47 protein-coding genes and 3 pseudogenes are annotated in these 54,880 nt (G+C 42.0%); 23 read left to right on the top strand and 27 right to left on the bottom strand.

The features are described from left to right. Positions 1-1,335: 1,335 nt before the first annotated feature. Positions 1,336-2,568: a tyrosine--tRNA ligase gene (tyrS, locus tag HYI04_RS11785; protein WP_178896191.1), complete on the bottom strand. Its 1,233-nt coding sequence runs from the start codon at positions 2,566-2,568 to the stop codon at positions 1,336-1,338. A 63-nt stretch (positions 2,569-2,631) separates the two neighbouring features. Between tyrS and HYI04_RS11780 the strand changes: the two genes are divergently transcribed. Then, complete coding sequence (locus tag HYI04_RS11780; protein ID WP_178896190.1) at positions 2,632-3,759, top strand: anhydro-N-acetylmuramic acid kinase; 1,128 nt, start codon at positions 2,632-2,634, stop codon at positions 3,757-3,759. A 112-nt stretch (positions 3,760-3,871) separates the two neighbouring features. Here the strand turns inward: HYI04_RS11780 and HYI04_RS11775 are convergent, their stop codons facing one another. The 4 genes from HYI04_RS11775 to HYI04_RS11760 form a co-directional block, all read right to left on the bottom strand. Continuing rightward, positions 3,872-5,155, bottom strand: a complete 1,284-nt coding sequence (locus tag HYI04_RS11775; RefSeq protein ID WP_218645687.1) for a lytic murein transglycosylase — start codon at positions 5,153-5,155, stop codon at positions 3,872-3,874. A 791-nt stretch (positions 5,156-5,946) separates the two neighbouring features. Continuing rightward, the gene (locus HYI04_RS11770) at positions 5,947-7,068 is read right to left on the bottom strand and encodes a 5-(carboxyamino)imidazole ribonucleotide synthase (RefSeq protein ID WP_005401789.1); all 1,122 of its coding nucleotides are present in this window, start codon (positions 7,066-7,068) and stop codon (positions 5,947-5,949) included. A 15-nt stretch (positions 7,069-7,083) separates the two neighbouring features. Continuing rightward, positions 7,084-7,596: a 5-(carboxyamino)imidazole ribonucleotide mutase gene (gene purE, locus HYI04_RS11765; RefSeq protein WP_004697498.1), complete on the bottom strand. Its 513-nt coding sequence runs from the start codon at positions 7,594-7,596 to the stop codon at positions 7,084-7,086. Positions 7,597-7,788: 192 nt separating this feature from the next. Next, complete coding sequence (locus HYI04_RS11760) at positions 7,789-8,127, bottom strand: DMT family protein (RefSeq protein ID WP_104221713.1); 339 nt, start codon at positions 8,125-8,127, stop codon at positions 7,789-7,791. Between the two features lie 255 nt (positions 8,128-8,382). Between HYI04_RS11760 and mpl the strand changes: the two genes are divergently transcribed. Then, positions 8,383-9,750 (top strand): UDP-N-acetylmuramate:L-alanyl-gamma-D-glutamyl-meso-diaminopimelate ligase, encoded by a 1,368-nt coding sequence (gene mpl, locus HYI04_RS11755; RefSeq protein WP_178896189.1) that lies wholly within the window; start codon positions 8,383-8,385, stop codon positions 9,748-9,750. A 58-nt stretch (positions 9,751-9,808) separates the two neighbouring features. On the opposite strand, the gene HYI04_RS11750 is transcribed toward mpl, so the two are convergent. The 3 genes from HYI04_RS11750 to HYI04_RS11740 form a co-directional block, all read right to left on the bottom strand. Then, positions 9,809-10,183: a hypothetical protein gene (locus HYI04_RS11750; RefSeq protein ID WP_005401787.1), complete on the bottom strand. Its 375-nt coding sequence runs from the start codon at positions 10,181-10,183 to the stop codon at positions 9,809-9,811. Between the two features lie 92 nt (positions 10,184-10,275). Continuing rightward, complete coding sequence (locus HYI04_RS11745) at positions 10,276-10,560, bottom strand: GNAT family N-acetyltransferase (RefSeq protein ID WP_058870643.1); 285 nt, start codon at positions 10,558-10,560, stop codon at positions 10,276-10,278. A 39-nt stretch (positions 10,561-10,599) separates the two neighbouring features. Then, positions 10,600-10,884, bottom strand: coding sequence for a GNAT family N-acetyltransferase (locus tag HYI04_RS11740; protein ID WP_058870644.1), 285 nt, complete (start codon positions 10,882-10,884; stop codon positions 10,600-10,602). 398 nt (positions 10,885-11,282) lie between these two features. Here HYI04_RS11740 and HYI04_RS11735 point away from each other — a divergent pair, with 398 nt between their 5' ends. The 3 genes and pseudogenes from HYI04_RS11735 to HYI04_RS11725 all read left to right on the top strand — a co-directional run bounded on the left by HYI04_RS11735 (position 11,283) and on the right by HYI04_RS11725 (position 13,959). Then, positions 11,283-12,248, top strand: coding sequence for a TerC family protein (locus HYI04_RS11735; RefSeq protein ID WP_178896188.1), 966 nt, complete (start codon positions 11,283-11,285; stop codon positions 12,246-12,248). A gap of 184 nt (positions 12,249-12,432) precedes the next feature. Continuing rightward, positions 12,433-12,795 carry a hypothetical protein gene (locus HYI04_RS11730; protein ID WP_058952476.1) on the top strand — a complete coding sequence of 121 codons (363 nt, stop codon included), beginning with the start codon at positions 12,433-12,435 and terminating at the stop codon, positions 12,793-12,795. A gap of 3 nt (positions 12,796-12,798) precedes the next feature. Further along, positions 12,799-13,959, top strand: a pseudogene (locus HYI04_RS11725) (glutathionylspermidine synthase family protein). Between the two features lie 381 nt (positions 13,960-14,340). On the opposite strand, the gene HYI04_RS11720 reads toward HYI04_RS11725, so the two are convergent. Then, complete coding sequence (locus HYI04_RS11720) at positions 14,341-14,814, bottom strand: hypothetical protein (RefSeq protein ID WP_058870669.1); 474 nt, start codon at positions 14,812-14,814, stop codon at positions 14,341-14,343. A gap of 328 nt (positions 14,815-15,142) precedes the next feature. Here HYI04_RS11720 and guaD point away from each other — a divergent pair, with 328 nt between their 5' ends. From guaD to HYI04_RS11705, 3 genes are all read left to right on the top strand, one after another. Further along, positions 15,143-16,459 carry a guanine deaminase gene (gene guaD / locus HYI04_RS11715; protein ID WP_178896187.1) on the top strand — a complete coding sequence of 439 codons (1,317 nt, stop codon included), beginning with the start codon at positions 15,143-15,145 and terminating at the stop codon, positions 16,457-16,459. 226 nt (positions 16,460-16,685) lie between these two features. After that, positions 16,686-17,213 (top strand): hypoxanthine phosphoribosyltransferase, encoded by a 528-nt coding sequence (hpt, locus tag HYI04_RS11710; RefSeq protein WP_176536848.1) that lies wholly within the window; start codon positions 16,686-16,688, stop codon positions 17,211-17,213. 173 nt (positions 17,214-17,386) lie between these two features. Continuing rightward, positions 17,387-17,638 (top strand): GlsB/YeaQ/YmgE family stress response membrane protein, encoded by a 252-nt coding sequence (locus HYI04_RS11705; RefSeq protein WP_004977734.1) that lies wholly within the window; start codon positions 17,387-17,389, stop codon positions 17,636-17,638. A gap of 57 nt (positions 17,639-17,695) precedes the next feature. On the opposite strand, the gene HYI04_RS11700 is transcribed toward HYI04_RS11705, so the two are convergent. Together HYI04_RS11700 and dmeF are read right to left on the bottom strand one after the other, a co-directional pair. After that, on the bottom strand, positions 17,696-18,397 hold the full coding sequence (locus tag HYI04_RS11700; RefSeq protein ID WP_159153792.1) for a DsbC family protein: 702 nt from the start codon (positions 18,395-18,397) through the stop codon (positions 17,696-17,698). 106 nt (positions 18,398-18,503) lie between these two features. After that, entirely contained in the window at positions 18,504-19,511 is a 1,008-nt protein-coding gene (dmeF, locus tag HYI04_RS11695; protein ID WP_178896186.1) for a CDF family Co(II)/Ni(II) efflux transporter DmeF, read from the bottom strand. Between the two features lie 56 nt (positions 19,512-19,567). Here dmeF and HYI04_RS11690 point away from each other — a divergent pair, with 56 nt between their 5' ends. Next, the gene (locus HYI04_RS11690; protein ID WP_004697473.1) at positions 19,568-19,834 is read left to right on the top strand and encodes a metal/formaldehyde-sensitive transcriptional repressor; all 267 of its coding nucleotides are present in this window, start codon (positions 19,568-19,570) and stop codon (positions 19,832-19,834) included. Between the two features lie 166 nt (positions 19,835-20,000). Continuing rightward, complete coding sequence (locus HYI04_RS11685) at positions 20,001-21,152, top strand: MFS transporter (protein ID WP_178896194.1); 1,152 nt, start codon at positions 20,001-20,003, stop codon at positions 21,150-21,152. A 74-nt stretch (positions 21,153-21,226) separates the two neighbouring features. Here the strand turns inward: HYI04_RS11685 and HYI04_RS11680 are convergent, their stop codons facing one another. Then, positions 21,227-22,150, bottom strand: coding sequence for a LysR substrate-binding domain-containing protein (locus HYI04_RS11680; RefSeq protein WP_159126916.1), 924 nt, complete (start codon positions 22,148-22,150; stop codon positions 21,227-21,229). A 247-nt stretch (positions 22,151-22,397) separates the two neighbouring features. Here HYI04_RS11680 and HYI04_RS11675 point away from each other — a divergent pair, with 247 nt between their 5' ends. From HYI04_RS11675 to HYI04_RS11660, 4 genes are all read left to right on the top strand, one after another. Continuing rightward, positions 22,398-23,699, top strand: coding sequence for an MFS transporter (locus HYI04_RS11675; RefSeq protein ID WP_178896185.1), 1,302 nt, complete (start codon positions 22,398-22,400; stop codon positions 23,697-23,699). Between the two features lie 59 nt (positions 23,700-23,758). Next, the gene (gene ttdA / locus HYI04_RS11670) at positions 23,759-24,658 is read left to right on the top strand and encodes a L(+)-tartrate dehydratase subunit alpha (protein ID WP_062031161.1); all 900 of its coding nucleotides are present in this window, start codon (positions 23,759-23,761) and stop codon (positions 24,656-24,658) included. Continuing rightward, positions 24,655-25,263: a L(+)-tartrate dehydratase subunit beta gene (ttdB, locus tag HYI04_RS11665; RefSeq protein ID WP_062031160.1), complete on the top strand. Its 609-nt coding sequence runs from the start codon at positions 24,655-24,657 to the stop codon at positions 25,261-25,263. Before ttdA ends, ttdB begins: the two co-directional genes overlap by 4 nt. A 209-nt stretch (positions 25,264-25,472) precedes the next feature. Next, positions 25,473-27,170, top strand: a complete 1,698-nt coding sequence (locus HYI04_RS11660) for an NAD-dependent malic enzyme (RefSeq protein WP_372239171.1) — start codon at positions 25,473-25,475, stop codon at positions 27,168-27,170. Between the two features lie 162 nt (positions 27,171-27,332). Here the strand turns inward: HYI04_RS11660 and mnmE are convergent, their stop codons facing one another. The 5 genes from mnmE to rpmH all read right to left on the bottom strand — a co-directional run bounded on the left by mnmE (position 27,333) and on the right by rpmH (position 31,444). After that, positions 27,333-28,688 (bottom strand): tRNA uridine-5-carboxymethylaminomethyl(34) synthesis GTPase MnmE, encoded by a 1,356-nt coding sequence (mnmE, locus tag HYI04_RS11655; RefSeq protein WP_178896184.1) that lies wholly within the window; start codon positions 28,686-28,688, stop codon positions 27,333-27,335. 99 nt (positions 28,689-28,787) lie between these two features. Next, positions 28,788-30,551 (bottom strand): membrane protein insertase YidC, encoded by a 1,764-nt coding sequence (gene yidC, locus HYI04_RS11650; RefSeq protein ID WP_178896183.1) that lies wholly within the window; start codon positions 30,549-30,551, stop codon positions 28,788-28,790. 5 nt (positions 30,552-30,556) lie between these two features. Continuing rightward, the gene (yidD, locus tag HYI04_RS11645; protein WP_004977726.1) at positions 30,557-30,877 is read right to left on the bottom strand and encodes a membrane protein insertion efficiency factor YidD; all 321 of its coding nucleotides are present in this window, start codon (positions 30,875-30,877) and stop codon (positions 30,557-30,559) included. Positions 30,878-30,886: 9 nt separating this feature from the next. After that, positions 30,887-31,276, bottom strand: a complete 390-nt coding sequence (rnpA, locus tag HYI04_RS11640; RefSeq protein ID WP_039890852.1) for a ribonuclease P protein component — start codon at positions 31,274-31,276, stop codon at positions 30,887-30,889. Between the two features lie 33 nt (positions 31,277-31,309). Next, positions 31,310-31,444 carry a 50S ribosomal protein L34 gene (rpmH, locus tag HYI04_RS11635; protein WP_000831329.1) on the bottom strand — a complete coding sequence of 45 codons (135 nt, stop codon included), beginning with the start codon at positions 31,442-31,444 and terminating at the stop codon, positions 31,310-31,312. 672 nt (positions 31,445-32,116) lie between these two features. Here rpmH and dnaA point away from each other — a divergent pair. The 5 genes from dnaA to HYI04_RS11610 all read left to right on the top strand — a co-directional run bounded on the left by dnaA (position 32,117) and on the right by HYI04_RS11610 (position 38,915). Continuing rightward, complete coding sequence (gene dnaA, locus HYI04_RS11630) at positions 32,117-33,496, top strand: chromosomal replication initiator protein DnaA (protein WP_004697428.1); 1,380 nt, start codon at positions 32,117-32,119, stop codon at positions 33,494-33,496. A 110-nt stretch (positions 33,497-33,606) separates the two neighbouring features. Then, positions 33,607-34,755 carry a DNA polymerase III subunit beta gene (gene dnaN / locus HYI04_RS11625; RefSeq protein ID WP_004977721.1) on the top strand — a complete coding sequence of 383 codons (1,149 nt, stop codon included), beginning with the start codon at positions 33,607-33,609 and terminating at the stop codon, positions 34,753-34,755. A 15-nt stretch (positions 34,756-34,770) separates the two neighbouring features. Then, the gene (gene recF / locus HYI04_RS11620; RefSeq protein ID WP_178896182.1) at positions 34,771-35,853 is read left to right on the top strand and encodes a DNA replication/repair protein RecF; all 1,083 of its coding nucleotides are present in this window, start codon (positions 34,771-34,773) and stop codon (positions 35,851-35,853) included. 52 nt (positions 35,854-35,905) lie between these two features. Then, positions 35,906-38,377, top strand: coding sequence for a DNA topoisomerase (ATP-hydrolyzing) subunit B (gene gyrB / locus HYI04_RS11615; RefSeq protein WP_004697421.1), 2,472 nt, complete (start codon positions 35,906-35,908; stop codon positions 38,375-38,377). Positions 38,378-38,546: 169 nt separating this feature from the next. Next, complete coding sequence (locus tag HYI04_RS11610) at positions 38,547-38,915, top strand: hypothetical protein (RefSeq protein ID WP_004977712.1); 369 nt, start codon at positions 38,547-38,549, stop codon at positions 38,913-38,915. A gap of 638 nt (positions 38,916-39,553) precedes the next feature. On the opposite strand, the gene HYI04_RS11605 is transcribed toward HYI04_RS11610, so the two are convergent. Beyond that, a complete protein-coding gene (locus tag HYI04_RS11605) occupies positions 39,554-41,494 on the bottom strand; it encodes an ATP-binding cassette domain-containing protein (RefSeq protein WP_178896181.1) in 1,941 nt (646 codons plus the stop codon). Between the two features lie 231 nt (positions 41,495-41,725). Between HYI04_RS11605 and HYI04_RS11600 the strand changes: the two genes are divergently transcribed. The 4 genes from HYI04_RS11600 to erpA all read left to right on the top strand — a co-directional run bounded on the left by HYI04_RS11600 (position 41,726) and on the right by erpA (position 45,689). Further along, positions 41,726-42,736 (top strand): putative solute-binding protein, encoded by a 1,011-nt coding sequence (locus HYI04_RS11600; RefSeq protein ID WP_372239170.1) that lies wholly within the window; start codon positions 41,726-41,728, stop codon positions 42,734-42,736. A gap of 254 nt (positions 42,737-42,990) precedes the next feature. Beyond that, on the top strand, positions 42,991-44,001 hold the full coding sequence (locus HYI04_RS11595) for a putative solute-binding protein (protein ID WP_126034721.1): 1,011 nt from the start codon (positions 42,991-42,993) through the stop codon (positions 43,999-44,001). A gap of 232 nt (positions 44,002-44,233) precedes the next feature. Then, positions 44,234-45,235 carry a putative solute-binding protein gene (locus tag HYI04_RS11590; protein WP_372239172.1) on the top strand — a complete coding sequence of 334 codons (1,002 nt, stop codon included), beginning with the start codon at positions 44,234-44,236 and terminating at the stop codon, positions 45,233-45,235. A 118-nt stretch (positions 45,236-45,353) separates the two neighbouring features. After that, positions 45,354-45,689 carry an iron-sulfur cluster insertion protein ErpA gene (gene erpA, locus HYI04_RS11585; RefSeq protein ID WP_004697409.1) on the top strand — a complete coding sequence of 112 codons (336 nt, stop codon included), beginning with the start codon at positions 45,354-45,356 and terminating at the stop codon, positions 45,687-45,689. Between the two features lie 46 nt (positions 45,690-45,735). Here the strand turns inward: erpA and HYI04_RS11580 are convergent, their stop codons facing one another. From HYI04_RS11580 to grpE, 9 genes and pseudogenes are all read right to left on the bottom strand, one after another. Next, a complete protein-coding gene (locus HYI04_RS11580) occupies positions 45,736-47,040 on the bottom strand; it encodes an IS4 family transposase (protein ID WP_062032364.1) in 1,305 nt (434 codons plus the stop codon). A 110-nt stretch (positions 47,041-47,150) separates the two neighbouring features. Then, complete coding sequence (locus HYI04_RS11575) at positions 47,151-47,525, bottom strand: hypothetical protein (protein ID WP_005401765.1); 375 nt, start codon at positions 47,523-47,525, stop codon at positions 47,151-47,153. A gap of 114 nt (positions 47,526-47,639) precedes the next feature. Beyond that, positions 47,640-48,551, bottom strand: a complete 912-nt coding sequence (locus HYI04_RS11570) for a matrixin family metalloprotease (RefSeq protein WP_178896179.1) — start codon at positions 48,549-48,551, stop codon at positions 47,640-47,642. Positions 48,552-48,634: 83 nt separating this feature from the next. Further along, positions 48,635-49,303: pseudogene (gene blaOXA, locus HYI04_RS11565) on the bottom strand (class D beta-lactamase); the annotation flags it as partial. Between the two features lie 141 nt (positions 49,304-49,444). Next, positions 49,445-50,599 (bottom strand): RNA-guided endonuclease TnpB family protein, encoded by a 1,155-nt coding sequence (locus HYI04_RS11555; RefSeq protein ID WP_178896177.1) that lies wholly within the window; start codon positions 50,597-50,599, stop codon positions 49,445-49,447. After that, entirely contained in the window at positions 50,596-51,210 is a 615-nt protein-coding gene (locus HYI04_RS11550; protein ID WP_005402019.1) for an IS607 family transposase, read from the bottom strand. The genes HYI04_RS11555 and HYI04_RS11550 overlap by 4 nt, the downstream gene beginning before the upstream one ends. A gap of 48 nt (positions 51,211-51,258) precedes the next feature. Continuing rightward, a pseudogene (locus HYI04_RS11545) lies at positions 51,259-51,417 on the bottom strand (class D beta-lactamase); the annotation flags it as partial. A 116-nt stretch (positions 51,418-51,533) separates the two neighbouring features. Then, positions 51,534-53,474, bottom strand: a complete 1,941-nt coding sequence (gene dnaK / locus HYI04_RS11540; RefSeq protein ID WP_005401744.1) for a molecular chaperone DnaK — start codon at positions 53,472-53,474, stop codon at positions 51,534-51,536. A 119-nt stretch (positions 53,475-53,593) separates the two neighbouring features. Further along, positions 53,594-54,142, bottom strand: coding sequence for a nucleotide exchange factor GrpE (grpE, locus tag HYI04_RS11535; RefSeq protein WP_058951459.1), 549 nt, complete (start codon positions 54,140-54,142; stop codon positions 53,594-53,596). Positions 54,143-54,880: the final 738 nt, after the last annotated feature.

Genomic DNA, 54,880 nt, shown 5'->3' with positions numbered 1-54,880 from the left:
GCCTGCCGCCAGCGTTCAATCTGAGCCATGATCAAACTCTTCAGTTAAAATCATTAGTAGCTTATGGCTACAAATCTTGGCTCATCAATTTTCTGACAAATATTTCTCAAATAAACTTCGAGTAATTCTTACCATTCAATCAATGAAATATTTTCGATCGATCAATCAGTAAAAATCCACACAAGTTGTTCTTCATAATCTCTTAATGATCTTTCTAACACCTCGTCAGTGCTAGAAGCTGGACTCAATATACTTAACAACTCAGCACTTCGTGCTTCGTTCGTTTCCGTCTATCTCGTCGGTATGGGGTGCATTCTAGAGGATTTCTAAAGCTTTGCAACCCCCAAATTCACTTATTTGAAACTGGTGTTGGTTTTTTCTACAAAACTTAAGAAAAATCGTATTTTTCATCTATTTTTTGATCATATTTATCATTTTTTCTCTTATTTCTTTCAACATGAGCATTTCATTTCCAATCTTTAAAAGTCTTTTAAGCTTGAAATTTACGCCTTAGCATTTATTTTTTCTTTCAGCAGAGTCTTACCAATCTTCTAGCAACGTTGTTTTCAGGCTTAAAATCACTCTGTATTCCGTTCATCTCTGTATTTTTGATAAATCATCTTTCTAAAGACGTAGTTCTTTTATATTTGATACATACCTAAGCTAAAAAACTGCCACATCGCTATAAAGGCACCTAATTATTTAACAAGAATGGAGTGCTTAGTCTGTTTTTATTTCATTCGCATAAATAGCAAAACCCTCTTCTATCCACATCTCAATCAAAATAATTCAAGACAGAGCTGAAATAACAGCCACGATAAAGCTGGATGATAAGAAGCATCTGAATATAAATAGAAAACGCAGTGTTATATACCTTTGAAGGTGATGACCAGCTTTATTTAAGAGTCTGTTGTACCCAACTTTTATGAAAGCTCGTTATTTGTCCGTGAGAGGCTGATTTTAAAAAACTAAATTTTTGCCAATAAAAAAGGAAGAGATCTCTCCCAAAACCTCTTCCTCGGAGTTAGATCGTTATCTGATCCATAGATGTCATTATTATAGTTATCTTAAAAAAAGTCCCTTGGGGAAGAGACTTGAAAACTGTGGAGAGTTATTCTTATTGACCCTGCTAGCGATGTTAAAAACATCGACTAGACGTTGAAATCTTATACACACTCATTTTAAATTGCAATATTTTTGGAAAAAATTAAGCATTGTTTTTATAAGGTTTTTTTTGAATTTACTTATTTGATTTTTTTATAAAGATTAAAAAAATAAAAAGCAGGCCGAAGCCTGCTTTTATATCAATAACTTAAAGCATATATATGCACTGACTTAGTCTGTAAAAGTGACTTTGGCAATGGCTTTTTTACCCGACTGGACAATTAAAGTGACATTTTCTTTAACAGAGAAACCCATATCGACCACGTTCCAATCAACTTTGACCGCACCACGACCCACGGCATCTTTTGCTGCTGCTGCATTTGGGTTTAAGCCCGCTACGCGAAGAATCGTTGCAATAAACAACTCGCCACCAAATTCAGCGCGTGAGATCGTCACTTCAGGTGTTCCTTCTGGTAACTCACCCTCAGTAATCAGGTTGCCTGCACCTTTATGTGCATTTTCTGCTGCTTCTGCACCATGGAAACGCTCGACCAACTCAAGGGCTAGAATTTTCTTCACTTCTTGTGGATTACGCCCTTCAGCAATTTCGTTTAGCAGGACTTTAATATCATCAACGGATTTAAAGCTGAGTAAATCGAAATAGCGTTCAATTAATGCATCTGGCATCGAAAGGACTTTCTGATACATCGCCCCTGGTGCATCAAATACCCCAATATAATTACCCAAAGACTTAGACATTTTGTTCACACCGTCTAAACCTTCAAGGATTGGCACTGTAATGCAGACTTGCGCTTCTTGATCATAACGACCTTGAAGTGTACGCCCCATCAATAAGTTAAAGGTTTGGTCCGTACCGCCTAACTCAACATCTGCCTCAAGGGCAATCGAGTCATAGCCTTGAACCAATGGATATAAAAACTCATGAATTGCGATTGGTTGATGGTTGTTATAACGCTTGGTGAAGTCATCACGCTCAAGCATACGAGCAACCGTTTGCTGTGAAGCCAATTGAATCAGGTCAGCAGCCGTTTTATCGGCAAACCATTCAGAGTTGAAGCGCACTTTGGTTTTATTCGGATCAAGAATTTTAAACACTTGTTCTTGATACGTTTTTGCATTTTCAAGCACTTGCTCACGCGACAATGGTGGACGTGTTGCACTTTTTCCAGTCGGGTCACCGATCATCGCGGTATAATCCCCAATCAAGAAGGTCACGTCATGACCCAAGTCTTGGAAAGTTTTCAATTTATTAATTAAAACCGTATGCCCCAAGTGCAAGTCAGGCGCAGTCGGGTCAAAGCCCGCTTTAATTTTTAAAGGACGATTTTCTTTTAATTTCTTCAGAAGATCTTCTTCAGAAATAATTTCATGCGTGCCTCGTTGAATGAGAGCAAGTTGTTCTTCAGCCGGCAGGAAATTTGACATCACAAAACCCAAACACATCAGTTATTCAATTTGTGCGATATACTAACACTTTTTCAGCACATTGCAGGCTTTAGAATAATCATGACAGCGATCTATATTGGGGTAATGACCGGCACCAGCATGGATGGTGTTGATATTGTTGCTGCTTCTTTTGATCCATTGCAGCTTCACGCCACCCTCACTCTTTCTTTCGACCCAGATTTACGCGATGAACTGATGGCACTCACTTTGCCCGGTGACAACGAAATCGACCGTATGGGCAAGGCAGATGTGGCTTTAGCAAAGATGATTGGCGAAGGCATCAATCAGCTGATTGAGCAAAGTCATTTAGATCGTAGTCAAATCAAAGCGATTGGCTCACATGGACAAACCATTCGCCATCGCCCAGAGCACGGCTTTACCCTGCAAATTGGTGACCCAAACATCATCACTGAAATCACCCAAATTCCGGTGATTTCAGACTTTCGACGTCGTGATATGGCCGCAGGTGGCCAAGGTGCCCCGCTGGTTCCTGCATTTCACCAAGATATGTTCCAACATGAAAGCATTCATCGCATCATCTTAAACCTAGGCGGCATCGCCAATGTCAGCATGTTACCCGCAGGCCAACCTGATCAGGTATACGGTTTTGATACAGGCCCAGCCAACATTTTAATGGACGCTTGGTGTGAACGCTTTACTGGACAGCCCTATGATGAAAATGGCAATTGGGCAGCTTATGGCCATCCAATTCGTAGCTTGCTTGATCGGCTCCAATCTCATGAGTATTTTTCTAAAGAACCACCGAAAAGCACTGGCCGTGAAGACTTTAACCTCGAATGGTTAGATGAACAAATTGCCGACTGGCGCAATGACCTTGAATATGACGAGCTTGAAGATAGTCCAGAAAATGTTCAAGCCACCTTAATGAAGCTCACCACGCGCGCCATTAAAAAAGCCATCTATCGCTCCGATATGGATACGGGTGAAGTCTACGTCTGTGGCGGTGGTGCCTATAATTCACACCTTTTAGAACAATTACGTTGGCGCTTACGTAAGCACAATTGGTCTGTACAAACCACCTCCGCAATTGGCTTAGCCCCAACGTGGGTGGAAGCAACCGCCTTTGCTTGGTTGGCTATGCGTTTTATCCAGCAACTCAGTGGCAACTTACCGACAGTGACAGGTGCACAGGGCGATCGTATTCTCGGGACAATTACCGCAGTTTAAACATCACAGTGCTTCTGACCTTTTAGTCGCAACCAGTGCAAATCAAAAAAGCCAGTCTGGTGAATAACCGACTGGCTTTTTATCTATATCAGCAATTTTTTTGCTGTTAATGTTAACGCATCATCAACTTGGCATTTTCCTGCCGGAAGGCTTTTAATATTTGCTGTCCCGCTCGTCCCGTCGGGCTTAAACCTAAACGGATTTGCTCCTGTCGTATGGCTTGACGAGTTTTATCACCAATCAAACCATCTACTGCGCCAATATCATAGCCACGATTCAGTAAAAACTGCTGAATTTCACGACGTTCGGAACGCGAAGTGCCTGCATCATCGGTTGGCCAAGTTGTACTAAACCCACCTTGCCCTTGTAAACGGTCTGACAAATGCGCAATCGCTAATGCATAACTTTCTGCTGCGTTATAACTATAGATTGCATCAAAGTTTTTAAACACTAAAAACAGTGGACCATTTTCACCAGCAGGTGCCATCAACCCCGCTTGCGAGCTAGAAGATAAATTGCCTTGAATTAACGCTGAGCCATCTGCACGTACCAAGCCATTTTGTATCCAGTAAGATAAGGACTTCTTATTGCGACGACTTTCACCACTCAGAGAGATCGCTTGCGGATTTTTCACTTCAAAGCCCCAAGGTTGCCCAGTTTGCCAACCGCGTTTTTTGAGGAAATTGGCTGTTGATGCCAAAGCATCTGTAGTACTCGACACCAAATCACGGCGTCCATCACCATCAAAATCAACGGCCAGCTCCTCATACGTCGATGGCATAAACTGGGTATGGCCAAACGCACCTGCCCACGAGCCTTTCAGTTGTGATTCAGTTAAATCGCCTCGCTGTAAAATACGCATAGCGGCAAAAAACTCTCCACGGAAATAGCTTTGGCGGCGCCCTTCACAGCTCAATGTACCTAAAGCTTGTAATAATGGATATTTACCTGAAATATCGCCAAAATTACTTTCCACGCCCCACACGGCAACCACGGTCTCCGCAGGCACACCATATGCTGCCGCAACACGATTCAACACTTCACGATGCTGCGCCAATTTTTGCTGACCTACTGCAACACGCTCATCATCCACCAATCCTGACAAATAATCCCAAATCGGCGTGGAAAATTCAGGTTGGTAATTTAATTTTTCAATCACAGAATAATCAGGCGCTAAATTTTGCGTGTAGCGATCATAAGTGGACGCAGACACACCATTCGCCATCGCTTGGCTTTTTAAATTGGCAATACAGCTTTGAAATGAATTCTGAGGACTATAATCGGAAGTTGCGACATTTGAACTGCCTGTAACTTTTTGACCATTAATAATGAGCTCAGCATTCGCCTGAGTCGCCGCTAAAAAAAATGAACCTAAAAGAAAAGCAAAACGGTGCATAAAATTCCTAATGATTCTTTATCTCTAAATTATGCTTTTTACCTTAACACTTTCGATTTCACTTTTCTGAATCAAAACGTAAATGAATATTCATTCTGGTTTAAATTCAAAACGATCTTTTAAATTTAAAACCACTTACCCACAACACTACAGATCTCAACTTTTGAATTCAAAAACAACCTTTAGTTCAGCAAGCACTTTAAATTCAATCATCTTGTTTTAAATTTATTTTATCCACATTTTTATTTAACCTTCATAATCAACAATATACAAAGAATTAAACTTCGAAACCCAAGCTCAATATTTTTAAATTCAAAACTTTAAATTCATCTCACAGACTTTAAATTTATTGTTTTGAATTTAAATTCAAACAGCATCAAAACTTTTAAATTCATTTTAAATTTAAACACTCGATTTAAATTTAAAACCTACTTTTAAATTCAAAATTTTACTTCTATTTTTTAAATTCAAAACATACTTGAAAAGATATCCACATACCCAAGTTGATAGAGCTCTCTACTGTTTCACTTTCTTTTAGGTGAAAACCAGTGTCACATTCAATCGTAGACGCTGTTTTAAACGTGCTTCTCAGCACAAAACTCGCTTTATTTTGCTTTCAGTTTATTTTTCTATGCGCTAATTTTATCAAAACGGATAAAAAACACTCAATTTATTTTAATTTTGATCCGATTAACGGTCACTTTTTTCAAAGAGGCGCAATCATGCCTGAATGAGTCCAAATAAAAAAGCGACCACTATCGTGATCGCTTTTTTTAACAACAACTGAAGCTTTAGATGGTCATATCTTCGCTCAGTGCCAATGGATTTGGTAAGATTTTAGCCAACTGGCGACATAGCATCGTGAGTTGAGCGGTATCATTCGGCATTAAAGTTAGGTGACCAATCTTACGACCTTCACGTTCTTCCTTATTATAAAGATGTAGATGTACACCTTCTAAGGCCAAGACTTGTTCAGACTGTGGATACTGACCAATAATATTGATCATGACCGTAGGGCGAACGACTTCAGTTGAACCCAAGGGTAAGCCTGCAACTGCACGAATATGGTTTTCAAACTGAGAGCATACTGCGCCTTCAATCGACCAGTGTCCTGAATTATGCACACGTGGCGCCATTTCATTGGCATACAAACCTTTGTCTGTGACAAACAGTTCTAAGGTCAACACGCCAACATAATTCAAATGATTCAATAGGCGAGTGATATAGTCTTGTGCAACGGGTTGTAAGTCCGCACTATTCGGTGCAGGGACAATCGAATGCGACAAAATACCATGATGATGATGGTTTTCAGCCAATGGCCAGGTTTTCACATCGCCATTTTGACCACGTACCGCAATGATCGAAACTTCACGCGAGAAGGTCACAAAGCTTTCTGCAATTAAACTTCCAGCAGGGCCTAATTCAGCCCATGCTTGTTCAATTTGTTGTTCAGAACGCAATACAAACTGACCTTTGCCATCATAGCCACCTGTGGCTGTCTTCAGTACAATCGGTAAGCCTAGCTCAGCAACCGCAGCGCTTAAACTTTCTAGTGAATCTACCGCTTTATAAGGTGCAACAGGAATCTCAAGCTCATCAAATAACGCTTTTTCAGACAAGCGATGCTGCGCAATGGCTAAAGCCTGACGCGGCGGATGCATATCTTTTTGCTTGGTCAAAACATCAACATCAGACAAAGGCGTATTTTCAAACTCAAGGCTGAAGACATCTGCACTGGCAATAAAATCTTGTAAACCGTTTTCAGTTTTACTTGAAATCACCGTTCCTAAAGCCGCTGAAGGGCAGTCTGTACTCACATCAAAGAACGTACATTGAATATTCAGTGGCAAAGCCGCTTGCGCCATCATGCGACCCAGCTGCCCACCACCAAAAATACCGATGGTTTTATTCATGAGGAATGCCCCGTATTAAGCTTGGCCTGGAATATTGTTGCTTGCGACTTTGTCAGTTTGTGCAGCACGGAAATCGGCTACATTTTTTGCAATTTCAGGACGTGTCAGACCTAAAATTTGTGCAGCCATAATCGCGGCATTGGTTGCACCTGCTGGACCAATTGCCAAAGTACCCACTGCAATACCTGCAGGCATTTGCACAATCGATAACAGTGAATCGACACCGTTTAAAATCGAAGACTTCACTGGCACACCAAGTACAGGCAAATCAGTTTTCGCCGCACACATTCCTGGTAAATGCGCCGCACCGCCTGCACCCGCAATAATCACTTGGATACCACGGTCACGTGCTTGCTCAGCATATTCAAAAAGACGATCTGGCGTACGGTGCGCAGACACAACTTCCGCTTCAAATGGGACACCAAGTTGCTTAAGCATATTGGCAGTGTGTTCGAGAGTGGCCCAATCTGATTGAGAACCCATGATAATTCCAACGAGAGGAGTGTCTTGTGAAGCGGCCGCATTCATTGCAATGTTTCCAGAGATAGTTAAGAGAGATAAATCTCGACTAGCGCCAAGCTTTAATAAGAGCCCCGTATTATAGACTGATTTTTCAGCTCTCCAAAATTTAACCGTACAACTAAATGCAGATTTTTCTTGTTTTTTTATGGCGTAGCATAAAACTTAAATAAAAAGAGGACTGTAGCCTCACTTTTTGATTTATTGGCTGCGAAAGACAAAATACACACAACCAAATAAACACAGTCCTGCCCATAAATAATCGAGCTTAAAAGGCTGTTTAAATAAGAAAATCATAAACGGTACAAAAACCAAGAGCGTCACCACTTCTTGAGTGATTTTCATTTCGCCCATTGACCAGCCTTGCTGTGACAACATACGGGTCGCAGGAATCATAAAACTGTATTCCACCAATGCAATGAACCAGCTAAATAAAATGGCTTGCCAAAGCGGTACACCCGGCAAAAATTTTAAGTGTCCATACCATGCAAGTGTCATAAAACAGTTGGCAATAATCAATAAAATAAAGGGCAGGGACATGAAGCAAGATCGCCAAATTTAGGAGCATTTTATTCTACGTTTTTTGCTAGAAAATTCAGCAAATATTGCACTTTTCAGCCGACTTTTTTACAGAATAAAAGCGTTGTTCAAGCCGCAGAATAATTAAACGATTAGATACAAGAATCACTATCTTTTCGCTAAGCGCCTTGCTATGGTTGCTTTCACATCGAATTAATCACGACAACAGCACCAATAATACGTGATGTGTCTATAAAAGCAGTGGAGTGAGGCGGAATGCATCTGCATATTTTGGGTATTTGTGGCACCTTTATGGGGTCTTTAGCGCTTTTAGCACGTGATCTTGGCCACACAGTGACGGGTTCGGATCTAAACGTTTATCCTCCCATGTCCACCCAGCTCGAAAATGCAGGCATTACCTTAATGCAAGGTTATGACCGCAGTCATTTACAACCACATCCTGATTTAGTCATCGTCGGCAACGCGATGAAACGCGGGATTGATGCCGTTGAATACATGCTCAACGAAGGCTTGCCATATATTTCAGGCCCACAATTTTTGGCTGATCATGTGCTCCAAGGCAAACACGTACTTGGCGTAGCAGGAACCCATGGTAAAACCACCACCACCACCATGTTGGCTTGGGTATTGGATCAGGCGGGTTTAGAGCCAGGTTTCCTGATAGGCGGTGTACCTTTAGGTTTCTCTGAAAGTGCGCGTTTAGGTGGTGGCAAATACTTCTGTGTCGAAGCCGATGAATATGATTCTGCCTTTTTCGACAAACGTTCGAAGTTCGTGCATTACCACCCAAAAACAGCCATTTTAAATAACCTTGAATTTGACCATGCCGATATTTTTGATGATCTAGCAGCGATTCAAAAACAATTCCATCACTTGGTTCGTACCATTCCAAGTGAGGGTCGTATCATTGCGCCAATTACTGAAAGCAATATTGATGAAGTTTTAGAGCAGGGCTGTTGGACACCTGTGGTTCGTACCTCTTTAGAGGCCCAAGACAAGTCTGAATTGTATGCCGAACAACTCAGTGCTGATGGTTCACACTTTAAAGTCCTCCAACACGGCGTGGTGAAAGGCACGGTGCAATGGAACATGACAGGGCAGCACAGCGTAGCCAATGCTTTGGCGACTATCGCTGCGGCTGAACACGTCGGCGTGAGCATTGAAACAGCGTGCGAAGCACTGTCTAACTTTGGCGGCGTGAAGCGCCGTATGGAGCTTTTAGGCACAGTACGTGGCATTGAAGTGTATGATGACTTTGCCCATCACCCAACCGCAATTGATACGACGCTAGAAGGCGCACGTAAGCGTTTAGGCGAGCGTAAGTTATGGGCAATTATTGAACCTCGTTCAAATACCATGCGCATGGGAAGCCATAAAGATGGACTCGCACACTCTGCACGTTTGGCCGATGAAGTGATTTGGTATCAACCAGAAGGTTTAGACTGGGACTTGCAACCTGTCATTGCGGCTGCGCCCAACAAGGCCGTGGTCGCACGTACATTAGATGACATTATCCATACCATCGTCAGTGGTGCAGGCGAGGGCGATGCAGTCGTGATCATGTCCAATGGTGGCTTTGGTGGCTTACACCAAAAATTGATCAGTGCCTTGAACGCAGAATAAGTTGTACCATTAGAAGAAAAAACCCGCATATGGCGGGTTTTTTTACAAGCTTATCTAATTAAAAACCAGACATCGTACCCGTATATTCAAAGTCTTTTAGTTTTGACCAACCTTGAACCGTGTCTCCCAAACGCTTGCTGAAATACATGACCGAAACCCACTGTTCTTGGCCATCACCATAGGTGCTATAAGCAGTGATATAGTCATTTTTAATCATAAACAGATCTTTGATTTTACAAGTATTACTCGGTGCTGAATGAAAATACACTCTGGTTGGCGCAATCACTTTCATGCCCCAACGTGGAATAATCTGAACTTCTTTTTGTTCTGCCTTTTCCTCAAGTTTTACACAATCTTCAGCATGCAATAAAGGGGAAACTGAACAGAATAGGGCAATAGATAAAAGCGTATTCATATACTTTTTCACCATCATTCAGCGCTGCAAAACACAAAATAGAACTGTAATGGCAGCTATATCAATCTTATTTTGGCTTAACCTTTAGAATTGCGATGAATGGCAAACAATTAAGCTGCAACATCCTCAAAACTTTTCTCACGGCGAAACATCACATCGACATAAGAACAGGTCGGGATAATTTTCAGGTTTTTCTCACGTGAAAAATCAACCAGAGTATCCAACAGCAAACGCGCCACACCTTGACCTCGCAGTGAATCATCGACCCAAGTATGGTTGGCATCAATGGTTGTGTCATCCCGCCAAATATAACTAATTTCAGCAATGCGCTGACCTTCTGCATTATTTAAGAAAAACTCACCTTTTTGATCACGATCTACATGTTGAAATTGCATAGCACACTCATTGAATGGATTGATTTATCGTTCTCTATCTTAGCGGAATAAAACATCATGAATAGATGGATCTTTGTCGAATACCGATTTGGAAAAGGGACACAAGGGTAAAATTTTCACGCCCTTATCACGGGCAAAATTAACCAAAACATCCAATAACTGACGCCCCACATGTTGCCCACGCAGCAACTCACTGACCCAAGTGTGATCAATAATAAATTTATCGTCCCCAGCCCAACTATAGGTCATTTCCGCCACACGCTCGTTTTCTTGTTCGACAAAAACTTCGCCTTTACTACCTGTTTCTTGATGTTGAATTTTCATTATTATTCCTCTTTTGTTTACTGTTTTTTTTAGCTTGCCATAAATTGAAGCAAAATTTTGTCTCATTTATATTTCAGCTACAATTTTCTTTAATATTTGCTCAAACCATAAAAATATGCGATGCTTAGCTCACTTTTGGATCAAATCCAAAACCAAATTTATATTGAACAAGGGGAGTAGCCTCCTCCAAACGTGAAAAATCAATGCCATGCATCACTTTCACGTGTCAGATTATCGTCATTACACTTTGCAAAAAGTCGGTATCTGAGCATTTTAGCGCACAAAATACATACGCTAAAATGTAGGCAAGACCTTGATCATGTTGTCACAGATGTTTTATTTCATCTGGCAGCAGGTCAAGGTTTTTTTGTGGCCGATTGCTGGATGTGGAGGATTTCATGGAATCTATCGGCAATTTATGGCTATACCTTGCTTTTTTCGGCATTGTTACCGTGATGCTACTGATCGACTTTTTAGGCTTTAAACAAAAAGAAGGTCAAGAAGTTAAAATCAAAACCGCCGCGTTATGGAGTATTGCGTGGGTTTCCGTCGCATCACTCTTTGGTGCAGGTCTCTGGATGTATTTACAACAAACTGCAGGTGTTACTGTGGCCAATACAAAGGTCATGGAGTATTTTGCAGGTTATTTACTTGAAAAATCTTTAGCCGTTGACAACGTCTTTGTGTGGCTGATGATCTTTGCTGCTTTTGCCATCCCACCTGCATTACAACGCCAATTACTGCTTTACGGTGTCTTGGGTGCGATTATTCTACGTACCATCTTTATTTTTATTGGCGCGTGGTTCGTACAAGAGTTCTCATGGATTCTGTATATCTTCGGTGCGTTCTTGGTGTATACGGGCTTCAAATTCTTCAAAGGACAAAACGAAGAAGAAACCAATATCGAAGATATGGCGATCTTAAAATGGTTGCGTAAACATATGCGGATTACCCCGCAACTGCATGGCAATAAGTTCTTTGTCCGTCAAAACGGGATGTTATGGGCAACGCCGCTGTTCTTGGTGTTGATTCTAGTTGAAGCGTCGGATGTGATTTTCGCGGTGGACTCCATTCCTGCAATTTTCGCGGTGACTTCTGATCCGTTTATTGTGTTGACTGCAAACTTAATGGCAATTTTGGGTCTACGTGCGATGTTCTTCTTGTTGTCTGGTGCAGCAACCAAGATGCATTATCTCCCGTATGGTTTAGGTATTATCTTGGTATTCATCGGCTTTAAGATGCTCATGCTCGATGTGTTCCACATGCCAATTTGGATTTCACTGGGCTTTATTGTGTTGGTGCTGACCATCACTGCAATCTTGTCGATTCGATACAGTAAGAAACATCATCAAACCACTCTCTAATGTTTTAAAAAGCCTTCCTCTGGGAAGGCTTTTTTTATGACCAAATTTTAGTATGCACAAGACTTAATCCTATGATTTTCGGTGCAAATGCACTGTACTTTATGCAAACAGCTCCCTATGATAAGCGGGCTTAAAACCCTTGGTTTTACCTGTAAAAATAAAAGAATCTGAAGGTTGCTCATCCATGCGTACCAAAAAATTAACTCTTGTTGTAGTGCCAGTTTTACTCACGGCATGTAGCGGTTCTAAAACCCTACAACAGGATGTTTACAATAACCAATACAACTGCTACCAAGACTGGCATTTTGAACTGTGCGAACCTGCTAACGAAAATAGCGAATCGAGCTATAGTGGCTCTACTGGGGTTTATATCGGCCCACAATATTATAAAAATAACCGTAAAGTCCGTTACATGGGCCAAATCTTGAAAGCTCGCGGACGTCATTCGACGGGTACACCCAGAATCTCAACTCACGTTTTTAGCCATGCCAAATCCCAACCCATTCGTGGAGGCTTCGGCCGTGGCGGAGGCTCGTTCGGAGGTTAATACATGAAACGAGTTCTATTCCCTGAGCGTGCAAACTGGCAACAGGCGCATCAAGAGATCGGTTTTGACTACTACAACTTGCCGTCGCGGGATGGTTCAATGTATTGGTCAGAAGGGGTAGCTTATGAGTTTAGCCTCAAGCAAATTGAACAGCTTGAAGATGCCTCGAACGAATTACACCAAATGTGTCTTGAAGTGGCAGGGGATATGATTCAACGCGGTCATTATCCCGAATATTTTCAACTCCCCCCAGCAGCGATTCCTCTGATTGAGCATTCATGGAAAAACCAAGCGCCAATGCTGTATGGTCGTTTCGATTTTGCCTATGATGGTCAAGCCATCAAAATGCTGGAATACAATGCCGATACGCCAACGGGTTTACTCGAAGCCTCAGTTGCACAGTGGCATTGGATTGAACAGGTCGAAAATATTGCAAACCGTGATCAGTTCAACAGCATTCATGAAAAGCTAATTGAGCGCTGGAAACAGCTCTATCCTGCGCGAAGCCGTGTCCATTTCGTAGCCTGCCAAGAAGCAGGACGTGAAGATTGGGGCAATTTAGAATACCTCATGGATACTGCTTTTCAGGCAGGCTTAAATGTCAGCGAACTGTCGATGGAAAACATTGGTTGGAATGGCACCGCCTTTGTCGATTTGCATCAGCAACAGATTCAGCATTTATTTAAGCTGTATCCGTGGGAATAGATTTGGGAAGAAAATTTTTCACAGTTTCTCAAACCTGAAACCGAATGGATTGAACCGTGTTGGAAAATGCTTCTCTCCAATAAAGCCCTATTGATTGAGCTATGGAAACGCTTTCCAAATCATCCATTGTTGTTAGAAACCCATGCTTATGATGCGCACGCCCACTACGCAGGGAAATGGGTGCGTAAGCCCATCTTAGCGCGCGAAGGCGCAAATATTCATATCCTACAAAACAATGTCGATTGCGGCGCAGCCTCAGGTAGTTTTTACTTCGATGACTACGACAAATATGGTTATGTCATGCAGCGCTGGGTAAAAACTCCGTTGCATGAAGGCATGCTGCCCACCTTGGGACTTTGGATGGTCGGAGATGAATGTGCGGGGATGTCACTGCGTGAAGATGTGTTTGATGTGATTGGCAATGATGCGCATTTTGCTGCGCATTATTTTGTGGAATAAAGTGGCGCTCTAAATCACCTATTTAAAATAAGTGTCCAAAGATTAATGCGGGTCTGTTCAGGCGTTTTAGTAGGAGCACCATCACTTTTAGGTTATTCACGACAGAGTCTTATCTTTTTTAAGTTCGATACTCGGAGCTCAGTTATTCTTTTGTTTCGCCAAATGAGAAGCGAAGCTTCGTAAGGAAAGCATTTGTCCTCCGCAAAACCTATTCACTTTCTATAATTAAAAAATTTGTGTTGCAAAAACAATCTATTCCAAACACTACGCAGGTTGCGGATGACGCTTCCGTGTATCAAATAAAGTTTAAATTGAAAAAGAAAATGCCTGTCAACTCTAAAACTGGCAGGCATACATTCGAAAACAATATTTTTTTCAAGCTTAAATGGTATGCGCTTTAACCCGCTTCATATAAGACACTAAACGCGTGAAAAACAAGATTTGCAGGAAGATGGTAAATAGCGAAATAGTCCATTCATACCAATCATCAAACGCTGTGCCTTCTAGATTAAAAGCAAAATAAAGGCCTAATAACACTGCACCAAACACAACACCAGCCACGGTGGTTTGTACCAAAATGGGAAAAGACAACGCTGTGATTCGACCTAGGAAATGCTCACCCTCATCCCCGCCATTGGCTTTATAAGCACTTTGAATCCCGATAAACATAATCAATAAAGTCAGAAGTCCCTCAATACCAATCACACGGACATCCCCATAGGGTGAATACATACCGTAGTAATACACCACTGAAACCAGTAAGGCGGTGACTAAGTAATAATTTTTATAATGCTTTTTATCGAGGGTATTGCTAGATAATTCATGTGCTAATGCTTTGGTATTCCAAAAATACATGCCGGTCATTGTCTCTTATTTTATCAATGCCGACACTGTACTGACTCAGCATTTAAAGATAAAGACTTTCTCAACAAAATTTTGCGAATAGATTGAATCATTTAAGCGCAAAGCTTGTGCTTATGTATGACATAAAAAATCATGATCTTATCGATGGCATGGATACATGTCTGGCCTCAAAACAGTTCAATTTTTTAGAAAATACTGCTCCAGTCTTTCATTTAAAATCTAGCGTTCACAACACACATAAAAACTTCATTAAATAGCCGTGAAAAAAATCCAGTTTACGGTACAATCAATCGAAAAAAAGTCAAAACACAGGTTTAAAATGTCTTCTGTAGTTGCAACGACGGCGGTTCGCGGTCGCTTCCTAGATATTCAGAATACGGTTGCCCAAGCGCGTGAAATTCACGACCAAGTGCGTTACGTAGAAGATGGTTTACTGATTAGCCAAAATGGCAAAATCCAATGGTTTGGATCTTGGCAGGAGGGGCAACAGCACCTTCCTATTGGCGTCGAGGTTCAGCACTATCCTGAACAATTGATTGTGCCGGGTTTTATCGACACCCACATTCATTTTCCACAAACAGAAATGGTGGGGGCCTATGGTGAACAGCTACTCGAATGGCTCAATACCTATACCTTCCCAACTGAATTACAATTTTCAGATAAAGCCTATGCCGACCAGATTGCCCAATTCTTTGTGCAAGAACTGCTAAAAAATGGCACCACCACAGCCTTGGTCTTCTGTACTGTGCATACCGAATCAGTCGATGCTTTATTTGAAGCAGCAGGGCAGCACCAGATGCGCCTGATCGCAGGTAAAGTCATGATGGATCGTCATGCACCTGAAGACCTGTGCGACACGCCTGACAGTGCTTATGCAGACTCTAAAGCACTGATTGAGAAATGGCATGGCAAGGGCCGTAACCTGTATGCGATTACGCCACGTTTTGCCCCAACCTCGACACCAGAGCAATTGGCTAAAGCAGGGCAGCTCAAAGCTGAATACCCAGATGTGTATGTGCATACGCATTTAAGTGAAAATAAAAATGAAATCGCTTGGGTGAAAGACTTATTCCCTGAGCAGCAAGGTTATCTCGATGTTTATCATCACTTTGGTTTAACCGGTTCACATTCGGTCTTTGCCCACTGCGTGCACTTAGAAGAGGCTGAGTGGGACTGCATGCATCAGACTGACTCTGCTATTGCTTTCTGTCCGACCTCCAACCTATTTTTAGGCAGTGGTTTATTTCCATTGAATAAGACTTGGGAAAAGCAGGTAAAAGTTGGGCTGGGTACAGACATTGGTGCAGGGACCTCTTTTAACCAACTACAAACCCTCAATGAAGCCTATAAAGTGCAGCAGCTTCAGGGCAATAAACTGTCCGCGTTTGAATCGCTCTACCACGCTACACTGGGCGGTGCCAAAGCACTGAGCTTGGATGATAAACTCGGTAACTTTAATTTGGGCAAAGAAGCCGACTTTGTAGTGCTCGACCTCAAAGCAACCGCGCTGCAAGCATTACGTCAGCAACGTGCAAAAGGGATTGAAGACGCGTTATTTGCCCTAATGACCATGGGTGATGACCGTAATATTCATGCGACTTATATTTTTGGTCAGAAAGCCTATGTGCAAAACTAAGTAGCAAATAGCGAAAATTTAAGCAGCTAATCGAGTTTTGAAACAACTTTGATTTTCGCCTCTAAACCAAGCAGCATCCCGCCTGCAATGAAATGATTACATTTCCAGCGGGCAAAAGGGGGTGCATCTCGTTTAGAGATATATTAAAATTAATGCATATATAGAGGTGTTGCAGGTCAACGCCTTTTTTATTTTTGATTTTTTTTAATTTTTTAGGTATCTACCCATGACCGTTCAAATGAGCGTAATGATTTCTACTGAAGAGATTCAAGCGAAAGTAAAAGAGCTTGGTGCACAAATCGATGCGCATTATGCAAACAGTGATAAGGAACTCGTACTGATTGGTTTATTACGTGGTTCAGTCATTTTCATGGCAGACTTATGTCGTAGCATTTCAAAACCCCATGAACTCGACTTCATGACGGTTTCGAGCTACGGTGGCGGTACGGTATCTTCACGTGATGTAAAAATTTTAAAAGATTTAGACGGCGAAATTCGTGGTAAAGATGTCTTGGTCATTGAAGACATCATCGACTCAGGCAACACCTTGAGCAAAGTACTCGAAATTTTAGAAACACGCTCTCCCAACTCAATTGAACTATGTACCCTAGTCAGCAAACCTTCACGCCGTGAAATTGAACTCGATGTGAGGTTTTTAGGCTTTAATGTCGAAGATCGATTCATTGTGGGTTATGGCTTAGACTACGACCAAAAGTACCGTCATTTGCCATTTATTGGGGAAATTGGTCTTTAAGAGCAATCGACAAAAGAGTGGCCGAAGGCCACTTTTTTTATTTTTATCGTGAGCTAAGTACATAAAACATACAGTTTTTAGCAGATTCGCTCTACTGCACAGTCGCATTATGCCTGATGATATTTTTGCACATGATGTAAAAACAAAGACATGATAAAAAAAGGAGCTGGCTCATGTGGTCACTTATTGTTGCAATCGTGATTGGTTTTATTGCAGGTCTCATCGCACGTGCTATCCATCCTGGCGATGACAAAGCGGGATTTATTGTCACCACTTTACTGGGGATTGCAGGTTCTCTCGTAGCCACTTATGGTGGTCGTTTACTTGGTCTCTATAGTGAAGGCTCTGCCGCAGGCTTTATTGCGTCAGTTATTGGGGCCATTGTTATTTTATTCATCTACAACATGGTCACCAAAAAAACCTAAACTCAGCCATTAAAAAAAGCACCGTTTCAGGTGCTTTTTATCTGTATATTTGAACTCTTATAAGCCCAGTTCACGCCACATATTTTCAATGGTGGTTGAAGGCACAGCGCCATTCACTTTAAAGCCATTTGAGAAAATAACCACGGGCGTCCCTTGTAAACCTAGACTACGACCGAGTTCAATGTTGCGCTCAATTGGATTGGCACACGGTTTTTTCGACGTTGGCTGAATCCCTTTCGCAATCAAATTTTTCCATGCGAGGGCAGGGTCTGCTTCACAAAACACTTGTTTCGACGGTGCAATCGATTGCGCCTTAATGGCATAAATAAATGTATAGATGGTCACATCATTTAGTTTATTCAGTTCAGCCTCTAACTGCTTACAGTAAGGGCAGTTTGGGTCTGAAAAAACCGCCAATTGGCGTTTGCCGTTGCCTTTAACGCTTTTAATGGCATCTTTTAGCGGCAGCTTGTTCCAATCAAGCGAGTTTTGTTGCACATATAAGGCAGCACTTAAATTTTTCTGATCTTTTAAGCGCACCATCGAACCAGCAATCACATGCTCAGCCGCTTCGCCTAAATACACAATTTCGCCATCTAAAGATCCGCTATAAATGCCCGACATTTCTGTTTTTTGAATATTTTGAACATTAATATTTGGATAATTCTTTTTTAAGTTGGCTTGAACACTTTCTACGCTGGCTATACTCATGCTTGCAATTGCACTTGTGAGTAGTGCCAAACCCAGTTTTTTTATCATCACTTTTTGCTCTTTCAATCGGAGAACCACGGCGCTAGTGTAGAGCGTATTATTCAAGCATTGAATCATTTTTTCCAGGGCTTTACCGAAACCCAACACGCCTTGCTTATGAACTGGCCAAAGTTTCACGTGGAACAGTGAGGGCTGTGCTATTAATTTCCACCGAGACATGAACAATTTCTTCATGAATCGAGAGCATTGCCCGCACGCGATCCGCAGTTAAGTCTACCGTCGTTTCTAAAGCCAAAATGCAGGAAAACTTGCCTTTGCCTACTTTCCAAACATGTAAATCGGTCAAGGTCGTATGCGGTAGTTCTGCCAACACTTCGCGAATTTCATCCACCACATGATGATCCATTTCAGCATCTAACAAGGTTTTTCCCGTTTCTTGCATTAAGCTCAATGCCCATTTGGCCACCAGTATTGACCCCACGATCCCAAGGGCAGCATCAAGAAAATCCCAGCCCAAATATTTACCAAAAATTAGTGCGATAATGGCAAAAATGGAAGTCACTGCGTCTGCCACTACATGCATAAATGCAGCTTTCTGATTTAAATCATGATGATGGCTATGTACTTCTACTACATGATCATGAGCGTGATGGTGATGGTGATGGTGATGGTGATGGTGATGGTGATGGTGATGGTGATGGTGATGGTGATGGTGACCATCATGCAGCAACCATGCACAGATTAAATTCACCAATAAGCCTAAAATCGCAATTGGAATCGCTTCGTTATAATGAATTTGTACAGGCGAGAATAGACGCTGAATCGAGTGAAAAGCCATAAAACCTGCTACTACCATCAGCAAAATAGCACTGCTGTAACCTGCAAGAATTTCAATTTTCCATGTGCCGAAACTAAAGCGCTGATCATGGGCATAATGCCGCGCAGCACGATAGGCAAAATAAGCCAAACCCAGTGCTAACATATGCGAACTCATATGCCAACCATCCGCCAACAAAGCCATTGATTGGAAAATCCATCCACCAATCACTTCTAATAACATCATGACTGCCGTTAAAATGGTCGCCATTAAAATCCGTTTTTGTGCCAGTGGATTACCGTTATCAAAATGATGCGTATGCTGACGTGATGGGGTATTTTGCATTTAAAATGATTCACCAATATACTCCCCCTTAGTATATTTATTTTTGGAGCAATGTGTTGAGTCATTTGCATGAAGATAAAAAAATTTTAAACCGTGTGAAACGCTTACAAGGGCAGGTCAACGCCGTTGAACTCTCGATTACACATCCCGATGCCAGTTGTATCGATGTTTTACAACAAGTCGCTGCCATTAAAGGCGCAGTCAATGGACTAATGAATGAACTCGTTGAAGCACATTTACGCCATCATGTATTAGCACAAGCTGAACAGGTCAATGAAGAAGAGTTGGCTGAGTTCTTAAAACTGCTGAAACGCTATGGCTAAGTTTTATTGCGTTCTTTTTCAAGTTTTTAGTTGACCATTTTTTCCACAAACCGATACACTGTTGCTCTCTATCCTTTTTCTCTTGGGCATCAAAATATTCTTGTTTTGACCGAGAGAGCCGCATGGCATTTGCATGACAACAAGCACTTCTTGGCGTCCATTTTGTATGGTCAGCCTCGCCTTAATGATGGGAACGATGGGGACTGCCTTAGCCAGTCCACTTTACCCGCTGTATCAAGCCTTATGGCATCTGGTGCCGAGTCAGATCACCTATATTTTTGTGGCTTATATGTTTGGTTGTCTCGCTACTTTACTGTTTCTCGGCCGGACCAGTAATAGCATTGGCTATTTACGCACCTTACAAGTAGGGTTGGTGTTTATTAGCATCGGGTTGGTGATTTCCGCTTATGCTTCTGATGCTCTCATTTTATCTTTGGGGCGCTTTATTATTGGTATTGCATCTGGTTTGATGACCACTTCGGCCTTACTGGGACTGATGTATACCGTGCCCAAAAGCCATCAACAGATTGCACCACAACTGAGTTCGATTATTACCGCAGTAGGCTTTGGCTTAGGCCCGCTGATTGGTGGCCTGATAGCTCAATTTTCAGAATATCCGTTGGTTAGTCCTTATCTACCCGTTATTCTTGGCGCTGTACTGTGTTTCTTTGGTTTATTTTGGGTTGAGTCTCCTACATTTACCTCACAGCCCTTTAGTATTGCCCCCAAGCTACTCCGACCAGAAGGGCAATATCATCAGTTGTTTTTGATTGTTGGATTTACCGCATTTAGTGCCTTTGCCGCATTTAGCTTATTTGCATCCTTATCTCCTTCATTTGTGCGGGATATTTTGCCGTGGCACGGCCCCCTCATTAGCGGTTCAGCCATTACCAGTATTCTCATTGTCTCTGCCGTGGTGCAGTATTTTGCTAGAAGCATTCCCGCTTATAAGTGTCTCAACTATGGCTTAATCACCTTGATTGCAAGCTTAGGCATTTTGGCGCTGTGTATGCTATTTCAACTGAGTGCTTTTTTCTTTATCAGTGATTTTCTCGTTGGTGTCGGACATGGCCTGACCTTGATTGGTTCCTTTGGTCTCATTCATGCCATGACCACCTTAGAGAATCGTGCTGCAGTGATGTCGACTTATCTTTTTATTGGTTATTTGGGTACGATTGTGCCCATTGTAGCTGTGGGTTATTTGGCAGATCACTTTGGATTAAGTTTCGGAGTCATTAGCTTTTGCATTGCCATCGCTTTATTGTGTTTTTATCTGTGGTTTGCACATAAGCGCAGTATACGTCTAGCTTCTGCATAGAAAGAGCGAAGTCAAAATCATTTGGATTTAGATCGTTCTTCAGATGCCATTTTTCAGTCGATCCTTGCTATAACTTAGGTTCTTTTCTTGTTGGCATGGGCTAAGTCCGTATGTTCATTTAAATACTGGCTTAGATGTTCTAAAAAATAGGACACTCTTGGTGAGTGCTCGAGCCGATCCATATAAATCGCATAGATATCGGCAGGGGGCGTCTCATAGTCCTGCAAGACTTGAACTAAACGACCACTTTTTAAATACTTGGCCACGTCCCATTCAGCTCGCATTAAAATACCATGACCATCGAGTGCCCAACCAATGGTGACTTGGCCATCATTGCTACTCAATTTTCCATGCACTTTAACTGTCTCTTCCTTATCCCCTTGAGTTAAACGCCAGTTCGCATATGCCGCATCATTTTGTCTTAACACAATGCATTGGTGCAAGGTCAGTTCGCGTGGCGTAAGTGGTGCCCCAGCGTGCGCCAAATAACGCGGAGAAGCACATAGAAGCCGTCGATTGGCCGCAATTTTTTTCGCAATTAGTCGTGAGTCTGGTACCTGCCCAAAGTGAATCGAGACATCAATCGCATCATTCGGCAGATGAATCGGACGATCGGTCAGATGTAACTGGACTTCAATATCTGGAAATTTTCGCGCAAAGTCTGAAATCGCAGGAGCAATGTAGGTTCGACCAAAACCAAACGGGGCATTGACCCGCAGCAAACCCTTAGGTGTGGTGCGACTGCGCGCTACTTGCTGTTCCATTTCTTCAATTTCTTTCAAGATTCGCGAAGCATTCTCAAAATAAATTTCGCCTTCATTGGTCAAACTGATGCGTCTGGTGGTCCGATTCAACAACCGAACCCCTAAACGCTCTTCCATTTGTGTCAGACGTCGGGACACAGCAGGGGGCGTTAAATTCAACTCACGCGCTGTTGCAACCAGACTGCCCTGTTTTATTAGTAAACAAAAAAATGCTAATTCGGTATCTGAGCTCATGATTATTCAGTTTTTTGCAAGAGTGATTTAACTTTATATCGATTCATCGGTTTTGCAAAGTCTCTAATATCGCTATCACGTTACCCCCCAAACAACATATCTCACCCAAGCAAGGAAACTTGAGTGAGTCATAAAGTCCACCGTGTAAGGACAACGGTGCACAAACGGGGAGCTTTTTCGCCAAACTCGATTGCGGTGTGACTTCGACCGAATCGGGAGGTAATCGCTACTGATATGGAGATAAGCCATGGACATGGATATCGAGAAACGGACGCTACGCAAAATCACTTGGCGTATTGTGCCGTTTATCATGATTTTATATTTAATTGCCTATATTGATCGGGTCAATATTGGTTTTGCTGCCATTACCATGAAAGAAGATTTGGGCTTTACCGCTTCGATTCTCGGTTTTGGCGCAGGAATTTTCTTTTTGGGCTATTTCCTCTTTGAAGTTCCCTCCAACATTATTTTGCACAAAGTCGGCGCTCGCATTTGGATTGCACGAGTCATGGTGACTTGGGGCATTATTGCTGGCGGGATGGCCTTTGTCGAAAGCTCAACCAGCTTTTATGTTATGCGATTTTTACTGGGTGTTGCCGAAGCAGGCTTTTTCCCCGGCATTATTTTGTATTTAAGCTACTGGTTCCCTGCACGAAACCGAGCAGGGGTAATTGCCTTATTTATGGCTGCCGCCCCTATAGCCACAGCGATTGGTTCTCCTATTTCAGCAGCATTACTGGAAATGCACGGCATCATGGACTTAGCAGGTTGGCAATGGATGTTCCTGATTGAAGCCATTCCTGCGGTGATCCTAGGCGTCGTAGTGTTTTTCTACATGACAGATCGACCTGAAAAAGCCGCGTGGTTAAAACCCGATGAGCGAGAATGGTTGGTTAAAACCATGCAAGCGGAAGATGCCAATAAAGGAGGGCAACAGCAGCACAGTATTTTACGCGGACTCGCCAATCCACGCGTGCTTGCTCTGGCACTCATTTATTTCGGTACCTCCGCGGGGCTGTATACCCTTGGCATTTGGGCACCTCAAATCATTAAGGAACTGGGTGTCAGCTCAATGACCGTCGGTCTATTGAACGCTATTCCTCCTATTATCTCTGTGGTTGCCATGATTCTGTGGTCACGCCACTCCGACAAAACCAATGAACGCACATGGCATGTGGCTTTGGCTTGTTTAACCGCAGCTGTGGGGCTCGCGATTGCAGCCAGTACTGGCAGTATGTTTGGCCTGATTGCAGCATTAACCATTGTCAACGTTGGCATCAGTTGCTCTAAACCACCACTGTGGAGTATGCCAACCATGTTTCTATCGGGTGCCGCAGCAGCGACAGGCATCGCAACCATTAACTCGATTGGGAACTTAGGTGGCTTTGCGGGTCCAGCCATGATCGGTTGGGTTAAAGATCAAACTGGAAGCTTTGCAGGCGGTTTGTATTTCGTCGCAGGTCTGCTGATTTTATCCACCGTCCTGACCCTCGTTTTAAGTTTTACTCAAAAAAACAAAGCCAATTCGGTTGAATTGAGTAATTCATGATCTTCATTTTTACCTTATTCGATATTCGAGCGAATTGAAAGCTTTACAAGGAGCCTCCCATGGACAAAGAACTTGCCGTACAGTCCCTCACGGACACCATGGCCAAATTTACAGCCTATATTGGCAAACGTTTACCCAAAGATGTCAAAAGCAAACTGATTGAGCTGAAAACCTTGGAAACCAACCCATTAGCCAAATCAATTTATGACTCAATGGATGAAAACCAAGAAGCAGCAGATCGACTAAACCGTCCCAGCTGCCAAGACACCGGCGTGATTCAATATTTTGTTGAAGCGGGTGCACATTTCCCACTGTTGGGCGAATTGCAGGAAATTTTACGTGAAGCGACCGAAGAGGCGACCCGTACAGGCCCCTTGCGCCACAATGCAGTTGAAACCTTTGATGAGAAAAACACAGGCACCAATACGGGCACTCAAATTCCGTGGCTAGACTGGCGCATCGTCCCTGAACAGGATACCTGTACCATCGATGTGTATATGGCAGGCGGCGGGTGTACCTTGCCAGGTGCAGCTAAAGTTTTGATGCCAGGTCAAGGCTACGAAGGTGTAGCTGAGTTCGTAATGGATGTGATTACCGAGCGTGGTGTGAATGCTTGCCCGCCATTACTGGTCGGTGTCGGGGTGTCCACTTCAGTTGAAACCGCTGCACGCTTGTCCAAACTGGCCATTATGCGCCCTGTAGACTCAAGAAGTGATAACCCTCGTGCTGCGCTGATGGAAGACTTGCTGGAACAAGGCTTAAATGAAATTGGCATTGGCCCACAGGGCTTAACAGGCAATAACAGCGTCATGGGTGTGAATATTGAGTCTTCGGCTCGTCACCCATCCACCATTGGCGTGGCAGTCAACACCGGTTGCTGGGCACACCGCCGTGGCAAAATTAAAATTAACCCTGATATGTCTTATGAAATTCTGTCACACGAAGGAGTTGTGCTATGAAAAAAGTACTGACCACCCCATTACGTGATGAAGACTTAGCCGATCTTAAAATTGGTGACGTGGTATATCTAACTGGACGTTTAGTTACTTGTCGTGATGTGGCACATCGCCGCTTAATTGAACAAGGTCGACAACTTCCCGTAAATTTAGAAGGCGGTGCGATTTTCCATGCTGGCCCCATCGTGCGTAAAAAGGATGATGGCGGTTTTGAAATGGTCTCCATTGGGCCCACCACCAGTATGCGTATGGAAAAATTTGAACGCGAATTTATCAAACAAACTGGGGTGAAACTGATTGTGGGTAAAGGTGGCATGGGCCCTGAGACTGTCGCAGGCTGTCAGGAGCACAAAGCAGTCCATGCGATTTTCCCTGGAGGATGTGCGGTACTGGCAGCCACTCAAGTCGAGGAAATTGAAGGCGCTGAATGGCAAGATTTGGGTATGCCTGAAACCTTATGGATTAACCGCGTCAAGGTATTTGGCCCGCTGATCATCTCGATTGATACTCATGGCAATAATCTTATTCAGCAAAATAAAACCCAGTTCCAAGCCAAAAAGAAACCAGTGCTGGATCGGATTAGTAAAGAACTGAGTTTTATTAAATAGTGCTTTACAGACAGCACCTCAAACGATCCTGTTTGGTGTTGTCTATCTCTCTTTATTTTAACTCTAAGCCTGCATTTGGTCAGACACATCACAGCCAAATCAGGCATTTCTCTTCACTTGTGTCCCTATTCACCACAACGTCTCGACGTTTAATCCATACTTTTTTAGCAGAATACGGACATTGCAATCGATGTAACGAGATCAGCCTCATGATGGATCATGTAACCATAAAAAAACCGCTCTATATTCCCTATGCAGCTCATTCACTTTTAGAACTGCCGTTGTTGAATAAAGGAGCTGCATTTTCAATACAAGAACGCAATACCTTCAATTTACACGGCCTGATTCCACACGTGATCGAAACCATTGAGGAACAAAGTCGCCGCTCCTATCAGCAGTATTTATCTTTTAATGATGACATCAACAAACATATCTATTTACGCAATATCCAAGATACCAACGAAACTCTGTTTTACCATCTGCTCAAACATCACTTAAGTGAAATGATGCCGATCATTTACACCCCAACTGTGGGTGAGGCCTGCCAACGTTTTTCCGATATTTATCGCCGACATCGTGGCATTTTTATTTCCTACCCAGATCGCGCGCATATTGATGAAATTCTATACAACGTGAACCGCAAAAATGTCAAAGTTATCGTGATGACCGATGGAGAGCGGATCTTAGGTCTTGGTGATCAAGGCATTGGCGGCATGGGGATTCCCATTGGTAAACTGTCGCTCTATACCGCCTGTGGCGGCATCAGTCCAGCCTATACTTTGCCTATTACGCTGGATGTTGGGACCAATAACCAACAGTTACGCAACGATCCGCTGTATTTGGGTTGGAACCACCCCCGTATTAGTGGCGATGAATACAACCAATTTATCGATGATGTGATTCGTGCCATTCAACGACGCTGGCCGAAGGCCCTGATTCAGTTTGAAGATTTTGCTCAACAAAATGCCATGCCTTTACTAACTACCTACCGTGAACAAATCTGTTGTTTTAATGATGATATCCAAGGTACGGCGGCTGTGGCGTTAGCTAGCCTGATTGCAGCATCTCATGTGGTGAAAAAGCAGGTAAAAGATCAAACGATTGTTATTTTAGGTGCAGGTTCAGCAGGCTGTGGTATTGCAGAACAAATTATTGCACAAATGAAAATTGAAGGGCTCAGCGACCTTGAAGCACGCTCACGTCTTTATTTGGTAGATCGTTTTGGTTTAATGACTGAACAGCAACCCAACTTACTCGATTTTCAAAGCAAGTTGGCGCAGCCTTTGCGTGCCATTGAGACATGGGCAAATGTAGCGCCAGAGATTTCTCTGCTCGAAGTCATTCAACATGCCAAACCCACAGTATTAATCGGAGTTTCAGGACAAACTGGCTTATTTAGCGAAGAGATTATTCGCGCACTGGCTGAAAACTGTGAACGCCCGATCGTCTTTCCCTTGTCCAACCCCACCTCTCAGGTCGAAGCGCTCCCCGCAGATATTATTCAATGGACAGAGGGTAAAGCCTTAATCGCAACAGGCAGTCCATTTGCACCAGTACATCATCAAGGCCATATTTACCCCATTGCTCAGTGCAATAATGCTTATATTTTTCCTGGGGTTGGTCTAGGTGTCATTGCCGCAGGTGCGCAAAGCGTGACCGACCTGATGTTAATGGCCGCGAGTAATGCTTTAGCCAGCTGTTCACCCATGCTGAAAAACCCAGACCATGATTTGCTGCCAAGTATTGATGCCATTCAGGACATCTCTAAAATTATCGCCTTGCAGGTAGGGCTTGCCGCGATACGGGAAGGGGTTGCCCCATTGATGGATGAAGCTAGCTTGCAAAAAGCCATTGAGGCGCATGTGTGGAAACCCGAATATCGAGATTACCGCCGAATTACCTTTTGATTGGTCTGTTACGACACAGCAATATCACAAAATTTTGTACCAAAGCGATAATCTCAATAGTGGGGAGATACATCATCCCATACATAAAAAAGCACCCAGCCTTTAAAACTGAGTGCTTTTTATATCCATCTACCTAAATAGGCACGATGCTAAATATTGGCATTATTTTCCAATACAGAACGATCCAAAAATTTTCCCAAGTAAATCATCCGCACTAAAATCCCCTGTAATTTCACCGAGGGCATTTTGCGCCAAACGTAGCGACTCTGCGACCAACTCACCTGCGTTATACACCACCAATTGTTCACGAGCTTCAGCAAGGTAAAGCTGAGTGCGTTTCATTGCGTCTAAATGGCGTGTACGTGCAATAAAGGTATCTTCTTCAGGCTGGAAGCCTGCATGCGCTGTAATCGCTTCTATGAGCGCTTGAACGCCAGTTTCTTGCTTTGCCGAAACCATAATATGACGGAAGCCGTTAAAGTCTTCGATATGCGATGTCGTTGCCATCAAATCACACTTATTGCCTATCAGCATTAAACGTTTCGGCTCAATATGCTCAGCAAAATATTCTTGCGCCAGTTTAAGTGGGTCTTCGCCTTGGCTTAAGTCATAAACCAAAAGTAACAGATCAGCTTGCTCAATTTCTTTAATGGCACGACGAATCCCTTCTTTTTCTACAATATCACCGGTTTCACGTAAACCCGCGGTATCGGTTAAGGTAATGGGTAAACCATTCAGGGTAATTTTTTCATGTAAGACATCCCGCGTCGTACCTGCAATATCCGTCACAATGGCGCGTTCAATGCCCGCTAATGCATTGAGCAGTGATGACTTACCCGCATTCGGTTTTCCTGCAATTACCACTTGTAAACCTTCACGCAGCAACTGTCCTTGACGAGCCGATTGTTGCACTTGGTTCACAGCAGACGTAACGCCATCTAAAAGATTTAAAATTTTCCCGTCCGCGAGAAAATCAATTTCTTCTTCAGGAAAATCAATCGCAGCTTCCACATGCAAACGTAGATGAATCAATTGCTCCAACACGCGATTTACTTTAGTTGAAAATGCGCCTTGTAATGAACGTACTGCAGAACGAGCAGCCGCTTGAGACGTCGCGTCAATCAAGTCAGCGATTGCTTCAGCCTGTACCAAATCCAGTTTGCCATTTTCAAAAGCACGCATAGAAAACTCACCCGCTTTTGCTGCAATCGCACCGAGCTCCAACAAACGCCCCAGTAAAGCATTTTGAATGACAGGGCCACCATGACCTTGCAACTCAACCACATCTTCACCAGTAAACGAGTTCGGGTTCGGAAAACAAAGCGCTAAGCCCTCATCCATCACTTCGCCAGATGCATCATAAAACTGGCGAAAACCCGCAAAACGCGCTTTCGGTAAGTCTTTTTGGGTCAAGGCCTGTGCAATCTCATAAGACTTGGGACCAGATAGGCGAATGACCCCCACACCACCACGCCCAGGTGGTGTTGCAATGGCAGCAATCGTGGTTCGGTTGTACATAACATTCACCTAAAATCTTAAAAGTCACACAATGAAAAATCCGCCTAAGATTACCATCTTAAGCGGATTTATTCAGCTTTTCGCGAAAAGTTGCCTCGATTAACTCGACGCACTTTCCTTATTCAAGCGGTCTTTTTCAACAGATTTGTTGATCAAGGTCTGCTGAATAATCGTGATACTGTTGTTGACAATCCAGTACAACACGAGACCCGCAGGGAAGAACAACATAAAGACTGTGAAAACAATCGGCATGATTTTGAAAACTTTGGCTTGCATTGGATCAGCAGGTTGGGGGTTTAAAGACTGCTGAATGAACATCGTTGCGCCCATTAACAGCGGTAAAATAAACCACGGATCCATCGCTGACAAATCTTGAATCCAAAGTAACCATGGCGCATGACGAAGCTCAACTGACTCCATCAACACCCAGTACAACGCAAGGAAGATTGGCATTTGTAATAACAATGGCAAACAACCCGCAAGCGGATTGACTTGTTCACGTTTATACAGTGCCATCATTTCTTGAGAGAAGCGCATGCGGTCTTCACCGAACTCTTCTTTCATACGCTGCATTTCAGGTGCAATGACACGCATTTTCGCCATTGAGCGATAGCTCTTAGACGACAATGGCCAAAGAATCAGTTTCACCAAAACCGTTAACAAAATAATTGCCCAGCCCCAGTTGCCCACTAAACCGTGGAAGAACTCAAGACCCAAGAACAATAATTTCGCAATTGGCCATAACCAACCATAATCAACAGTTTGGTTTAAACCTGTTGCGAGCTCTTTTAACTCAGATTGAACTTTAGGACCTGAATAGAAGGTCGCGTCAATCTCAGCCACTGTACTAGCAGGCACAGTAATCGTCGGTGAAGTAAAACCAATGATATTCATATCATCCGTTGACTTACGCGACTCTAATTTTGCAACATAAGGTTGACCATTGGCTTGCGTCAATTTTAAGTCACCTGGAATCCAAGCACTCACAAAGTAGTGCTGAACCATAGCAACCCAGCCGCCTTTCGCTTCAACATTCAATTTTTCTTCATTGAAGTTAGCAAATTTAAGCTTGTTATAATGTTCTTCAGGCGAACCCCAAGCACCACCTAAGAAAGTGCCCAGCGTGAAAATACCTTGATCCGATTTGCCTGGATCATCAGAGTTGTCACGTTTGAGTTGACCAAACATTTGACCCTGCCAGTTTTGACCACTGCGGTTCACCACTTTATGGTTCACAACAACAGGATATTCACCTTGCTTAAAGGTAAAGGTTTTAATGATTTCCACACCATCAGCTGTTTTCAGTACCATCGGTACGGTTAACACTTTGATGCTTTTTCCATCTTCGGTTTGAACCGCTTTGGCATCATTCAATGTATAAGCAGATTTTTCAATCTCATACATTGGGCGACCGCTACGGTTACTGTCTGGACCATTAAGACCAATTAAACCAGACTGCGCCACATAAGTACGTTTTGCATCACTTTCAAGCATGACAAATGCTTCGTTACTGTCTTTGCTCTTGTCATGGTTTAACAATTCAATACGAACAATATCACCACCTTTAGGATTAATCCAAAGATGATAAAGGTCAGTTTGTACTGAAATAAGCTGTTGATTTACAGATGCTTTTGATTCTGTAACTGGTTGCTGAGTCGCGATATTTGCTTGTGGCATATCAGACGCTGCTGAAGCCGTTTGAGCATTTGGCAAATCTGCAGATACTTCATGTGAAACTGCTGCAGCCTGTTGTGGCTGTGGCTGAGTCTCAGCATGTCCATAATCTTTTTGCCAAGCCAAAATGAGCAAATAAGCGACAACAAACATGGCCCCGAGAATGGCAAACCTGGCCCATTGTTGCATATCGATTACCCCAAGTGGTTAGAGTGATTTTGGTTCAAGAAACAATCACGAAAGGGTACAGCAACCAGATGCTTTTGAGAATCTATTTGCTGAAAAGAGATAAAACGAATCCTTTTGTTTGGAACAGGGTCATACCCCGATCCACCCCAAGGATGACAACGGCAAATACGTTTAGTAGCCAACCACACACCACGCACAGCACCATGTGTATGGACTGCTTCCAATGAATATTGAGAACATGTAGGGATATAACGACAACGCGGTCCAAGTAAAGGACTAATCGCAATTTGATAAAATCGAATTAACCAATGCAGTAACCGGACCATTGGCCATCTCTACTTTTGCAGGGAGGGAGCTATTTTTTGATGCTTTTTGGCAAGACGTTGTAATTTTTGCCAAGCAAATTGTAATTGCTGGTGCAACTCTGCATTAGGCACTGTTTCTATTCCCATTTTAGGCATAACCACAATATCTAAAGTTAATTGCTGTTGATGCAAGCGAAAACTTTCGCGAGCCAAACGTTTTACTCTATTTCTTTCGTGTGCACGACGCACTTTCTTTTTAGCAACAACAATACCCAAACGACTTTGAGGTTGTTCGGTCAGTTTTGCTAGAAATAAGAAATGGGGCTGATGCACTTTAAAAAGCGCACCATCGAAGACACTCTTATAATCGGCAGCACAGCGAATACGAACCTCTGTGCTGAAGCCATAAAGTGTAGTCATAACACCCAAAATCGTTTAAGCGTTAACTATTGATTAAACAGTTAAGCTGTGACGACCTTTTGCACGACGACGAGCTAATACTTGGCGACCAGCTTTAGTAGCCATACGAGCACGGAAACCATGAACGCGCTTACGCTTTAATTCAGATGGTTGGAATGTACGTTTCATATCGAAACTCCAAAAATGATCATTCAATGAAGGTTCGCGAGTTTAGTGTTCATTGCTTGAGCTGTCAATGGAAAACCGATTTTCTTGTGAAATTAAGCCTTTTTATTTGTAACAGCAGCTTGAGCTTGCTCTTTTCTCGATAACATTTAAACAACTGCCCTTTTTTCTTATGCACAACCTAGATTATTGTTTATTAAAGTGATATAAGTTACCAACAAGATTACCCACACAATTATCCACAATTCTTTAAATTCACTTGCTGTGCATGTTTTTAAATTTAAATTCATTTTGGATCTCCAGTTATCCCCAGAAAACAGATCTCTTATAAATAAATTCAAATTTATAAATTTAAATTTATTACTATTAGGGTGGTCTTTTTCTGTGGAAATGACACTTTTTTAATTATAAAACAATAGAATATGGTGTGGATAAGATTGTTTTTATAAAATTAATAGTTTGTGGATAACTTTGTGCTATATTCTATCCACAGTTTGCGGATAAACTTATCCACACCAGTATTTGAATTTAAATTTATTTTCATAAGCAGGCTTTTTGAGCAATATCTGCATAATTTTCCATGACAGATGTGGATAACTTGGTTAGAATGGCGACCCGCTTCGGTGGGTACATAGTGTTTTTATTAATTATCGATGGAATGAATAGGGGTTTCACATGCTTTGGACGGACTGCTTAACTCGCTTGCGACAAGAGCTCTCTGGGAATGTCTTTACAATGTGGATACGCCCTTTAGTTGCAGAAGAGTTAAATGACACACTACGTCTTTATGCTCCGAATCCCTATTGGACACGTTACATTCAAGAACATCACCTAGAATTGATTACAATTTTAGTGGAGCAGCTCTCTGAAGGGCGTGTACGTAAAGTTGAAATTTTAGTCGATTCACGCCCGGGTGCAATTTTATCTGCGAGTGAGCAACCTGCAACGACGACTGCAGCTTTAGAGTCTGCTCCAGCACCTGTTGTGCGTCCGAAAAAAGAAAAAGAAGAAGGGAATTCTAAAAACAGCCGTAAACGCCAGTTAAATCCTTTATTTTCCTTCTCACTTTTTGTGGAAGGTCGTTCAAACCAAATGGCTGCTGAAACGTGTCGTAAGGTTTTAACCCAGTTAGGTGCTTCTCAGCACAATCCCTTATTTTTATATGGCCCGACTGGTTTAGGTAAAACACACTTAATGCAAGCAGTGGGCAATGCCTTGTTGCAAGCCAAACCGAATGCACGTGTCATGTATATGACGGCAGAAAGCTTTGTTCAAGATTTTGTTAGTTCTTTACAACAAGGCAAAGTGGAAGAATTTAAAAAAAATTGCCGATCTTTAGATCTATTGTTGGTCGATGATATTCATTTGTTGGCGGGTAAAGAGGCGAGTTTAGTAGAGTTTTTCTATACTTTTAACGCACTTTTGGATGAATCTAAGCAAATTATTCTGACTTCAGATCGCTATCCAAAAGAATTAACGGAATTAGATCCACGTTTGGTTTCACGTTTTTCATGGGGCTTGTCGGTTGGGGTTGAGCCACCTGATATTGAAACCCGTATTGAAATTTTGCTGAAAAAAGCAGAAAGCAATGATGTGGAATTACCACGAAACTGTGCGTTATTTATTGCGCAACAAGTGGTTGCAAACGTACGTGAATTGGAAGGTGCGCTGAATAAAGTGGTGGCCATTTCACGCTTTAAGGGTACAGCTATTGATTTGGATGTTGTGCGTGAGTCTTTAAAAGACGTTTTGGCCATTCGTGCACGAACCATCAGTACTGAAAATATTCAACGTGTGGTGAGTGAGTACTTTAGAATCCCACTCAAAGAGTTGGTTGGGCCTAAACGGACCCGTATTTATGCTCGTCCACGCCAATTGGCAATGGGCTTGGCACGTGAGTTAACTGGGGACAGTTTCCCTGAAATTGGCATGGCCTTTGGCGGTCGAGATCACAGTACCGTCATGCATGCTTGTGAAAAAGTTTTAAGTCTGCGCGATGAAGATCCGATCTTCAATGAGGACTATAAAAACTTGCAACGCTTGCTGCAAAGTTAAGCAAAATTGCTCAAATTCTATTCTTGCAATGCGGCATGTTCTGCCGCATAGTACACTGCTAAAAACACATTTATTTATTATTTTATCTTCAGTTTTTCGAGGAATGTATCGTGCGTTTAAAAATCGCGAAAGAAAGCTTACTTAATGTTCTATCACATGTCGTAGGAGCGGTTGAACGTCGCCATACTTTAAACATTCTTTCAAATGTTAAAGTGCAAGTGAGCCAAGCGTCGTTGACGATCACAGGTTCGGACTTAGAAGTTGAATTGGTTGCAAGTACCACGCTTGCTGAAGGGGCGTGTTTACAAGCGGGTGAAACCACGGTTCCTGCACGTAAGTTGATGGATATTTGCAAATCTTTACCGACTGCTGCACTGATAGACTTACAAATTACTGAAGATCAACGTTGTATTTTAAAGTCTGGTAATAGCCGTTTTGTGTTAGGGACTTTACCGGCTGAAGATTACCCGTTATTGACCACAGAGAACACGCAAGGCACGCAAGTTGCGGTGACACAGCGGGAATTAAAGCGCCTATTTGAAAAAACTGCATTTGCTATGGCAGTGCAGGATGTGCGTTTTTATCTCACGGGAACCTTGCTTGAAATTGATAATAATCAACTGCGTGCAGTGACCACAGACGGTCACCGTTTAGCGTTATGTGAAACTGTAGCTAGTTCAAATGCCACTCAATTGATTCAAGCGATTGTTCCACGTAAAGCAGTGGGCGAATTACAGCGTTTATTGAGCATTGAAGATGAACAATTGGCGTTGTTGATTGGTCGTGAACTATTGAATGTGACCATTTCTATTGCCAGCCGTGACAAAGAACAAGGGGATACAACGGTTCGTTTCACCACGAAACTGATTGACGGTAAATTCCCTGATTATCGCCGTGTGATTCCACGTGGTGGGGATAAAAATGTCTTAATTGCACATGATGTCTTTAAGCAATCTTTACAACGTGTTTCGATTTTAAGTAATGAAAAACTACGTGGTGTGTTCTTAAACTTTGCCGCAGACACTTTGCAGCTGCGTGCCAATAACCCAGAGCAAGACGAAGCCGTAGAGGATTTGGCGATTCAATATAATAATGCGCCAATGGAAATGTCTTTTAATGCCCAATATATCTTGGAAGTCTTAGGTGCATTGGATGGCGATGATGTGTCAATGACGATGACTGAAGCCAATCAATCGGTTCTGGTACAAGACCCCGCCCACCAAGATCAGACCTATGTGGTCATGCCAATGCGTGTTTAAGTCCTAGGTTCAGGCATGCAAATCACGCGTTTAAATATCGAACGTGTTCGAAATCTCAGAACGGTTGCTCTCCATGGATTGCAACCGTTTAATGTTTTTTATGGACAAAATGGTTCAGGTAAAACCTCAATTTTAGAAGCCATTCATCTGCTGGCGACTGGGCGTTCCTTTCGCACCCATATTCCGAAAAACTATATTCAAACCGACACCCAAGACGCGATTGTCTTTGCCCAATCCAGTTCTGAAAAAATAGGGATGCAAAAGCTGTTGTCTGGTGAACAGCTCATTAAGGTCAATGGCGACAACATTGCCACTCAAGGTCAATTGGCTAAAATCCTTCCTTTGCAACTGATTGATCCGCAAAGTACCGATATTATTGATCATGGTGCCAAGCCTAGACGGCAACTATTAGATTGGCTGATGTTCCACGTGGAACCTGAGTTTTATCATGCATGGCAATATTATTCACGAGCATTAAAACAGCGTAATGGTTTACTAAAAACACGACGGAATCTAAGTCTGGCAGATTTGGAGCCGTGGAACAAAATGCTCAGTGATTATGGTGAAATGCTGCATTCACAGCGCGTCAGCATTGTGGAGCAGTGGAAGGGTTTTTTTGAGCAAGATTTAAAACACTTGCTGCCTGATATCGAGGTTCAGTTAGAATATAGCCCTGGCTTTCATACCGGGTTAGGATTACTGAATGACCTGCAAAGTCATCATCAAAAAGACCTTGAACGGCGCTATACCGAGTATGGTCCACACAAGGCAGATTTGCGTTTAAAAACAAGCCTTGGCGATGCCGATGTCGTACTGTCACGTGGACAAAAAAAGCTGTTAATCATAGCCTTAAAACTGTCACAGATTGCAATGCTGCATGCTTGTAATAAGGAAACTGTGGTATTATTAGATGATCTGACAGCAGAATTAGATTTAACAGCACAACAACGTTTAATTGAGCGATTGAGCCAACTGGGTAGTCAAGTTTTTATTACCACTTTAGAGTATGAATCAGTCAAAAATCACTTACATGATTTATCTATTTCTTATCAATTATTCTGTGTTGAAAACGGTCAAGTTCAAGTTGTCGCACAATGATTTTAGATTTTACCCATCACGGGATAGACCTATTTTTCGCTAGGGAGAAACCATGAGTTCAGAAGATCAACAAGCTGCTTCTCAAACGGAACAAACCACAGAAAAAGCTTATGATTCCTCTAGTATCAAAGTATTACGTGGATTGGACGCAGTACGTAAACGTCCGGGTATGTATATTGGCGATACGGATGATGGTTCGGGCTTACACCATATGGTGTTTGAGGTGGTGGATAATGCGATCGATGAGGCGCTTGCAGGTCACTGTGATGAAATTTTGGTGACGATTCACGAAGATGAATCTGTAAGTGTATCGGACAATGGGCGCGGTATTCCGACCGATATTCACCCTGAAGAAGGGGTTTCTGCCGCAGAAGTGATTTTAACCATTCTGCACGCAGGCGGTAAATTTGATGACAATAGCTACAAGGTTTCAGGTGGTCTACACGGTGTGGGCGTATCGGTTGTAAATGCCTTGTCGCGTAAGTTGGAACTGACGATTCATCGTGCAGGCCATATTCATCAACAAGAATATAAACACGGTGATCCGGTTTACCCACTGACTGTTGTGGGGGATACGGATACCACAGGAACAACTGTCCGTTTTTGGCCAAGTGCTGAAACTTTTAGCCAAACCATTTTCAATGTCGATATTCTAGCGCGTCGTTTACGTGAATTGTCTTTCTTAAACGCGGGCGTGCGCATTGTTTTGCGTGACGAGCGTATTCATGCAGAACATGTGTTTGACTACGAAGGCGGTCTGTCTGAGTTTGTGAAATATATTAACCAAGGCAAAACTCATCTGAATGACATTTTCCATTTCACCGTACAGGCGGAAAATGGCATTGGTGTTGAAGTGGCGTTGCAGTGGAATGATACCTATCAAGAAAACGTACGTTGCTTTACCAACAACATTCCACAAAAAGATGGTGGAACGCATTTAGCGGGTTTCCGTGCGGCATTAACGCGTGGTCTAAACAGCTACATGGAAAACGAAAACTTACTCAAAAAAGAGAAAGTAGCGGTTTCTGGTGATGATGCACGTGAAGGGTTAACTGCGATTGTTTCAGTGAAAGTGCCTGATCCGAAGTTTTCTTCACAAACCAAAGAAAAGTTGGTTTCCAGTGAAGTGAAACCTGCGGTTGAACAGGCAATGAATAAATCATTCTCTGAATATTTGCTTGAAAACCCGCAAGCTGCAAAATCAATTGCAGGCAAAATCATTGATGCGGCTCGTGCTCGTGATGCAGCACGTAAAGCGCGTGAAATGACGCGTCGTAAAAGTGCATTAGACATTGCAGGCCTACCAGGTAAGCTTGCGGATTGCCAAGAAAAAGATCCAGCCTTGTCTGAATTGTATCTAGTCGAGGGTGACTCTGCAGGCGGTTCAGCTAAACAAGGTCGTAACCGTAAGATGCAAGCGATTTTACCGTTGAAGGGTAAAATCCTAAACGTGGAACGTGCGCGTTTTGATAAGATGATTTCATCTCAAGAAGTCGGCACGCTGATCACGGCATTGGGTTGTGGTATTGGTCGTGAAGAGTACAATCCGGACAAATTGCGTTATCACAAAATCATCATCATGACCGATGCTGACGTGGATGGTTCGCATATTCGTACCCTATTGTTGACCTTCTTCTTCCGTCAAATGCCTGAGCTAGTGGAGCGTGGTTATATCTATATTGCTCAGCCACCGCTGTATAAACTGAAAAAAGGCAAGCAAGAGCAATATCTTAAAGATAATGATGCGCTTGAAACCTATTTAATTTCAAACGCGATTGATGAGCTTGAATTGCACATCAGCGATGCTGCACCTGCAATCCGTGGTGAAGCTTTAGCGAATGTGATTGCAGACTATCAAACGTCTCAGAAGAGCTTACAGCGTTTAACTGTACGTTATCCTGCCAGTGTCTTAGATGCGTTGATTTCGGTTGAAGGCTTTAAGCTTGATCAAAACCATGACCGAGCTTATGTTGAGCAGTGGGCTGAACAAGTGCGCAGTGCTGTGGCAGAGATTCAACCGAGCTTGCGTCCTGAGTTAAGCTTAGAAACGTTTGAAAAAGAACTGGCAGATGGTCAAAAGATCGAGACTTACTTACCTCGTATCACCATCTATGTACACAATCTGCCGCACAGCTACTTATTAGATGCAGGCTTATTGGGTTCTGGTGAATATGCACGTTTGTTGAAAAACTCCAAGAGTTGGTTCACGTTGTTGGAAGATGGCGCATACCTACAAAAAGGTGATCGCAAGATTGCAGTCACTAACTTCCATCAGGTATGGCAGCATATTTTGTCTGATTCGCGTCGTGGCATGATGATTCAACGCTATAAAGGCTTGGGTGAGATGAATGCGGACCAGCTTTGGGAAACCACCATGGATCCTGAAAACCGTAACATGTTGCAAGTTACCATTCAGGATGCGATTGAAGCTGATCGTATGTTCTCTTGTTTGATGGGTGACGATGTGGAACCACGTCGTGCATTCATTGAAGAAAATGCATTGAATGCGGACATTGATGCCTAAGCGCTTTACAAAATAAGCCAAAAAAGCACCCTACGGGGTGCTTTTTTTTACAGCATTTTTTATGATTTTGAATAAAATATAAGCAGTGCACACTGTTATTAAACTGACTTATAGCGATGTCATGATGTGAGTATCGAGTCTTTTGCACAGTGCAAAATGTGAGGTCATTATGATGGATAACCAACTAGAACAAGTACGCGACATTTGGGTGAATGCTTTTTTTACAGGTAATTATGAGGTTTTAGCTCAATATGAAGATGAGCATTTTAAAGTGGTCTATGAACAAGCTGATCGTGTAGAGAGTAACTATACGCGCTATGAAAAGATCGCGCATGCTGTGAAAAATGGCGTTTGGAAACCTCAAAAACCCGACGTCGAATTTGAAGAATTTGAGTTTGATCGTGACCAAACACGCTGTCAGGTCTTGATCGGTTTGGTTGAAAATCGCCAACAAATCCAAGAAACATGGGTATTCGATCAGGGATGGAAAATACAAGAATTACGTTTTTTAAAGGCGCAAAGAGCCGTATTAAATTAAGGAAAAAGAGCGCAAAAAAGAGGATGGATTTGCCTAAAACAACTGAATAAATAAACAACATTAGCCTGTGGATAAATAAAAATAGCACTTTATATCAGTTGCTAAAATACGTATAATTTTATCCACAGTTGTTTCAAGTGTGGTTTTTAAATTTAAAACCATACGTTATTTTTTAAATTTAAATCGGATCTTTTAAATTTATTCCCTCTTTTTAAATTCAAAACTTGTTGTGTTGAAAGGTGCATGTCTGAACATGATGGATATTCGCTGTCTGTTGTGAAGGTTGTATTTGGCTTTAAGCTGTGAAATGCATGGAAATAGGGCTGTATATAGTTGAATATTCAATTAATTAAGCTAAATTAAACAATCTAATTTTTTGCTTTTTAAGAATATCTAAACAATAAAAATCAATCAATTTATCGCTTTATTTATTAAGAAATAATTTTAATTTCAATCACTTATATTTTTAAAATGCTCAGACTATGTGGGTGCATTTCCTATTGAGTTATATGCATAGATTGAAAAGGCACGTTTTTCGAGATCGATTGGTGTTGTAGCAAAGTAAATCAATCAAAATGGTTAAGACATAAAAATGCCCGCCATGCATAAACAGAGCGGGCAGGGTGTATGAGGAAAGATTATTCGTTTTCGAATGAGCTTTCGAGTTCTTCAAGTTCCATCATCAGCTCTAGCATTTGTTCTTCAGCTTCACTGACTTGGTTTTTAAGTTCGGTTTGCTCATTCATCAGTTTCATGAGTTCATCTTTGCGTGCAGCGTCATATAGGCCAGCATCACCGAGTAAACTTTCAATGTCGAGTAAACGTGGTTGGTGTTTTGCCAGTAGGCTTTCACATTTTTCGATATTTTTACGAATCGGACGCGTTTGTTCACGGCGCTGTGCAGCTAATTTACGCTGCGCTTCTTTATCAACCTTTGAAACGATAGTTTTTTGAGTGCTGACTTTAGACACGATCGGCGCTACGATTCCGCCTTGTTTAATCATTTCTAGGCGCGCTTGGCGTAACCAGTTGGCATAATCGTGTAGATCACCTTCAAATTCGGTCGATTTTCCAGCATGGACTAAAATGAGGTCATCACACACGCTGGCAATCAGTTGGCGTTCATGCGAAACCAAGACCACAGCACCTTCATAGTCTTGCAAAGCCATGGTCAGGGCATGGCGCATATCTAAGTCTAAATGGTTGGTCGGTTCATCTAGAATCAAGACATTGGGACGTAACCACACGATTAAAGCCAATGCCAAACGTGCACGTTCACCACCTGAGAAGCTCTCGCAAGGGGTATCCATCCGTTCGCCACTAAAGCCGAAGCTGCCTAAAAAGGCACGTAAGGTCGCTTCACTGATTTTTTTATCCGCAATTCGTGCCAATTGCAGCATTGGGCTGGCTGATTCATCCAGTGAGTCCATTTGATGCTGTGCAAAATAGCCAATATTCAGCAGTTCTGAGGCTTTGCGTTGTCCTGCCAATAAAGATAAATCGCCGACCAAGGATTTGATTAAAGTCGATTTACCTGCACCATTCATCCCCAATAAGCCAATCCGGCTCGTCGGGGTGATTTGTATATTGATATTGGTGGCAATCAGTTTGTCGCCATAACCAATATCAGCCTGCTCTAAAGTCAGCAGTGGTGAACTCATTTTGGTGGGTTCACGGAAGCTAAAGGTAAATGGGGTATCGACATGTGCAGGAGCAAGCAACTGCATCCGTTCCAGTTGTTTAATTCGGCTTTGTGCTTGACGTGCTTTAGTGGCTTGGGCTTTAAAACGGTCAATATATTTTTGAATATGTGCCCGTGTTTCGAGCTGCTTTTCATAAGCTTGTTGTTGTTGTGCCAAACGTTCTGCACGAGTGGTTTCAAAGGTTGAATAGTTGCCGCTATAGAGGGTGAGTTCTTGATTTTCGATATGCAAAATACGATTGGTAATCGCATCTAAGAAATCGCGGTCATGCGAAATTAAAATTAGGGTGCCCGTATAGGCATTTAACCAATCTTCTAACCATAAAATAGCATCGAGATCTAAGTGGTTGGTCGGTTCATCCAGTAATAATAGATCCGAACGGCTCATCAAAGTACGCGCTAAGTTTAAACGCATTCGCCATCCACCAGAGAAACTCGAAACCAAGAGTTGGTTTTGATGTTCCATAAAACCCAGACCCGCCATAAGCTGAGCGGCTTTAGCGGGCGCGGAATAACCGTTAATTTCGTCGAATCGGCCATGTAAATCAGCCAGTTCAGTGTCAGTTAACTGTTCAGGATGGTTGAGCTGTTGTTGAATGTTCCAATATTCTTCATCACCGGTCAGGACGAAATCAATCGCAGCCATATCTAAGGCTTTTACTTCCTGTGCCATGTGTGCCACCGTCCATACGGCAGGGCGGCTCAGGGTGCCATCATCAGGACCTATCGAGCCTAAGAGCGCAGCAAACAGGGTTGATTTTCCAGCACCATTGACACCAGTGAGACCAACTTTCCAACCTGGATGGATTTGCATGGAGGCTTTTTGAAATAACACTCGTCCACCATGGCGCAATGAAACTTGATCAAGCTGAATCATGGAACTATCAAATATCAGAAAAAGGTGCGCCTATTCTAATGGATGCGTCAGCAAAAGACTAAACATTCAAAATTTATCTGAACTGAAATCTCTCAGCGTTTCTTTATAAGGGGAGAATGAAACCATTTGACCTTTGGTCGGAAAGCTAAAAGTTGACCTTTTTTGACCTATATTGAGGAATAGCACACAGATATATTTCCCCAGTAAAACAAAAAATATGAAGGGATAATAATGAAAAGAAAAGGATTTTTTATTTTATCGACGCTAGCACTGTGCACTTTCTCCAATATGGTGCAGGCGAAGCAGCAGGTGTGTGTCTTCGACCTACTGGGTAAAGCAGGGGAGTCTTATAAATTTTTAGAAGAATGGACTTTGGTCAGTAAAAAATGGGGTGCACAGGTACAGTTGATTTCGTTTCAGGACGAAGATTTGGCCGATAAAGCCTTTCAAAATGATAAATGCGATGCGGTGTATATGACCTCAATGCGCGCGCGCACCTATAACAAGTTCGCAGGCTCGATTGATGCCTTAGGCGGAGTGCCAAGCAATAAAATTGCACAAAAGGCGGTGGAATATGTGTTGGATCCTAGAAATACCAAGCGCATGACCACCACATTACAAGGGGAAAGTTATGAAGTGGCAGGTATCGGCTTGATTGGTTCAGCCTATATTTTTGTAAAAGACCGAAGTCTAAATACCATCGAAAAAGCACAAGGTAAAAAATTTGCCATCTTGCATTATGACCGGGCACAACGGGTGATGGTGGAGCGAGTGGGCGCTGTACCTGTGATGTCGGATATTTCCAACTTTATAAAAAAATTTAATACAGGCGAAGTCGATGTGGTTGCTGCACCTGCATATGCCTATAAACCCTTAGAAATTGAAAAAGGTCTAGGCTCTAAAGGAGCTATGCTTAACTTTCCCGTAGTCAATGTCACTGCAGATTTAATTGTCAGACCCGAGCGTTTTCCTGCTCAATTTGGCGAGCAATCACGGCAATGGTTTTTGCAAAAAATTCCGCAATCCTTTGCTATGGTCCAGCGACTTGAAGCTGCCATTCCCAGTAAAATCAAGATGCAACTCAGCAAAGAAGACAAAGAAAAATATCAGCGCTTGTTACGAGAAGGGCGCATTGATTTAACCAAACAAGGGGTCTATGACCCAGGCATGATGCGCGTGCTGAAAAAAGCCCGTTGTACGGTTGAACGTACTAACTTTGAATGTTCATTGGGCGGTGAATAAGGTGAAAATCTGTATTTCTTTGTAATATTAAGCATCATTCATGTAAAACGGATGATGCAGGGTTTTTATTTTAATATGATGAATTTAAAATGATTTTACTAATCCTTTGAAAATAAAAATGAGAGAAAAGAAAAAAATTTGCCCAATTGACAGTATTTTTTGAGTAAATGCTCTATTTTTTTAATTTTAACTTGCTTAATATTTTGCATGTGTATGGACACCTGTCAAACAACAAAACGAACAAGGACACAAGAATGAAAAAATTAACCCTCGCACTCGCTGCTTTTTCTGCTTTTGGTGTAGCGTCGACAGCACAAGCGGCCAAAGTGGACATCTGTGTATTTGACTTGCTTGGCAAATCTGGTGAGTCGTATCAAATGGCGCAAGAATGGGCTTTGGCGGCAAAAGGCTGGGGAGCTGAAATTAATTTAATCCCTCGTCAAGATGAAGCCGTTGCCGACAACGACTTTAAAGCAGGCAAGTGTGATGGCGTATTTATGACTGCTATGCGTGCGCGCCAGTACAATAAATTTGTCGGTTCTATTGATGCATTGGGCGGTGCTCCAAGCAATGCCATTGCACAACGTGCGATTACTTTTGCATTGGATCAGCGTAATGCGGCAAAAATGGTGACCAATCTTGGGGGCAAAAAATATGAAGTGGCAGGGATTGCACCTTTAGGTTCGGCTTTTATTTTTGTACGAGATAAAAGTATTAATTCCATTGAAAAAGCTGCGGGTAAGAAGTTTGCAGTCTTGGGTTATGACGATGCCCAAAAAATCATGGTGCAACGCGTCGGTGCTCAAGCGGTGATTTCCGATGTGTCTAACTTTGTGGCGAAGTTTAATAATGGTCAAGTCGATATGGTCGGCGCACCGGCTTATGCTTATAAACCCTTAGAAATTTATAAAGGTTTAGGCACGAACGGCGCTATGTTTAACTTCCCTGTACTACAAGTGACAGCTGATTTTGTGATTCGTCCAGATCAATTCCCTGCAGGCTTTGGACAAAAATCGCGAGATTGGTTTGTGAAAAACCTACCAAAAAGTATCGCGATGATTGGTCGTTTAGAAGCAGGCATTCCAGCAAAATACAAAATGAATCTCACAGCAGAAGACAAAACCAAATATCAAAAAATGTTGCGTGATGGTCGGATGGATATGACCAAACGAGGCATTTATGATCCAGCAATGATGTCGGTGTTGAAAAAAGCCCGTTGTTCGGTGGATAAAGCCAACTTTGAATGCTCACTGGGCGGTGAGTAATTTTTCGAGTGTGATCAAAGAAAGCTCAGTTTAAATTGGGCTTTCTTTTTTTGCTTTTAATCGACAGATTTAAATGGATTTGACGCAGTTAATTTGTATAGCGCGTAGGAAATGAGTGGTTTTGAACCGAGTGAAGTGTCATTCGGGGCATTAAAAAATAACAAAGAGCACAAGTGAATGGCTCATCACAATAAACAACAATAAGTCAAAAGGAAGATGCATGAAACAGTGGATGAAAAGCCTCAGTGTCGGGACATTAGTCATTTCTGCAACAGCGATGGCACAGGCCAAACAAGTGGTTTGTGTATTCGACTTGGTCGGTAAAAATGGTGATGTGTATAGCCTGATGAAAGATTATCAGTTGGCGGCTAAAAACTGGGGCGCGGATATTGAACTGCGTGTCGGACAAAATGAAGCCGTGATTGCTGAGGATTTTAAAGCAGGAAAATGCGATGCCATTAGTGTTACAGGCATGCGCGGGCGTCAATTTAATTCGTTTACAGGCTCACTCGACGCAATTGGTGCGATTCCCGATCTCAATTTAGCGGTTAAAGTGATGCAAGGCTTGGCCAGCCCAACTTTTGCTAAACATATGGTCAATGGTAAGTACGAGGTCGCAGGTGTGATTCCTGTGGGGGATGCCTTTTTATTGGTGAATGACCGTAGCATCAATACCGTAGCGAAAGCCGCAGGCAAGAAAATTGCGGTTTTAGACTATGATCAAGCGCAAAAAGTCATCGTTCAACAAATTGGTGCGCAAGCTGTGAGTGCCGATGTCACGAACTTTGGTGCAAAGTTTAATAACGGTCAAGTCGATATTATTGGGGCGCCTGCTGCGGTTTTTAAGCCCTTAGAGTTACATAAAGGCTTGGGGACGAAAGGGGCGATTGTAAATTATCCGATTTTACAGGTCACAGGTAATATCATTATTCGTCCAGATAAATTCCCTGCAGGTTATGGACAAAAATCACGGGAATGGGTCAAAGGCCAGCTTCCGCGTGCATTCGGTATCTTGGGTAAAATGAAAGCCGAAATTCCGCAAAAATATTGGATGCAGGTGCCTGCTGCAGATCAACCCGGTTATCAAAAGATGATGCGGGAAGCACGAATTGATCTCACCAACCGCGGTATTTATGATAAGCGAATGATGAAACTGTTATGGCAATTCCGTTGTAAGCAAGCGGCGAAAAACTTTGAATGTGGACTACAGGATGAAAATTACAAACAATCTTGAGAAAATTAGTCTGATTTGACTTTAAATATTCAAATAGGGACCATATATTGAGTATGCTATACTCGAAATATGGTCTTTTTGATTTGAAAGACAGCTGAACCGAACTGAGGAATCTAAGATGAATGCCCAAGCACTTGAACTAAGCGACAATGCCGCAAATAAAGTACGTCAATTACGTGACAGTGAAGGTAATCAAGATTTAATGCTTCGTGTATATGTCACGGGCGGTGGTTGTTCAGGTTTTTCTTATGGTTTTAACTTTGCTGAAAACCAAAATGAAGACGACGCAGAATTTATCAATGGTGATGTGAAAATGTTGGTTGACTCATTGAGTTATCAATATTTGGTCGGTTCAGTGGTGGATTATATTGAAGGTTTAGAAGGTTCACGTTTCATCGTGCAAAACCCAAATGCAACAACGACCTGTGGTTGTGGTTCATCTTTCTCGATCTAAACCTGAACTAATTAAAAAAGCCCTCATGATGAGTAATGCCAGTCAGTTAAGAAATTGACTGGCATTTTCTTGGATATTTTTGTGCTTTAATTTTCACTACTCGCGGACATTGCCTTTGCCTTTTTTCAGGTAATACAAATATTTTAGATTGTTCAAATAATTGCGCTAAATGTTTGGGTAGGTTTCCTGCTGATTCTAAAGGTGTGTGCCTTAAGATATTGATAATACTCATAGATGCAACATGGAAACTGATCCTTAAAGGACTCACCTTTGCATGTTCAGCGATAAACCTCATCTGTCTTCTTAAGATATTATATGCAATAAATACCCCCCACAATTCTTGATAGACCAAATCAGGTTGTTTGCTTCTTAAAATCCTTGCATCCTGTAAATCACTTTTAATTTCCCGATAACACATTTCTATTTCCCAACGCTGGATATAAAGCATTGCAAGGTCTTTGAATGGATAAACTTTAGAATCTGTTAATGATGTAATGTAACGTCTTATTTTTCCTGCATATTCAACTTCAATTAAACGTGCTTCCCAATAGTCACCCAATGACGGATTTATCTTTTTTGCTCTTGCTGAAACAGGCATTTTGATCTGAAAGTCATGAGCCGCATTATGATGAATCACTTCATAACGCAGGTTGTCCTTTGCTCGCATCAACCAATGACTCTCTTCTGCCTGAGATTGCCAGCTCACTAAAAAATCAGCAGAGAAGTAAGCACGATCAAATAGGGTAATACTGCGAACTGGTGCTTTTAATTGACTGGCTAAGGTTAATTCACCTTGATCCATACTGCCCATTTGGGCATCAATCATTTCATGGGTATTGGTATTCACCAGGCAAGTCGCTCTAACTTGTGGGTAAGGTGCAGCTGCTGTTTTGCCTTTGGATGAACCAAAGTGCTTAAAGTTTTCTTCTGTATGAGGCATAGACCAAACCACACCATCTACAGCACAAACGCATAGACCGTGAAAGTTGCTATATTGTTGTTGTGAGTCTTTAAACCATGCCTGACTTAATGTCGAAAATAAAGCACTCATGGGTTCTAAGCCTAAGCGTTGTCTTGCTTGTACGGATGCACTCGGTACACAGTATTCTGCCGTACCGAAAACAAGTTGCAATTGTTGAACCACATACCAAATCGGTTGATTTCGAAATAGAGCAAGTCCGATTACCAGCCAAACAACATGTTCAGCAGGCAGTTTTCTTTTTCGAATTGATGCTTTACCTGTTTGGTCTAAGCAATCTTCAATCCAGTTTAAATCAATCAATTCACTGAATTGTGAAAGTGAAGGTAAGGTTTGTTTTAATGTTAAATCTAGATTCTGAGATAAATTCATAAAAAAAGAGCGTATTTACATACGCTCTTTTTACAGCATTTTAACTTTTTTTGCTTAACTGACTGGCATTACTCATGATGAGGGCTTTTTTTATGTGCAATCATTCGCTTTCAATCGAGTTTAATCGCATCGAGTAAGTCAAAAATAATCGTGGTGACATCTTGGCTTAAGTCACGGTTATTAAAAACTTCATAGGCAGTAATGGTGACATCGGTGTCACTCGGTAACAGTTTCTGTTCTTCTTCGATCAAGTCATTGATCGGTAAAAGCGTCTGTTTCACTTCCAGATGTAAAACATCCTTAAACTCTAAATTTTCATCTTCAAGTTCTAACAGCTGCTCATTAAAATAGGGCAATAGAATAGAATGGAGATAAGGTTGAATCTCAACAATATCAAAGATTTCGATATCACGAGTTTCTTCAATCGTACTGATGTGGTCATTTACTTCGATTAAGATATGGTAGTAACTCACATTCGTCTCCAAAGCTTCTAGTGGATATTCAATTATTTACAATAACACGAACCCGAGTCAAGATGTGCTGTGATTGTATTTCATACACATATTAAAATTAGGGGATTTTTTTAGCAATTCATCATTTCAACGGGCATTAAACAATGCAATATCGGCACTTTGTAAACGAAAATGCTGCATATCTTGCTCTTCTAGCATTGGGTACATCAGGGCTTTCGGATCATTATGATGTTTCATGCCGAGGGCATGGCCAAATTCATGCGCTAAAGTCAGCCGTAAGTCTTCTTTGGACTCAAACTCATAAATATGAATTTCACGCCCATTGAACAGTCCTTTATCAAATAGACGGGGTTGAAAGCGCTGGTTGAATTGGTCAATCGCGAGATTATGACCTTGATCTAAACGGTTCAGCTCATCTACTTTTTGGTTGTAGGCATTCACTTGCAGGTTAAAGCTTGCAATTTGTTGGTCTAAAACGTGTTGCTGTTGACGCAGCTGCGCCAAACTCTGTTGTACGGCTGCTTGCTGCGAAGCAGGGACTCCGCCGTGCTGGTTATACTGAAGGATCATGGCATTATAGTTTTGGCTAAGTTCCTGTAGACTCTGTTTTTGCACATCTAAAGCCCCTGAATGGCGTGCCAGATTTTGCTGCATGGCTTTGAGTTCATTATTTTTTTGATTCAGCCCGTGTTCATTTTGTGTCAGTTTAGACAGTTGATCACGGCGTTGTAACGACTCATCTTGACGCTGGTCATAAATGAGTCGAATACTGAGCCGAGCATTGGGGTCATAGACAAAGTAGTCTTGGCCCAAACCCTGCTTCCAAATATCCGTGGCTTGCTGGCTAATGTACTTTAACTCATGTTCACTGAGACCAAAACGCGGATCGACTTCCGCAATACGATAGCGAATACGCTGATCGAATGGATGGGTGAGTCGATCCAGCAGTGGATTGAGACGCAGCTGGGGCTGTTGCATATTTTGATACAGAATCAATCCTAAAAAGCACAGTAAAGCAAACAAGAGACTTTGACGCATATTTCATTCATATATCTTTATTTTTAGCTACTTTAGCGTAAAAAATACCTTTGCAACATAAAAAATACGTCTTCTCTATGGGCTTAAATTATTCCCAGTGCTGTCAGATTTTGTTTGATCAGTTGCTCACGCACGCTGGCTGAAATCCCTGTTTTCATTTGCATATTCAAAGCAAAATACACTTTTTCACCTGTTGCTGTTTCGACCCAGCCTGTCCACCAGCCCACTTGCGGTTCTAGGTCCATGCACTAACCTGATTTTGCATAGAGTTTATAATTCGGTTTTTGTTCAATCATTAGCATATCTTGTACTGTATGTTGCACATCTGGCTTAAAAGCGAGTTGCGTATTGGTCAGCTTCTCTACAAAAAGGACTTCTTGAACAGGCGTAATTTGCAGTGGACCGACTAACCAAAAATTATCGACAACGGTACCAATCTGTTGATTGCCATATCCAATGCGCTGTACTTCTTTTTGCATTAGATCTAGGCCAATGCACCGTGCTAGCTCCTGATAAACAGGAACGGCAGATGCTTGCATGGCTTGCCCTAAAGTCATGTCTTTTTCCTAAGTAGGGAAGCTGCGCTTTTGACCATCCCATTTAAACACCTCGGTGCTGGTTGCTTTACCATGTTCTAGTCCGATTAAGGCATTCAGCATTTTAAAGGCAGAGGCGGGTACATAGGGTGTCTGAGCACGGCTCAAGTCATTGCCGTAGCTGTGTAAGCCATACTTATCCTTAATGACAATCACCGTTATTTAAAACCTACTTAAACCTACTTACGTGGGTTTAATGTTTAATTCCTACTTCATCATCAAGAACCAATTGCTATTGCGCTTGGGATTACCTCAATTCCATAGGCTGTCACGGTGTAACTCACCGCCATTGGTGGCTTATGTAGCCACCAATTCTTTATCTGCATGTTTTAGAATATTGATGGCAGCATTAATATCCCTGTGATGCAGGGTGTTACATGAACATCGCCACTCACGCATTGCAAGTGTCAGGTTTTGGTTTAATTCACCACAATTCGAACACATCTTGCTGCTTGGAAAGAATCGTCCAACAGAAAGTATTGATTTGCCATGCTGTTTAGCCTTGTAAATCAACTGTCGCTTGAACTCATAAAAGCCCATATCCGATATGGCTCTTGAGAGCTTACGGTTTTGTACCATACCTTTCACATTTAAATCCTCAATCGCAATCAGATCGAATCGCTTAACTAAATCAGATGTGACTTGATGAAGATTGTTTTTTCTCAAGCATGATATTTTGTAGTGCAAACGAGAGAGCTTGGTTTTCGCTTTTTCTCTGTTTTGACTACCTTTCTTTTTACGGCTAAAAGACTTAGCAAGTCGTCTTAACTTGGCAAGCTGTTTCTTTAGTGGCGCACTTGATGGAACAACCTCGCCATTAGATAAAGTGGCAAGACTGGAAACACCTAAATCAATACCAACAGATAAACCTGTTTTGGGGTGAAGTTTCTCAGGCTGATTTAATTCAACAGCAATCGAAGCAAACCACTTACCACCCTGTTTAAATATTTTCGCTGATAATATTTTTCCTTGATAACGCAAATCCTCAGTCATTTTTACCCAACCCAAGTTTGGGATACTAATTTTTCTATCTTTAATGCTGAATTGGTCATTTGATAATGAGAAGCGATCATCTACGCCTTTTTTTCTAGGCTTTGGATATTTGGATTGACCATTAAAAAAACGATCAAATGAACTACCCAATTGCTTAATCGCAAGTTGTGGCGCACATTTGGTCACTTTAAGCATGAAAGGGTATTTCTCACGCTTGAACGAGTTTAAGTGCTTTCTTATTTTAGTTTCGGATGGTTTATTTAGAAGTTTTTTATCCACCTGAACGCCATAATAGTCACACTGATCTCTATATTCCTTATCTGCTTTATATTGACGTTGCCATTCTTTTAAAGCCCAATTATACGACAAACGAGCAACACCACTCGCTTGAGCGAAATGACTTGCTTGCTTATTATTTGGCAGTAATTGGATTACATGCCCTCGTATGAATCGGCTCATAGTGCGTCTTTGACTGCCTGTATTAACTTTTGGTTTTTCTTACTACGACTACCATATAATCTTGCCGAAAACACTGTAATGATTTCCAAAACATCTTGAGCAAGTTCTTCCTCAAAAGACAAATTTTCACCCTTATTAAGAATGACGATCTCCACGCTTTTAGCTTCACATAAGGCAAAAACCAACTCAGCACCAAACCGCAATAAGCGATCTTTATGCGTTAAAACCAAACGTCCGATTTCATCATTCATGATTGCTTCTAGCAGCTTATTTAAGCCTTTTTTTCTATAGTTCATACCCGAACCAAGATCGGAGATTAATTCAAACGTCCAACCTTGATTTGCACAGTACATTTCAAGAACTTGTTGCTGTCGAATTAAATCTTCTTTTTGGTCATGACTCGATACCCTTGCGTATGCAATGGTTTTCCTTTGAAGTTGACTATCGGGCTTGTGTATTTGCTCAGGCGTGATCTTACTCAGATCATATCGTCTATGATTTTTAGGGGTTCGATCTGCAACCAAAGTGCCTTCTTCATCCCAACGCCTTAATGTTTGAATGGAAACACCTAATGTTTTAGCTGCAACGCTAATGCTTACATATTTACTCATTTTGTATATAATAGTATAGAAATAAGTAGATTTCAATTAGCAGTTACAAACCCCCGTGGTTTGGAGTTGATCGAAGGCTTGTTGGATCTGCTGCTGCGCACTTTGTTGCTGTTGGTTTTTAGCTGTTTCTACGGAGGGGCTTATTGTTGTACATGCGGAACCGAAGGTTGTAATGAGGACGATGAGTCCCAACTGTAAATTTTTCATTGAAGGCTGAGATCTAAATTTTTTATCAGCCTAATGTAAAAGTGGAATGTGAAACAACAATATTTAGGTAATAAAAAAACCGCGCCTAAGCGCGGTTTTTTTATTAAAGAGACAAATTATTTTTTGTCATCTTTTACTTCAGTGAACTCAGCATCTACAACGCCATCGTCCGCTTTTTGTTGTTGACCAGCGTCACCACCGAATGCATTCGGGTCGAAACCTTCAGCACCGCCTTGACCTTGCGCAGCTTCATAAGCGCGTTGCGTGATCGGCATGATGATGTTTTGAAGTGCTTCAGTTTTCGCTTTGATATCTTCTACATCATTTTCTTTAGTCGAAGTTTCAAGCTCAGCAACAGCAGTTTCAACAGCAGTTTTTTCGTCAGCAGTTACTTGCTCGCCTAGATCTTTTACTGCTTTTTGAGCAGAAGATACCAATGCATCCGCTTCATTACGTGCTTTCGCAAGTTCTTCGAACTTACGGTCTTCTTCAGCATTCGCTTCAGCATCTTTGATCATTGCTTCGATTTCAGCATCAGACAAACCTGAGTTTGCTTTAATCTGGATAGATTGCTCTTTACCAGTGCTCTTATCTTTCGCAGATACTTTCAAGATACCGTCAGCGTTAATGTCGAACGATACTTCAATTTGTGGCACACCACGTGGAGCAGGTGGAATGTCGCCTAATTGGAAGTTACCTAACAATTTGTTTTGCTGTGCCATTTTACGTTCACCTTGGAACACAGAAATGTCTACAGCAGGTTGGTTGTCCGCAGCAGTTGAGAACACTTGAGATTTCTTAGCAGGAATCGTGGTGTTTTTCTCAATAATTGCTGTTAACACGCCACCCATGGTTTCGATACCAAGTGTCAACGGAGTAACGTCAAGAAGAAGTACGTCAGTTTTGTCACCAGACAATACCGCACCTTGAATTGCAGCACCCATTGCTACCGCTTCGTCAGGGTTCACGTCTTTACGTGGTTCACGGCCGAAGAACTCTTGTACTTTTTGTTGTACAAGTGGCATACGAGATTGACCACCCACCAAGATTACGTCAGAGATGTCGCTTGTTGAAAGACCAGCATCTTTAAGCGCAATGCGGCAAGGTTCGATTGTACGTTCAACTAAATCAGCCACTAAACCTTCAAGTTTTGCACGTGTTACGTTAATCACTAAATGTTTAGGACCAGTCGCATCAGCCGTGATGTACGGAAGGTTAATTTCAGTTGCATTTGACGAAGAAAGCTCGATTTTTGCTTTTTCAGCTGCTTCTTTCAAACGTTGTAATGCAAGTGGATCTTGTTTCAAGTTGAAGTTTTGTTCTTTCTTGAACTCTTCAACCAAGAACTCGATTAAAGCGTTATCGAAGTCTTCACCGCCAAGGAAAGTATCACCATTGGTTGATAACACTTCAATTTGTTGGTCGCCATCAAGATCAGCGATTTCAATGATAGATACGTCAAAAGTACCACCACCTAAGTCATAAACTGCAACTTTACGGTCGCCTTCTTTTTTGTCCATACCGAACGCAAGTGCAGCAGCCGTTGGTTCGTTGATGATACGTTTAACTTCTAAACCTGCGATTTTACCCGCATCTTTAGTTGCTTGACGCTGTGCATCGTTAAAGTAAGCAGGAACGGTAATCACCGCTTCAGTTACTGTCTCACCTAAGTAATCTTCTGCAGTTTTCTTCATCTTTTTCAAGATTTCAGCAGAGATTTGTTGTGGTGCAAGTTTCTTGTCGTTTACTTCAACCCAAGCATCACCATTGTCAGCTTTGATGATTTTGTAAGGGACAAGACCGATGTCCTTTTGAACCGCTTGGTCTTGATACTTACGACCGATCAAGCGTTTGATTGCGAATAATGTGTTTTTAGGGTTAGTCACTGCTTGACGTTTTGCAGACTGACCCACCAAGATTTCGCCATCTTTATACGCAATAATCGATGGTGTTGTACGTGCACCTTCAGCGTTGTCGATCACTTTAACTTTGTCGCCTTCAAGTACAGCGACGCAAGAGTTTGTTGTACCTAAGTCAATACCAATGATTTTAGCCATTTGGATGATTCCTCAAAAATTTTTGCAATGTTTTTGCTTGTTATTCGATATGAGAGCCGTTCAATTTTTTTCAAGTGATAATCAAGAAAAAATTTTACAAACTCTCGAATTTATAGAGTTTATGCGCCAACCATGACCATTGCTGGACGAAGCAAACGACCATTTAAGGTATAACCTTTTTGTAATACCGTTCCGATCTCGTTGGCTTTCGCATTTGGATCAATCCCGACTGCTTGATGCAAGTCCGCATTGAAACCATTTGCTGTATCAACTGCGACCACACCAAATTTTTCCAGTGCAGTCAGTAACGATTTCAACGTCAGTTCCACACCTTCAAACATTGGTGTTTTTTCCTCACCCGATGCGCTAAGGGCACGTTCTAAATTATCCACTGAGTCCAGTAACTCTTTTGCGAATTTTTCGAGAACGGTGTCTTTATGCTTATCGGATTCACGTTGAATACGCTCTACACTTTTTTGTGCTTCGTATACAGCATTTGCAGTGCGTGCTTTTTCAAGCTTTAGGCTTTCTTCAAGATTGGTAATTTGAGCTTGTAAATCCTCAACTGAAACTTCAGCTTGCTCCGTTTCAGCTTGAGTTTGCGCTGTTTGTGAATCCGCTTGCTCTTGCCCTAGATCTTGAGCTTCTTGATTGTGCTCAGTCGCCATTGATTTACTCCGTTTAAATGGGTTCTTAAACATGTACAGTCCTTCAGGCATCAGTGTTAACTGGGTTAATCTGAACTGCCATGCGTCATTGAATTCAGGATTACTACAAAAGGTCGGGGCAACAGCCAAAAATTCAAGCGGCTTCAGTGATTAATTCATGTATTTTTGGTAAAAAATTGCTGAAATCAGGCTTTCTAGGTGCTTATTCTGTGCAAAGGTCCATTTCCAATCCTGCTTGAGTTTTTTATGTTGACAAAGGCTAATCGTTACATTGAATTATTTTAATTAAATTTATCTGTTTTACTAATTTTTCGCTTGACCACATAATGAGTTCATCAGCGGTGATCATACTTTGTGGAGAGAGTAAAGTATGGTGACTGCGACCTATTTGCATAGCTTGGGGAAACCCTCTTAATTTAGAGATTTAGGTTTTTGAATAGTACGTCTCCCAAAAGTACTCTATTCGGTGCAAAGGTATAATCCTGTCAGAGTGATTCGAGCTTTGCACTCAAAATTCGATTTTAAGGCTGTGGTTTCTTTATTTTTGTATGCTTTCTCGAGCTTAATCTACCTTGGATTAAGCTTTTTTTTGCTTCAATTTTAAAAATAACATTAGACTTCCTTCATAAATCATTTTTCAATCAATTTAATTGTTTATCTTTCACGCAATCTAAATTGTATATGCCAGCAAGTAAATTAAACCGCAGGTTTAATCTTTTACGACGATTTCTATATACA

Source organism: Acinetobacter sp. SwsAc2 (assembly GCF_013391465.1).
In the GTDB taxonomy this organism is placed as follows: Bacteria; Pseudomonadota; Gammaproteobacteria; order Pseudomonadales; family Moraxellaceae; genus Acinetobacter; species Acinetobacter johnsonii.
This window is presented reverse-complemented; position numbering and strand designations above follow the sequence as displayed.

Coding starts and splice junctions, on each gene's coding strand:
- tyrS (WP_178896191.1), bottom strand. CDS start 2,568: ATGTGTTTGGGTTTTGTGATGTCAAATTTCCTGCCGGCTGAAGAACAA.
- HYI04_RS11780 (WP_178896190.1), top strand. CDS start 2,632: ATGACAGCGATCTATATTGGGGTAATGACCGGCACCAGCATGGATGGT.
- HYI04_RS11775 (WP_218645687.1), bottom strand. CDS start 5,155: ATGCACCGTTTTGCTTTTCTTTTAGGTTCATTTTTTTTAGCGGCGACT.
- HYI04_RS11770 (WP_005401789.1), bottom strand. CDS start 7,068: ATGAATAAAACCATCGGTATTTTTGGTGGTGGGCAGCTGGGTCGCATG.
- purE (WP_004697498.1), bottom strand. CDS start 7,596: ATGAATGCGGCCGCTTCACAAGACACTCCTCTCGTTGGAATTATCATG.
- HYI04_RS11760 (WP_104221713.1), bottom strand. CDS start 8,127: ATGTCCCTGCCCTTTATTTTATTGATTATTGCCAACTGTTTTATGACA.
- mpl (WP_178896189.1), top strand. CDS start 8,383: ATGCATCTGCATATTTTGGGTATTTGTGGCACCTTTATGGGGTCTTTA.
- HYI04_RS11750 (WP_005401787.1), bottom strand. CDS start 10,183: ATGATGGTGAAAAAGTATATGAATACGCTTTTATCTATTGCCCTATTC.
- HYI04_RS11745 (WP_058870643.1), bottom strand. CDS start 10,560: ATGCAATTTCAACATGTAGATCGTGATCAAAAAGGTGAGTTTTTCTTA.
- HYI04_RS11740 (WP_058870644.1), bottom strand. CDS start 10,884: ATGAAAATTCAACATCAAGAAACAGGTAGTAAAGGCGAAGTTTTTGTC.
- HYI04_RS11735 (WP_178896188.1), top strand. CDS start 11,283: ATGGAATCTATCGGCAATTTATGGCTATACCTTGCTTTTTTCGGCATT.
- HYI04_RS11730 (WP_058952476.1), top strand. CDS start 12,433: ATGCGTACCAAAAAATTAACTCTTGTTGTAGTGCCAGTTTTACTCACG.
- HYI04_RS11720 (WP_058870669.1), bottom strand. CDS start 14,814: ATGTATTTTTGGAATACCAAAGCATTAGCACATGAATTATCTAGCAAT.
- guaD (WP_178896187.1), top strand. CDS start 15,143: ATGTCTTCTGTAGTTGCAACGACGGCGGTTCGCGGTCGCTTCCTAGAT.
- hpt (WP_176536848.1), top strand. CDS start 16,686: ATGACCGTTCAAATGAGCGTAATGATTTCTACTGAAGAGATTCAAGCG.
- HYI04_RS11705 (WP_004977734.1), top strand. CDS start 17,387: ATGTGGTCACTTATTGTTGCAATCGTGATTGGTTTTATTGCAGGTCTC.
- HYI04_RS11700 (WP_159153792.1), bottom strand. CDS start 18,397: ATGATAAAAAAACTGGGTTTGGCACTACTCACAAGTGCAATTGCAAGC.
- dmeF (WP_178896186.1), bottom strand. CDS start 19,511: ATGCAAAATACCCCATCACGTCAGCATACGCATCATTTTGATAACGGT.
- HYI04_RS11685 (WP_178896194.1), top strand. CDS start 20,001: ATGGTCAGCCTCGCCTTAATGATGGGAACGATGGGGACTGCCTTAGCC.
- HYI04_RS11680 (WP_159126916.1), bottom strand. CDS start 22,150: ATGAGCTCAGATACCGAATTAGCATTTTTTTGTTTACTAATAAAACAG.
- HYI04_RS11675 (WP_178896185.1), top strand. CDS start 22,398: ATGGACATGGATATCGAGAAACGGACGCTACGCAAAATCACTTGGCGT.
- ttdA (WP_062031161.1), top strand. CDS start 23,759: ATGGACAAAGAACTTGCCGTACAGTCCCTCACGGACACCATGGCCAAA.
- ttdB (WP_062031160.1), top strand. CDS start 24,655: ATGAAAAAAGTACTGACCACCCCATTACGTGATGAAGACTTAGCCGAT.
- HYI04_RS11660 (WP_372239171.1), top strand. CDS start 25,473: ATGATGGATCATGTAACCATAAAAAAACCGCTCTATATTCCCTATGCA.
- mnmE (WP_178896184.1), bottom strand. CDS start 28,688: ATGTACAACCGAACCACGATTGCTGCCATTGCAACACCACCTGGGCGT.
- yidC (WP_178896183.1), bottom strand. CDS start 30,551: ATGCAACAATGGGCCAGGTTTGCCATTCTCGGGGCCATGTTTGTTGTC.
- yidD (WP_004977726.1), bottom strand. CDS start 30,877: ATGGTCCGGTTACTGCATTGGTTAATTCGATTTTATCAAATTGCGATT.
- rnpA (WP_039890852.1), bottom strand. CDS start 31,276: ATGACTACACTTTATGGCTTCAGCACAGAGGTTCGTATTCGCTGTGCT.
- rpmH (WP_000831329.1), bottom strand. CDS start 31,444: ATGAAACGTACATTCCAACCATCTGAATTAAAGCGTAAGCGCGTTCAT.
- dnaA (WP_004697428.1), top strand. CDS start 32,117: ATGCTTTGGACGGACTGCTTAACTCGCTTGCGACAAGAGCTCTCTGGG.
- recF (WP_178896182.1), top strand. CDS start 34,771: ATGCAAATCACGCGTTTAAATATCGAACGTGTTCGAAATCTCAGAACG.
- gyrB (WP_004697421.1), top strand. CDS start 35,906: ATGAGTTCAGAAGATCAACAAGCTGCTTCTCAAACGGAACAAACCACA.
- HYI04_RS11610 (WP_004977712.1), top strand. CDS start 38,547: ATGATGGATAACCAACTAGAACAAGTACGCGACATTTGGGTGAATGCT.
- HYI04_RS11605 (WP_178896181.1), bottom strand. CDS start 41,494: ATGATTCAGCTTGATCAAGTTTCATTGCGCCATGGTGGACGAGTGTTA.
- HYI04_RS11600 (WP_372239170.1), top strand. CDS start 41,726: ATGAAAAGAAAAGGATTTTTTATTTTATCGACGCTAGCACTGTGCACT.
- HYI04_RS11595 (WP_126034721.1), top strand. CDS start 42,991: ATGAAAAAATTAACCCTCGCACTCGCTGCTTTTTCTGCTTTTGGTGTA.
- HYI04_RS11590 (WP_372239172.1), top strand. CDS start 44,234: ATGAAAAGCCTCAGTGTCGGGACATTAGTCATTTCTGCAACAGCGATG.
- erpA (WP_004697409.1), top strand. CDS start 45,354: ATGAATGCCCAAGCACTTGAACTAAGCGACAATGCCGCAAATAAAGTA.
- HYI04_RS11580 (WP_062032364.1), bottom strand. CDS start 47,040: ATGAATTTATCTCAGAATCTAGATTTAACATTAAAACAAACCTTACCT.
- HYI04_RS11570 (WP_178896179.1), bottom strand. CDS start 48,551: ATGCGTCAAAGTCTCTTGTTTGCTTTACTGTGCTTTTTAGGATTGATT.
- HYI04_RS11555 (WP_178896177.1), bottom strand. CDS start 50,599: ATGAGCCGATTCATACGAGGGCATGTAATCCAATTACTGCCAAATAAT.
- HYI04_RS11550 (WP_005402019.1), bottom strand. CDS start 51,210: ATGAGTAAATATGTAAGCATTAGCGTTGCAGCTAAAACATTAGGTGTT.
- dnaK (WP_005401744.1), bottom strand. CDS start 53,474: ATGGCTAAAATCATTGGTATTGACTTAGGTACAACAAACTCTTGCGTC.
- grpE (WP_058951459.1), bottom strand. CDS start 54,142: ATGGCGACTGAGCACAATCAAGAAGCTCAAGATCTAGGGCAAGAGCAA.